The sequence below is a fragment of the Aeromonas sp. 603607 genome (assembly GCF_049171595.1).
Classification (GTDB): domain Bacteria; phylum Pseudomonadota; class Gammaproteobacteria; order Enterobacterales; family Aeromonadaceae; genus Aeromonas; species Aeromonas veronii.
Genome location: NZ_JAAKOV010000006.1, coordinates 1 through 57671 on the forward strand (window position 1 = coordinate 1; position 57671 = coordinate 57671).

48 protein-coding genes are annotated in these 57671 nt (G+C 61.0%); 33 read left to right on the forward strand and 15 right to left on the reverse strand.

Annotated elements, in window-relative coordinates; translation table 11 throughout:
- Positions 1-248 precede the first annotated feature (248 nt).
- The 7 genes from ebgR (at position 249) to G5315_RS07565 (ending at position 9884) form a co-directional block, all read left to right on the forward strand.
- The gene (gene ebgR / locus G5315_RS07535; RefSeq protein ID WP_058056272.1) at positions 249-1214 is read left to right on the forward strand and encodes a transcriptional regulator EbgR; all 966 of its coding nucleotides are present in this window, start codon (positions 249-251) and stop codon (positions 1212-1214) included.
- A gap of 321 nt (positions 1215-1535) precedes the next feature.
- Complete coding sequence (gene ebgA, locus G5315_RS07540; protein WP_421332833.1) at positions 1536-4610, forward strand: beta-galactosidase subunit alpha; 3075 nt, start codon at positions 1536-1538, stop codon at positions 4608-4610.
- On the forward strand, positions 4607-5062 hold the full coding sequence (locus tag G5315_RS07545) for a beta-galactosidase subunit beta (protein WP_421332834.1): 456 nt from the start codon (positions 4607-4609) through the stop codon (positions 5060-5062). Before ebgA ends, G5315_RS07545 begins: the two co-directional genes overlap by 4 nt.
- A gap of 103 nt (positions 5063-5165) precedes the next feature.
- Positions 5166-6611 carry an amino acid permease gene (locus tag G5315_RS07550; protein ID WP_073348617.1) on the forward strand — a complete coding sequence of 482 codons (1446 nt, stop codon included), beginning with the start codon at positions 5166-5168 and terminating at the stop codon, positions 6609-6611.
- A gap of 76 nt (positions 6612-6687) precedes the next feature.
- Complete coding sequence (locus tag G5315_RS07555; RefSeq protein ID WP_005342042.1) at positions 6688-7026, forward strand: tRNA-binding protein; 339 nt, start codon at positions 6688-6690, stop codon at positions 7024-7026.
- Between the two features lie 166 nt (positions 7027-7192).
- Positions 7193-8638, forward strand: coding sequence for an amino acid permease (locus G5315_RS07560; protein WP_194494750.1), 1446 nt, complete (start codon positions 7193-7195; stop codon positions 8636-8638).
- A 295-nt stretch (positions 8639-8933) separates the two neighbouring features.
- Positions 8934-9884, forward strand: a complete 951-nt coding sequence (locus G5315_RS07565; RefSeq protein ID WP_016349038.1) for a bile acid:sodium symporter family protein — start codon at positions 8934-8936, stop codon at positions 9882-9884.
- A gap of 79 nt (positions 9885-9963) precedes the next feature.
- On the opposite strand, the gene ovoA is transcribed toward G5315_RS07565, so the two are convergent.
- On the reverse strand, positions 9964-12114 hold the full coding sequence (gene ovoA / locus G5315_RS07570) for a 5-histidylcysteine sulfoxide synthase (RefSeq protein WP_421209115.1): 2151 nt from the start codon (positions 12112-12114) through the stop codon (positions 9964-9966).
- Between the two features lie 363 nt (positions 12115-12477).
- Between ovoA and G5315_RS07575 the strand changes: the two genes are divergently transcribed.
- Positions 12478-13200, forward strand: coding sequence for a head GIN domain-containing protein (locus G5315_RS07575; RefSeq protein WP_421332835.1), 723 nt, complete (start codon positions 12478-12480; stop codon positions 13198-13200).
- Between the two features lie 50 nt (positions 13201-13250).
- Here G5315_RS07575 and fghA read toward each other — a convergent pair whose 3' ends face one another.
- Entirely contained in the window at positions 13251-14087 is an 837-nt protein-coding gene (fghA, locus tag G5315_RS07580; protein WP_421209113.1) for an S-formylglutathione hydrolase, read from the reverse strand.
- A 48-nt stretch (positions 14088-14135) separates the two neighbouring features.
- Positions 14136-15263 (reverse strand): S-(hydroxymethyl)glutathione dehydrogenase/class III alcohol dehydrogenase, encoded by a 1128-nt coding sequence (locus G5315_RS07585; protein ID WP_005356101.1) that lies wholly within the window; start codon positions 15261-15263, stop codon positions 14136-14138.
- 120 nt (positions 15264-15383) lie between these two features.
- Here G5315_RS07585 and G5315_RS07590 point away from each other — a divergent pair, with 120 nt between their 5' ends.
- Positions 15384-16289 (forward strand): LysR substrate-binding domain-containing protein, encoded by a 906-nt coding sequence (locus tag G5315_RS07590; protein WP_421236314.1) that lies wholly within the window; start codon positions 15384-15386, stop codon positions 16287-16289.
- 120 nt (positions 16290-16409) lie between these two features.
- Here the strand turns inward: G5315_RS07590 and G5315_RS07595 are convergent, their stop codons facing one another.
- Complete coding sequence (locus tag G5315_RS07595) at positions 16410-17273, reverse strand: YicC/YloC family endoribonuclease (RefSeq protein WP_042031958.1); 864 nt, start codon at positions 17271-17273, stop codon at positions 16410-16412.
- 147 nt (positions 17274-17420) lie between these two features.
- Here G5315_RS07595 and rph point away from each other — a divergent pair, with 147 nt between their 5' ends.
- From rph to G5315_RS07640, 9 genes are all read left to right on the forward strand, one after another.
- Positions 17421-18137, forward strand: coding sequence for a ribonuclease PH (gene rph / locus G5315_RS07600; RefSeq protein WP_005339589.1), 717 nt, complete (start codon positions 17421-17423; stop codon positions 18135-18137).
- Between the two features lie 75 nt (positions 18138-18212).
- Positions 18213-18866 (forward strand): orotate phosphoribosyltransferase, encoded by a 654-nt coding sequence (pyrE, locus tag G5315_RS07605; protein ID WP_010676102.1) that lies wholly within the window; start codon positions 18213-18215, stop codon positions 18864-18866.
- Between the two features lie 179 nt (positions 18867-19045).
- Positions 19046-21478: a heavy metal translocating P-type ATPase gene (locus G5315_RS07610; protein WP_421332836.1), complete on the forward strand. Its 2433-nt coding sequence runs from the start codon at positions 19046-19048 to the stop codon at positions 21476-21478.
- 10 nt (positions 21479-21488) lie between these two features.
- A complete protein-coding gene (cueR, locus tag G5315_RS07615; protein WP_106844324.1) occupies positions 21489-21878 on the forward strand; it encodes a Cu(I)-responsive transcriptional regulator in 390 nt (129 codons plus the stop codon).
- A 127-nt stretch (positions 21879-22005) separates the two neighbouring features.
- The gene (locus tag G5315_RS07620; RefSeq protein ID WP_421332837.1) at positions 22006-23160 is read left to right on the forward strand and encodes a diguanylate cyclase domain-containing protein; all 1155 of its coding nucleotides are present in this window, start codon (positions 22006-22008) and stop codon (positions 23158-23160) included.
- 30 nt (positions 23161-23190) lie between these two features.
- A complete protein-coding gene (locus G5315_RS07625) occupies positions 23191-23454 on the forward strand; it encodes a YihD family protein (protein ID WP_005339598.1) in 264 nt (87 codons plus the stop codon).
- Positions 23455-23609: 155 nt separating this feature from the next.
- Positions 23610-25061: a cytochrome c oxidase accessory protein CcoG gene (gene ccoG / locus G5315_RS07630; RefSeq protein ID WP_005357450.1), complete on the forward strand. Its 1452-nt coding sequence runs from the start codon at positions 23610-23612 to the stop codon at positions 25059-25061.
- Positions 25062-25160: 99 nt separating this feature from the next.
- Complete coding sequence (locus tag G5315_RS07635) at positions 25161-26150, forward strand: serine/threonine protein kinase (RefSeq protein ID WP_075111952.1); 990 nt, start codon at positions 25161-25163, stop codon at positions 26148-26150.
- Between the two features lie 229 nt (positions 26151-26379).
- Positions 26380-26988: a thiol:disulfide interchange protein DsbA/DsbL gene (locus G5315_RS07640; protein ID WP_005339604.1), complete on the forward strand. Its 609-nt coding sequence runs from the start codon at positions 26380-26382 to the stop codon at positions 26986-26988.
- Between the two features lie 72 nt (positions 26989-27060).
- Here the strand turns inward: G5315_RS07640 and pncB are convergent, their stop codons facing one another.
- On the reverse strand, positions 27061-28239 hold the full coding sequence (gene pncB, locus G5315_RS07645) for a nicotinate phosphoribosyltransferase (protein WP_042062464.1): 1179 nt from the start codon (positions 28237-28239) through the stop codon (positions 27061-27063).
- 89 nt (positions 28240-28328) lie between these two features.
- Complete coding sequence (locus G5315_RS07650) at positions 28329-28964, reverse strand: nicotinamidase (protein ID WP_005356142.1); 636 nt, start codon at positions 28962-28964, stop codon at positions 28329-28331.
- A gap of 74 nt (positions 28965-29038) precedes the next feature.
- Between G5315_RS07650 and G5315_RS07655 the strand changes: the two genes are divergently transcribed.
- Positions 29039-29689 carry an NUDIX hydrolase gene (locus G5315_RS07655; protein ID WP_421332838.1) on the forward strand — a complete coding sequence of 217 codons (651 nt, stop codon included), beginning with the start codon at positions 29039-29041 and terminating at the stop codon, positions 29687-29689.
- Entirely contained in the window at positions 29686-30192 is a 507-nt protein-coding gene (locus G5315_RS07660) for a DUF523 domain-containing protein (RefSeq protein ID WP_201953897.1), read from the forward strand. Before G5315_RS07655 ends, G5315_RS07660 begins: the two co-directional genes overlap by 4 nt.
- Here the strand turns inward: G5315_RS07660 and G5315_RS07665 are convergent.
- The 3 genes from G5315_RS07665 to G5315_RS07675 all read right to left on the reverse strand — a co-directional run bounded on the left by G5315_RS07665 (position 30117) and on the right by G5315_RS07675 (position 33629).
- Positions 30117-31082 (reverse strand): acyltransferase, encoded by a 966-nt coding sequence (locus tag G5315_RS07665; RefSeq protein ID WP_201953900.1) that lies wholly within the window; start codon positions 31080-31082, stop codon positions 30117-30119. The genes G5315_RS07660 and G5315_RS07665 overlap by 76 nt on opposite strands.
- Positions 31083-31088: 6 nt before the next feature.
- Positions 31089-31988: an acyltransferase gene (locus tag G5315_RS07670; protein WP_421332839.1), complete on the reverse strand. Its 900-nt coding sequence runs from the start codon at positions 31986-31988 to the stop codon at positions 31089-31091.
- A gap of 126 nt (positions 31989-32114) precedes the next feature.
- A complete protein-coding gene (locus G5315_RS07675; protein ID WP_421332840.1) occupies positions 32115-33629 on the reverse strand; it encodes a YifB family Mg chelatase-like AAA ATPase in 1515 nt (504 codons plus the stop codon).
- A 384-nt stretch (positions 33630-34013) separates the two neighbouring features.
- On the opposite strand from G5315_RS07675, the gene ilvG reads away from it, so the two are divergent.
- From ilvG to ilvA, 5 genes are all read left to right on the forward strand, one after another.
- Positions 34014-35660, forward strand: coding sequence for an acetolactate synthase 2 catalytic subunit (gene ilvG / locus G5315_RS07680; RefSeq protein ID WP_421332841.1), 1647 nt, complete (start codon positions 34014-34016; stop codon positions 35658-35660).
- Positions 35657-35908 (forward strand): acetolactate synthase 2 small subunit, encoded by a 252-nt coding sequence (ilvM, locus tag G5315_RS07685; RefSeq protein ID WP_005306810.1) that lies wholly within the window; start codon positions 35657-35659, stop codon positions 35906-35908. Before ilvG ends, ilvM begins: the two co-directional genes overlap by 4 nt.
- A gap of 12 nt (positions 35909-35920) precedes the next feature.
- The gene (locus tag G5315_RS07690) at positions 35921-36865 is read left to right on the forward strand and encodes a branched-chain amino acid transaminase (protein ID WP_421332842.1); all 945 of its coding nucleotides are present in this window, start codon (positions 35921-35923) and stop codon (positions 36863-36865) included.
- Between the two features lie 145 nt (positions 36866-37010).
- A complete protein-coding gene (gene ilvD, locus G5315_RS07695; protein WP_421209105.1) occupies positions 37011-38852 on the forward strand; it encodes a dihydroxy-acid dehydratase in 1842 nt (613 codons plus the stop codon).
- Between the two features lie 3 nt (positions 38853-38855).
- Positions 38856-40376, forward strand: a complete 1521-nt coding sequence (ilvA, locus tag G5315_RS07700; protein WP_167570662.1) for a threonine ammonia-lyase, biosynthetic — start codon at positions 38856-38858, stop codon at positions 40374-40376.
- A gap of 49 nt (positions 40377-40425) precedes the next feature.
- On the opposite strand, the gene G5315_RS07705 is transcribed toward ilvA, so the two are convergent.
- Positions 40426-40878 carry an HPP family protein gene (locus G5315_RS07705; protein WP_227342965.1) on the reverse strand — a complete coding sequence of 151 codons (453 nt, stop codon included), beginning with the start codon at positions 40876-40878 and terminating at the stop codon, positions 40426-40428.
- 76 nt (positions 40879-40954) lie between these two features.
- Between G5315_RS07705 and G5315_RS07710 the strand changes: the two genes are divergently transcribed.
- The 3 genes from G5315_RS07710 (at position 40955) to mgtA (ending at position 46725) form a co-directional block, all read left to right on the forward strand.
- Positions 40955-41521, forward strand: a complete 567-nt coding sequence (locus G5315_RS07710; RefSeq protein WP_182963048.1) for a TetR/AcrR family transcriptional regulator — start codon at positions 40955-40957, stop codon at positions 41519-41521.
- 126 nt (positions 41522-41647) lie between these two features.
- Entirely contained in the window at positions 41648-42742 is a 1095-nt protein-coding gene (gene ompA, locus G5315_RS07715) for a porin OmpA (RefSeq protein ID WP_216952325.1), read from the forward strand.
- A gap of 1220 nt (positions 42743-43962) precedes the next feature.
- Positions 43963-46725 (forward strand): magnesium-translocating P-type ATPase, encoded by a 2763-nt coding sequence (gene mgtA / locus G5315_RS07720; protein WP_421332843.1) that lies wholly within the window; start codon positions 43963-43965, stop codon positions 46723-46725.
- A gap of 129 nt (positions 46726-46854) precedes the next feature.
- Here the strand turns inward: mgtA and G5315_RS07725 are convergent, their stop codons facing one another.
- From G5315_RS07725 to G5315_RS07745, 5 genes are all read right to left on the reverse strand, one after another.
- A complete protein-coding gene (locus tag G5315_RS07725) occupies positions 46855-47964 on the reverse strand; it encodes a YeeE/YedE thiosulfate transporter family protein (RefSeq protein WP_421332844.1) in 1110 nt (369 codons plus the stop codon).
- A 129-nt stretch (positions 47965-48093) separates the two neighbouring features.
- Entirely contained in the window at positions 48094-49017 is a 924-nt protein-coding gene (gene rarD, locus G5315_RS07730) for an EamA family transporter RarD (protein WP_421263278.1), read from the reverse strand.
- A 118-nt stretch (positions 49018-49135) separates the two neighbouring features.
- On the reverse strand, positions 49136-49264 hold the full coding sequence (locus G5315_RS07735) for a hypothetical protein (RefSeq protein ID WP_265324673.1): 129 nt from the start codon (positions 49262-49264) through the stop codon (positions 49136-49138).
- 167 nt (positions 49265-49431) lie between these two features.
- On the reverse strand, positions 49432-50928 hold the full coding sequence (locus G5315_RS07740; protein ID WP_227341753.1) for an aldehyde dehydrogenase: 1497 nt from the start codon (positions 50926-50928) through the stop codon (positions 49432-49434).
- A 125-nt stretch (positions 50929-51053) separates the two neighbouring features.
- Positions 51054-51596, reverse strand: a complete 543-nt coding sequence (locus G5315_RS07745) for a cupin domain-containing protein (protein WP_042012327.1) — start codon at positions 51594-51596, stop codon at positions 51054-51056.
- Positions 51597-51782: 186 nt separating this feature from the next.
- Here G5315_RS07745 and G5315_RS07750 point away from each other — a divergent pair, with 186 nt between their 5' ends.
- From G5315_RS07750 to G5315_RS07770, 5 genes are all read left to right on the forward strand, one after another.
- Complete coding sequence (locus G5315_RS07750; protein ID WP_216952313.1) at positions 51783-53114, forward strand: aspartate aminotransferase family protein; 1332 nt, start codon at positions 51783-51785, stop codon at positions 53112-53114.
- Between the two features lie 81 nt (positions 53115-53195).
- Positions 53196-54692: a CoA-acylating methylmalonate-semialdehyde dehydrogenase gene (locus tag G5315_RS07755; RefSeq protein WP_227341755.1), complete on the forward strand. Its 1497-nt coding sequence runs from the start codon at positions 53196-53198 to the stop codon at positions 54690-54692.
- An 86-nt stretch (positions 54693-54778) separates the two neighbouring features.
- A complete protein-coding gene (locus G5315_RS07760; RefSeq protein ID WP_216952309.1) occupies positions 54779-55507 on the forward strand; it encodes a glutamine amidotransferase-related protein in 729 nt (242 codons plus the stop codon).
- Positions 55508-55662: 155 nt separating this feature from the next.
- On the forward strand, positions 55663-56634 hold the full coding sequence (locus G5315_RS07765; RefSeq protein WP_033114758.1) for a LysR substrate-binding domain-containing protein: 972 nt from the start codon (positions 55663-55665) through the stop codon (positions 56632-56634).
- A 106-nt stretch (positions 56635-56740) separates the two neighbouring features.
- Positions 56741-57580, forward strand: coding sequence for a PfkB family carbohydrate kinase (locus tag G5315_RS07770; RefSeq protein WP_216979891.1), 840 nt, complete (start codon positions 56741-56743; stop codon positions 57578-57580).
- Positions 57581-57671 lie beyond the last annotated feature (91 nt).

Below are 57671 nucleotides of genomic sequence, written 5' to 3' on the forward strand. Positions count from 1 at the left end.
TCCCATGCCGAACTCAGAAGTGAAACGCGGTAGCGCCGATGGTAGTGTGGCATTCGCCATGCGAGAGTAGGACACTGTCAGGCACCTATTTAGAAGAGGCCTCCCATTCGGGAGGCCTTTTTGCATTTCTGCGTTCCAAAAATCTGCCATGCCGCCGGCATTTTAGTAAAAGTGCTGGGCTATCAAGGGATTGCCCGTTACTCTTTAGCCGTTACCGATTAACACGTGATGCTGCCAGCGAGGTATTGATGGCTACGTTGAAGGAAATTGCACAGGAAGCGGGGGTTTCTCTCGCGACGGTATCCCGGGTACTGAACGAGGATCCCAGCCTGAGCGTCAAGGAAGAGACCAAGCAGCGGATCTTCGAAATTGCCGAACGGCTGGAGTACAAGACCAGTAGCGCCCGCAAGGGGGTACACAAGAGCAAGCTGCACTTTCTGGTGGTCTATGCCTATCCCCAGAGTACCGAGGTCAACGACCCTTACTATCTCGCCATTCGGTATGGCATCGAGACCCAGAGTGCCCGCCTCAATATCGAGCTGACTCATCTCTACAACTGCGGTGAAGGGCGCGAACTGAGCGCCGTGGATGGCATTCTGGTGGTCGGCACCCTCACAGCCGAGCGTCTGGCCCAGCTCAGGGCTTGCTCCAGCCAGCTGGTGTTTGTCGACTGCCGTTCACAGGGAGAGTTTGACTCGGTCGATGTGGATCTCGCCCTGATCAGCCAGCAGGTAGTCGATTACTTTATCGCACAGGGGCATCAGCGCATCGGTTATATCGGTGGCCAGGATGAGAATCCGGACTTGCGTGAACTGGCCTTCCGTGATTATGGCCAGCGGTTGGGGGTGGTGCAGGAGAGCGATCTCTATCGTGGGGACTTCTCCAGCGCTTCCGGCTACCAGTTGGCGAAGGAGATGCTGGCCGGCGATTGGCCCAAGGCGCTGTTTGTCGCCTCCGACTCCATCGCCATCGGTGTGCTGCGTGCCATTCATGAGAAGGGACTGGCGATTCCCCAGCAGATCGAGCTTATCAGCGTCAACGATATCCCGACCGCCAAGTTCACCTTCCCGCCGCTCTCTACGGTGCGGATCCACTCCGAGTTGATGGGCTCCCAGGGGGTCAATTTGCTGGTTGAGCGGCTGCGAGACGAGCGGGATATTCCACTCCGGGTGCTGGTACCGAGCAAGTTGACCCTGCGTGGTACTACTCGCTGATTTTAGTAAAAAACTCTGCTTTTTAGTCGCACCATCTTGCGGTGGTGCGACACCTCTCCCAAGCAAACCTCTTTCCCATATCATCCAGTAACTTCATATCATATTGTTTTATAGTTGATTTTATTGCTAATCAGCCAACTCTTATCAACATCCATGCCACTCATCCATATCTTGTCCTCCTTTATCTCCCGCTTCTGATCTCGCTCACAAAACCATCTGTTCATTGTGATCAGGTTAAAACTTTACCAATTCAAAGCTGATATTTAGTAAATGTTTATCTAGAGTTTACCCAGTCAAAGTTGCCTTGTTCCGGGAGGACATGTGAATAACTGGGAAAACGTCCAATTCGTTGGTGAAAACAGGCTGGCCCCGCGCGCCTACTTCTTCTCTTATGCCGACCACGTGCTGGCAGCCACCATGCAGCGCGAGCTGAGCCGCCGTTTTCTGAGCCTTGGCGGCCAGTGGCAGTTCCACTACTTCGACCACCCCCTGCAGGTACCGGAGGCCTTCTATCACAGCCCCATGAGCGAGTGGGGCCAGATCACCGTGCCCAACATGTGGCAGATGGAAGGGCACGGCAATCTGCAGTACACCGACGAGGGTTTTCCCTTCCCCATCGACGTGCCCTTCGTGCCGACCAACAACCCCACCGGCGCCTATCAGCGCAGCTTCACGCTGAGCCCGGCTTGGGACGGCGAGCAGGTGATCATCAAGTTTGACGGGGTGGAGACCTACTTCGAGGTCTATGTGAACGGCCACTACGTCGGCTTCAGCAAGGGCAGCCGTCTCACCGCCGAGTTCGATATCAGTGCCTACGCCAAGGTTGGCGAGAACCTGTTGTCGGTGCGGGTGATGCAGTGGGCTGACTCCACCTATATCGAAGATCAGGATATGTGGTGGATGGCGGGGATCTTCCGCGACGTCTATCTGGTGGGCAAACCGGCCGCCCATGTGCAGGACTTCTTTATCCGCACCGCGCTGACTGATGACAACCAGAGCGCTACCCTGAGCTGCGATATCCAGCTCGAGAACCTGGGGGCGGCCGCCCGTGATCACCGTCTGGTCTGGTCCCTGCTGGATCAAGGCAGCGAGATCGCCAGCGGCTCCCTCGACCATCTCGCCATCGACGGCAAGTGTGATTGCCGCTTCACGCTGGATCTGGCCAACCCCCATCTGTGGAGCGCCGAAGATCCTTACCTCTATCAGCTGCAACTCTCCCTCTACAACGGTCAGGGCGAGCTGCTGGAAGTGATCCCGCAGCGGGTCGGGGTGCGTGAAATCAAGGTCAAGGATGGCCTCTTCTACGTCAACGGTCACTACCTCAAGCTGCACGGGGTGAACCGCCACGACAACGACCACCTCAAGAGCCGTGCGGTCGGCATGGATCGTGTTGAACGCGATATCGTGCTGATGAAGCAGCACAACCTCAACTCGGTACGTACCGCCCACTACCCGAACGATCCTCGCTTCTACGAGCTGTGCGACCAGTACGGTCTGTTCGTGATGGCGGAGACCGACGTGGAGACCCACGGTTTTGCCAACGTCGGCGATCTCAGCCGCATCACTGACGATCCCTTCTGGGAGCCGGTGTTCGTGGATCGCATCGAGCGCCACGTGCACGCCCAGAAGAACCACCCCTCCATCATCATCTGGTCGCTGGGCAACGAATCCGGCTACGGCTGCAACATCAGGGCCATGTACCAGCGTTGCAAGGCGATCGACCCGACCCGGCTGGTGCACTACGAAGAGGATCGCGATGCCGAGGTGGTGGATGTGGTCAGTACCATGTACTCACGCGTCTCCCAGATGAACTGCTTCGGCGAGTTCCCGATGGCCAAGCCTCGTATCCTCTGCGAATATGCCCACGCCATGGGCAACGGCCCGGGTGGCCTCAGCGAATACCAGCAGGTGTTCGACCGTCATCCCCACATTCAGGGTCACTACATCTGGGAGTGGTGCGATCACGGCATTCTGGATCAGGACGAGCAGGGGCGCCCTGTCTACAAGTACGGCGGCGACTATGGCGACTACCCCAACAACTACAACTTCTGCATGGATGGCCTCATCTATCCGGATCAGACCCCGGGGCCTGGCCTGCGCGAATACAAGCAGGTGATCTGCCCGGTCAAGGTGCGCGCGCTGGATCTGGCGAGCGGCAAGCTGGCGGTGGAAAACCGCTACTGGTTCTCCACTCTCGACGACATCCGCCTGCTGGTTGAAGTGAAGGCTGAGGGCGAGCTGCTGGCCAGCCAGCAAATCCGGCTGGAAGGGGTAGCTCCCGGAGCCACCACAGAGTTGCAACTCGAACTGCCATCTCTCGATGGGCGGGAAACCTTCGTCCAGCTGCGGGTCATCAAGGTCACCGCCACCCGCTACAGCGCGGCGGAGCACGAGCTGGGCCAGTACCAGTTCCAACTGAAGGCATCGACTCGCCAGCTGCGACCCTTTGCCAATCCCAACGCTACTGCGCTGCAGATTGCCGACGAGCGCCTCGCGCTGACCTTGAGCGGCAGCGGCTTTGCCCTGCGCTTCTCGCGCCTCGACGGCAAGCTGGTGAGCTGGCAGCAGGATGGAAATGAGCTGATTGAGCGCTCGCCGCGCCTCACCTTCTTCAAGCCGATGATCGACAACCACAAGCAGGAGTACGAGAGCCTGTGGCACCCGAACCACCTGCAGATCATGCAGGAGCACTTCCGCACCTTAAGCTGGCGTCAGCTGGGCGAGGCGGTCGAGGTGACGGTCGAGAGCCTGATCGCGCCGCCGGTGTTCGACTTCGGCATGCGCTGCCGCTACGTCTACACCCTGAGCCCGAACGGTCAGCTGCACGTTGCGCTGTCCGGTCAGCCCTATGGCGGTTATGACGACATCATCCCCAAGATCGGCTTCGAGCTGGGCATTCGTCAGGATCTCGACCGGGTGCACTACTACGGCATGGGCCCGGGGGAGAACTATCAGGACAGCCGCCAGAGCAACTGGATCGACAGCTTCCAGAGCACAGTCAGCGAGATGTGGGAGCACTACCCCTTCCCGCAGGATAACGGCAACCGCCAGCAGGTGCGCTGGGCGACCCTGACCAACCGCCACGGCGCCGGTCTCTACGTGCGGCCTGATGCCCCCATCAACCTGAGCGTCTGGCCCTACAGCTGGGAGCATATCCACGCGGCGCAGCACATCAACGAGCTGGAACCGAGCGGTTATCTCACCCTCAATCTGGATCACAAGGTGCTGGGACTGGGTTCCAACTCCTGGGGCTCCGAGGTGCTGGACTCCTGGCGGGTGCGCTTCGAGCCGTTCAGCTTCGGCCTGACCCTGCTGCCCATCGCCCGTGGCAACCTCAATCCGGCTGCGCTGGCCGGGCTCGATCTCACCATCAACGGCGGGAGGAACCTCGCATGATCACCCTGGACAACCTGACCCTGTTCAAAAACATCTACCGGGAGGGCAAGAAGTGGGGCCGCTGCGTGGAGGCCATCAACAACCTGGCCAACCTCAAGCCCGGTATCTGCCACTCCATCGGTGACTCCCTCACCTATCGCTTGCAGGAGGGGGCCAGCCCGGTCACCTCCCTGTTCGAGGGGCAGCGCCGCTACTTCGACGTCCACTACTACCTGGAAGGGGCAGAGACGGTGGAGTGGGCAGCCAAGAGCGAGCTGCGGGTCGAGCAGGCCTATGACGACACCACCGACCGCGAGTGGCTGGCAGGTGAGGTGCGTGAGCGCCAGCAGGTCGGCAAGGGTCAGGTGGTGATCTTCGAGAACGATGAGGCTTACAGGTTTGTCGGCGACGGGCCGGTGAGCAAGGTGATCATCAAGGTCACCGTCGAAGGCGGCTACTTCAAGAACAAATAACAAGCCGCCGGTTCTGCACTGATAAAAGCCGGAATGGCGGGGCTCACCCTACAACCCATGCCCCGCCCTTTCGCTGAGATAACTACAGGTCTGGAGATGCACCATGTCTGATTCCAAACGGAATACGATAGGCAAGTTTGGTCTGCTGTCGCTCACCTTCGCGGCGGTATTCAGCTTCAACAACGTCATCAACAACAACATCGAGATCGGTCTGGCCTCGGCCCCGATGTTCTTTCTGGCCACCATTTTTTACTTCATTCCGTTTTGCCTGATCATTGCGGAGTTCGTATCACTGAACAAAAACTCCGAAGCAGGGGTGTATGCCTGGGTGAAGAGCTCCCTCGGCGGTCGCTGGGCCTTTATCTCCGCCTACACCTACTGGTTCGTGAACCTGTTCTTCTTCACCTCGCTGCTGCCGCGGGTTATCGCCTACGCCTCCTATGCCTTTCTCGGCTACGAGTACATTCTCACACCGGTGGCGACCACGGCATTGAGCATGGTGCTGTTTGCCTTTGCCACCTACGTCTCTACCAACGGTGCCAAGATGCTCGGTCCCATCACCTCGGTGACCTCGTCCCTGATGCTGCTGCTGACCCTCTCCTACATCCTGCTGGCGGGTGCGGCACTGGTGGGCGGCGTGCAGCCGGCTGACCCCATCACGGTAGAGGCCATGGTCCCCGATTTCAGCTGGGCCTTCCTCGGCATCACCACCTGGATCTTTATGGCGGCCGGTGGCGCCGAGTCGGTGGCGGTCTATGTCAATGACGTGAAAGGGGGCTCCAAGTCCTTCGTGAAAGTGATCATCATCGCCGGGATCTTTATCGGGGTGCTCTACTCCATCGCCTCGCTGTTGATCAACGTGTTCGTGCCGAGCGGCACCCTGAAATATACCGGCGGCTCGGTGCAGGTATTTGAGGGGCTGGCGGCCTACTTCGGCCTGCCGGAGATCCTGATGAACCGCTTCGTCGGGCTGGTCTCCTTCACCGCCATGTTCGGCTCCCTGCTGATGTGGACGGCGACCCCGGTGAAGATCTTCTTCTCCGAAATCCCGGCCGGCATCTTCGGCAAGAAGACGGTCGAGCTGAACGAGAACGGCGTGCCCGCCCGTGCAGCCTGGATCCAGTACCTCATCGTGCTGCCGCTGATGGTGATCCCGACCCTGGGCTCCAACACCGCGCAGGATCTGATGAACACCGTCATCAACATGACCGCCGCCGCCTCCATGCTGCCGCCGCTGTTCATCATGCTGGCCTACCTCAATCTGCGCCTGAAGCTCGACCACCTGCCGCGGGAGTTCAAGATGGGTTCGCGTACCACCGGCATCGCCGTGGTCTCGGTGCTGATCGCCATCTTCTCGGTGGGCTTCCTCGCCTCCACCTTCCCGACCGGTGCCGACATCATGACCATCATCTTCTACAACGTCGGCGGGATCGTGATCTTCCTCGGCTTCGCCTGGTGGAAATACAACAGATACGAGGCCTCCCTCAGCGCCGAAGCGCGCGCGAAAGAGGCCCAGCCGACAGCGCAGGTTGCCATGCAGACGCCATAGGCACTGCATTGAATCCCAATCAAACCGGGTGGCCGTTGGCCACCCGCAAACCGTTGAACCAGAAAAGGAAAAGAGCATGAGCGAGACGATCGAGTTTGCCGAATTCAAACGGGTCGAGATGAAGGTGGGCAAGGTGCTGGAGGTGGTGCGTCACCCCGGGGCCGACAAACTCTACATCGTCCAGATCGACGTGGGTGGCGAGCGGCCGCTGCAGACCGTCACCAGTCTGGTGCCCTACTACAGCGAAGAGGAGCTGATGGGCAGCGAGGTGGTGGTACTGACCAACCTCAAGCCCACCAAAATGCGCGGCGAGCGATCCGAGTGCATGTTGCTCTGCGCCGAGACCCCGGACGAGAGCCAGAGCGTGCTGCTGCAGCCGCGGGTGCCGATGGCGCCGGGCACTCCGATCGTCTGAATGGTATTGCGAGCCGGTGCGGGAGACGGTACCGGTTCAGCAACGAGGCCGTCCACGCGGCCCGATCATAACAAGAGAGTAAAGCGCGGGGCCGACAGACCCTTGCCAAACACATCACAGAGTCACAGCGTTACCCGCAGGGAGCGCAAGTCCACTGGAGGACACCATGTCTGAATCCGTACGCGGCACCATAGGCAAGTTTGCCCTGTTGTCGATGACCTTTGCCGCCGTGTTCAACGTGCGCAACATCGTCAACAACAACATCGAGCTGGGGCTCAGCTCAGCCCCCATCTTCCTGCTGGCGACCATCGTCTACTTCATCCCGTTCGTTTTCATCATTGCCGAGTTCGTTTCGGCCAATAAAAACTCCGAGTCGGGGATGTACGACTGGCTGAAAAAGCCGCTCGGCACCCGGATGGCCTATCTGGGTTCGTTCCTCTACTGGTTCGTGAACCTGTTCTGGTTTGTCTCCCTGCTGCCCAACGTCATCGCCTACGCCTCCTACGCCATGCTGGGCTATGAGTACAGCTTCTCGCCCATGGTCACCTCGATCATCTCCATCGTGCTGTTTGCGGCGGCGACCCACATATCCACCAAGGGGGCGAGCTGGCTCGGCAAGATTGCCGAGATCGTGGCCTACGGGGTGTTTGCCCTGTTCGCCATCTATGTGCTGGGTGCCCTGATGGCTCTGAGTGGCGATCATGTGCCGGCCCAGCCCATCACCCTGGAGGCGATGACTCCCACCGTCAACTGGGCGACCCTCGGCATCATGTGCTGGATCTTCCAGGCGGCGGGCGGTGCCGAGACGGCGGCGGCCTACCTCAATGACGTGAAGGGCGGCCAGAAGTCCTTCATCAAGGTGATCATCAGTGCGGGTATCGTCATCGGCGCCATGTATGCGGTCGGTTCCCTCTTGGTGAACGTGTTCGTGCCGCGCGAGAGCCTCACCTATGCCGGCGGCATGGTGGAGATCTTCACCGGCATGGCCCAGTACTTCGGGCTCTCCGAGGCGCTGGTGGGCCGCTTCGTCGGCGTGGTGCTGTTCATCGCCATGTTCGGTTCCATGATGATGTGGACCTCGGCGCCGGTGAAGATCCACTTCTCCGAGATCCCGCAGGGGGTTTACGGCGAGAAGACCACCCAGCTCAACGAGCATGGCGTGCCGGTGCGCGCCGCCTGGTGGCAGTTTGCCTTCGTGTTTGTGATGCTGGTGGTCAACGGCTTCGGCTCCGAGTCGGTGCAGCAGATGATGAACACCGCCATCAACCTCACCGCTGGCACCGCCATGCTGCCGCCGATCTTCATCATGGTGGCCTACTTCGTGTTCCGCTGGAAACATGACGATACCCCCCGCGACTTCCGCATGGGGTCGCGCAAGTTCGGGATGGGCGTGGTATCGGTGCTGATCGCCATCTTCGTGGTGAGCATGAGCGCCTCCGCCTTCCCGGCCGGGGTGGATCTGGTGCGCGCCTTCTTCATCAACGTCTTTATGACCGCGGTCTTCTCGGCGCTGGCCTACTGGTGGATCTCCCGCTTCGAGAAGCGGCAGGCCCGCAAGCTCGCCGGCAATGAGAAGAAAACCGGCAACGGCAAGCTGGCCAGCCAGCGCTGATCGGCTGAGCGAAGAAGCGGAACGGGCGGCCTTGGTCGCCCGTTTTTTTATCCATTTTTCGCCGTTGGGGAGCTGTCAGGGCCGGCTTATCGTCAACTTTTGCTGCTCGATATGGCGAAGGCGTTAAGCATTGATGAACAATTATTCGCTGCTCAACTTTGCGCCTCTCCGTTATCGGGGTAAGCTGGAGGTTCGTTTTAGCGGGAGGTGCCAGACACCTCCTGTTGTGTTTCTTGTCCTCCCCAATCCTGACTGCCGCCACGGCAGCAGGATGCCCTTCTGATGGAGACCTTTCGTGCGTCTGGATCCCTTTACTGTTGTGCTGATTGCGGTGGTCACCCTGGCCTCCCTCTTTCCCTGCGAGGGTCAGGTGGCCGTCTGGTTCGGTCTGCTGACCAAGCTGGCGGTGGCGCTCCTGTTCTTCATGCATGGCGCCAAGCTGTCGCGCCAGAACCTGCTGGCGGGCCTCGGTCACTGGCGGCTCCATCTGGTGGTGATGCTCAGCACCTTCGTGCTGTTTCCGCTGCTCGGGCTGCTGCTCACCCCGCTGGTGCCGGGCTGGCTGAGCCCGGCTATTTACCTCGGCTTCCTCTATCTCTGCGCCCTGCCTGCCACCGTGCAGTCGGCCATCGCCTTTACCTCGATGGCAGGGGGCAATGTGTCGGCGGCGGTGTGCAGCGCCTCAGCCTCCAGCATCCTCGGCATCTTCCTCTCGCCGGTGCTGGTGGGGATGATGATCCACGTGCAGGGGGAGGGGATCGACACCTGGCACTCCATCCAGTCCATCATGATGCAGCTGATGCTGCCGTTCGTGGTGGGCCACCTGTCGCGTCCGCTCATTGGCCGCTGGGTCGACAGCCATCGGCCGCTCATCGGCAAGCTGGATCAGAGCTCCATCCTGCTGGTGGTCTATGTGGCCTTCAGCGAGGCGGTGGTACAGGGGATTTGGCACCAGGTCGGTTGGTACGATCTGGCCAGTATCGTGCTGCTGAGCTGTGTCTTGCTGGCGCTGGTGCTCTGCTGGAACGTCTGGATCAGCCGTCGCCTCGGCTTCGACAAGGCGGACGAGATCACCATCGTCTTTTGCGGTTCGAAGAAGAGTCTCGCCAACGGGGTGCCGATGGCCAACGTCATGTTCCCGGCCGCCAGCGTCGGGGTGATGGTGCTGCCGCTGATGATCTTCCACCAGATCCAGCTGATGGTCTGCGCCGTGCTGGCGCGCCGCTATCACGAGCAGGGGCATTGATACTCGCGCCGTTTTGACTGTCATAACAAGAGGGAGGCCCGTTGGCCTCCCTCTTTTCATCTGCATGCAGATCGGCGGACTAGCGTTTGCGCCAGACGGTGAGCTGCGCCACCGTGTGCTGGTATTTGCGGGCGGTCTCGCGGATGACGAAAGGCACATCCCGCGGCGAGCAGTGCTCCTCGAACTCCGCCGCCAGCAGCCGTTGCAGCGCCTGATAGGTGGTGAGCGCCTCGCCGTTTTCACGAATGCCACCGAGCCAGTTGGCGGGTGGGGTATATTCCGCCAGCCAGGTATAGGGGCTGGTGAGCACCAGCAGGCCACCGCTGCGCAGCCGCGGGGCGATATCCCGCAGGAAGCGGGCGGGCTCCCGCAGCCGGTCGATCAGGTTGGAGGCGAGCACCAGATCGTAGTGGTCATATTTGGGCTTGAGGTTGCAGGCATCCCCCTGACTGAAGTGGATGCGCTCCGCCTGAATCGCCCCCAGCCCGTGGCACGACAGGCGCGCCTCGCAATACTCCACCAGTTCACCCTCCAGCGGAATGGCGTAGCGGAAGCTGTCTTGGCTGGCGAGGGCCAGCGCCACATCGATGAAGCGGGCCGAGTAGTCCACCCCGTCCACATGCTGGAAGTGGCGGGCCAGTTCGAAGCTGGCGCGGCCGGTGGCACAGCCGATATCCAGTGCCCGCTGGTGGTTGCTGCACAGCTCGCCAGCAAGATCAGCAAGCGTCTTGGCGTAGTTGGCTACCCCGAAGTGGCTCGGGCCGTACTGGAAGTCGAGGTACTGAGCGACGAGCGTGTCGGTTTCATAGGGATTCACGATAACGGGTTCCTGATAACGGGAGACCAGATAGCGGAAACCCGCATGCTGGAAGAAGTGACGCCGGAAGGCGTAACGGGATGATTTGAGCGCTTCGTTGCCCGTGCTGATCCAGCTGCCCCCCTTGATCAGGGTGTGCTTGCCATCAAAGGTGGGGGTGGAGAAGTCGTCGTAGAGCGGGTGGATTTTAAAGCCGTCGAAGCCATCGATGGCGGTGCTGGTCCACTGCCAGACATTGCCCACCAGATCGAAGAACTCCCCTTGCGGGCAGGCATCCACCGGGCAGGAGGAGGCGAAGCGGGCCAGATTGATATTGCCGGGTGCCTCCGTCCAGTCCGGCTGATCGCCGGGTAGCTGCTCGCGCAGCAGCATCCACTCCGCCTCGCTCGGCAGCTGGATGGGGAGTCCGGTCTGTGCCGCCTTCCAGCGACAGAAGGCGGCCGCTTCCAGCTGATTCACCTCGACCGGCCAGTCCCAGGGGATGGCGACCTGCTCGGTCATCAGCCGCAGCTGCAATTGTTCGGGCTCGGCGGGGTCACCCACCCAGAAGGTGGGCATCTGCGCCCTGGCGTACTGGCACCAGCCCCATCCCTCCTCATCCCACCACTGTTGCTGGTCGTAGCCGCCCGCCTGGACGAAGGCGAGGTACTCGGCATTGCTCACCAGCATGCGGCTGGCCTGAAACGGGGCCAGCTCGATCTGGCGCTCGCCATATTCGTTGTCCCAGCCGTAGGTGGCGTCCTGCTTGCCAAGGCGCACCTTGCCGCCGGCCACCGGCAGCAGGCTGTTGGCGGGTACTAGGTCAATGCGGTGGCGGGCTTCGGTACAGGTGGGCCAATAAGGCTGCGGTCGCACCCAGGCGAGCGGCAACTGGCGGATCAGCACGCTGGAGGTCTCGAGGTGGATGCGCTCGTGCTCTATCCCCATCAGGATCACCCAGGCCGGGCTCTGCCAGTCGATGGGCAGGGTGAGCGGCATCTGGCGGATGAAATCACCCACCAGCGAACGGACTTTGGCCCGATAGCTGCGCAGCTCGCTGACCTTGGGCCAGTCGTAGTGGGTCTCGTCCAGATCGTCCCAGCTCATCTCGTCCACCCCGATGGCAACCATGGCCTCGATGCGGGCATCCAGCCGCTGATCGATCAGGCGCGCCGCCAGCAGCTTGTTGATAAAGAAGGCGGCGGTGTGGCCGTAGTAGAAGATGAGCGGGTGGCGCAGCGGGATCGCCTTGTTGAACCAGGCCCGCTCATCGGCCAGACAGTCGAACAGCGAGTCGTAGAGATCGAAGGTCTGACAGAAGTAGGCGAGCAGCTCGCGCCGTTTCTGCTCGGGATCGCTGCCGGTCAGCAGCGGGGTGCGAGTCGGCTCCGGCAGACCGGTGGCAGTGGAATAGAGAGGGCTTGCTTGGGTCACGCTCTGACTCCTTGTTGGCAGTGAAGACTGACAAGACAGTGGTAATGACATTACCGCAATGGAGAGCTTGGTACGCACGAAGTACCACTATTGGCTCAACAGACCGGCAGGGCAATTAAAAACTTCCACGGGCTGTCAGCATAGTGACCGGCAGGACGACCCGCCAATCAGCCACAATCATATCCGTTCGAGAATGGTTATTTTCACCAAAATATGGTCTAAATGGCTCTCTTTATTCTTCGGTTTGTTCTGGGTGAAATAGTTATTTCCTTTTGAATCATCATGTTAATTTTTGGCTCACGCTTTGCAGAGCATGAAAACCAATTGGCCTTGGATGGGCAACACATAAGGAGGAGAGTAGCGATGAAATGGATGATGGTGGTCATGTTGATGGCGGGGCTCAGTGGTTGTCACTGGCTGGATCAGACCAGAGTGACCGGAACGGGGGCTGTGGTCGAGCGCCAGCAGGCGCTCGGTGATGGGGTGACCCGTGTGCTGGCGGGGGTGCCTGCCACCCTCCATCTGGTCGCGGGGGAGCCGCGCGGTATCCTGATCAAGGGGCAGGCAAATCTCTTGCCCTATCTGGTGCTGACCGAGAGCGGTGACAAGCTGGAGATCGAGGTGAAGGAGGGTTACCGGCTCGATCCTACCGAGCCGCTGGAGCTGACCATCACCTTACCGGAGCTGAACGAACTGGCATTGGCCGGGACCGGCAACGGCGATCTGAACGGCTTCAAGGGGGATGAGCTGGTGCTGTCAGTGGCCGGTACCGGTGACATCGTTGCCAGTCAGCTGGAGTTGAAACGGTTGGAAGGCAATATCGCTGGCACCGGCAGTCTGGAGCTGGGCAGCGGTTCGGCACAGGCCATCGAGCTGAACATTGCCGGATCTGGTGATGTGCTCGGGAGCGAGATGCGCGGCAAGGAGGTAGAGGTCAATATCGCCGGTAGCGGTGATGTGGCGGTACGGGCGCAGGAGACGCTGAAAGTCGGCATCGCCGGCTCAGGCAACATCGCCTACTGTGGTGATCCCAAGGTGGAGCAGCAGATCGCAGGCTCCGGCGGCGTGACCCGCGCGGGCAGTTGATATCAACCGATCACCACAACTGAAACAGGCCCGTAACGGGCCTGTGTTGATCAGAGGTGGCGGGCGTGAAAGCGCAGGTGCGCCTCGATAAAGCTCGCCACGAAGTAGTAGCTGTGGTCATAGCCCTCGTGGCGGTTGAGCTCCAGTGGCCACCCCTTGCTGGCGGCCACTTCGGCCAGCGCATCAATATGCAACTGCTCGGCGAGGAAGGGATCATCCAGCCCCACATCCACCAGAGTTGGCAGCGGTGTGACCGGCTGGTGGCGCAGCAGCTGGCAGGCATCCCACTCCTGCCACAACAGCGGATTGCTGCCGAGGTAGGCGCCGAGCGCCTTCTGGCCCCAGGGGCAGCGGCTCGGGTGGCAGATCGGACTGAAGGCCGACACCGAGCGGTAGCGACCGGGCTCCCGCAACGCGGCGATCAGCGCTCCGTGACCGCCCATGGAGTGGCCGCTGATGGCGCGGCGGGTCGAGACCGGGAAGTGGGTCTCTATCAAGTCAGGCAGTTCGCGGGTGACGTAGTCATACATCTGGTAGTGCGCCTGCCAGGGGCTCTGGCTGGCATTGACGTAAAAGCCCGCGCCCATGCCGAGGTCATAACCGGGATCGTCGGCCACGCCGTCGCCGCGGGGGCTGGTGTCCGGCGCCACCAGGGCGATGCCAAGCTCGGCGGCGATACGCTGGGCACCCGCCTTCTGCATGAAGTTCTCATCGTTGCAGGTGAGACCGCTGAGCCAGTAGAGCACGGGCACCTTCTGGCCGGTGAGGGCCTGGGGCGGCAGATAGATGGCAAAATTCATCTCGCAGCCGAGCACGCTGGCGTGGTGGCGATAGCGCTTGTGCCAGCCGCCGAAGCTCTTGTTGCTGCTGATAATCTCCAGATTCATCGAAGGACTCCTGCACCCCGCCCACGATGGCGGGCGGGGTGATCATGCTCAGTAGTGGATAACGGTGCGGATGCTCTTGCCTTGGTGCATCAACTCGAACGCCTCGTTGATCTGCTCAAGCCCCATGGTGTGGGTGATGAAGTCATCTAGGCGGAACTCACCCTGCATGTAGCGCTGCACATAGCTCGGCAGCTCGCTGCGACCGCGAACCCCGCCGAAGGCGCTGCCGCGCCAGACCCGGCCGGTCACCAGCTGGAACGGACGGGTGCTGATCTCCTGACCCGCTCCGGCGACGCCGATAATGACCGACTCGCCCCAGCCCTTGTGGCAGCACTCCAGCGCCGCGCGCATCACCTTGACGTTGCCGATGCACTCGAAGGAGAAGTCGACGCCGCCGTCGGTCAGCTCGACGATCACCTCCTGAATCGGTTTGTCGTAATCGTTCGGGTTGATGCAGTCGGTGGCGCCCAGCTTGCGGGCCAGCTCGAATTTGCTCTCGTTGATATCGATGGCGATGATGCGCCCAGCCTTGGCCAGACGGGCGCCGATCACCGCCGAGAGGCCGATGCCCCCCAGCCCGAAGATGGCGACGCTCTCACCCTCTTTCACCTTGGCGGTGTTCATCACGGCGCCGATGCCGGTGGTGACGCCACAACCGAGCAGGCAGACCTCTTCCAGCGGGGCGGCCGGGTCTACCTTGGCGATGGAGATCTCAGGCAGTACCGTGTATTCGCTGAAGGTGGAGGTGCCCATGTAGTGATAGATGGGCTGGCCATCTTTCGAGAAGCGGGTGGTGCCGTCCGGCATCAGCCCCTTACCCTGGGTGGCGCGGATCTTCTGGCAGAGGTTGGTCTTGCCGGATTTGCAGAATTTGCACTCGCCGCACTCGGGGGTATAGAGCGGGATCACGTGATCCCCCACCTTGACGCTGGTGACCCCTTCGCCGACCGATTCGACGATGCCGCCTCCCTCGTGACCGAGAATGCAGGGGAAGACCCCTTCCGGATCCTCACCGGAGAGAGTGAAGGCATCGGTGTGGCAGACGCCGGTGGCGACGATGCGCACCCGCACCTCGCCCGCTTGCGGCGGCATGACCTCGACCTCTTCGATGGAGAGGGGCTGGCCCGGGCCCCAGGCGATGGCGGCCTTACACTTGATGCTTTGAACCTGTGCCATGACGGATGTCCTTATTGTTGAGCAGGGTGAACAGAGATGAGTTCGGGCATTCAGTGTAGTTTCCCGCCGATTTGGTGATAATGAGGGCAAATCTCAAATCACTTTTACACACAGGTAATAATGTTCAGCTGGGAAGGGATCTGTGAATTTGTCAGCGTGGCGGAGCAGGGGGGTTTTACCCCGGCGGCGCGCAAGCTGGGAGTGTCGGTGGCGCAAGTGAGCCGGCAGGTGGCACAGCTGGAAGATCGGCTGCAGGCCAAGCTGCTGCTGCGTACCACCCGTCAGGTGCGACTCACTGAGCTTGGCGAGATCTACTATCGCCACTGCCGTCAGCTGCTCGATAACCTCTACGAGGCGGAGCTGGCGGTGGGGCGCCATCAGGCGGTGCCGCAGGGCACCCTGCGCATCACGGCCCCAGTCTCCTACGGCGAGAGCCGCATCGCCCCGCTGGTGAACGACTTCATGGTGCGTTTCCCCCAGCTGGAGGTGACCCTCAACCTCACCAACCAGCTGCTGGATCTGGTGCACGAAGGCTACGATCTGGCGCTTCGGCTAGGTCATCTCAAGGATTCGACTCTGGTGGCGCGCAAGCTGGCGCAGCGGGTGCCCTATGTCTGCGCCTCACCGGCTTACACCGCTCGCCACGGCATGCCCAACAGCCTCTCCGAGCTGACCCGTCACACCTGTCTGGTAGGCAACAGCGACGAGTGGCACTTCACTCTGGATGGCCGCCCCCACAGCGTGCGGGTGCGCGGCCTGTTGCAGTGCAACAGCGGCCACGCCCTGCTGGACGCGGCGCTCAAGGGGATCGGCATCATCCAGCTGCCGGACTACTACGTGAGCGACCATCTGGCCCGAGGGGAGCTGATCGAGTTGCTGCCTGAACTGCGGGCCCCGGCGGAGGGAATCTGGGCCCTCTATCCCCACAACCGCCACCTCTCCCCCAAGGTGCGGCTGCTGGTGGACTATCTGGCCGAGCGGCTGAGCGACCCTCACCAACCGGCGCTGGTGATGCCCATAGGCTAGGGCTCTCCCCAGCCGTTGACTCACCGGCGGCGGGCGACAGGTGCGATGGCCTGAAAATAAAAGAGCCCTTGAGGAATCAAGGGCTCTTTTGCAGGTAACAACCGGATAGTCAGCGACCCATCATTCGATGTTCTGGATTTGCTCGCGCATCTGCTCGATGAGGACTTTCAGCTCTACGGCGGACTGGGTCACTTCGGCGTTGATCGACTTTGAACCAAGCGTGTTCGACTCGCGGTTGAACTCCTGCATCATAAAGTCGAGACGACGGCCGCAGGCGCCACCCTTCTTCATGATCTTGTTGGTCTCGCTGATGTGCATCTCCAGACGATCCAGCTCTTCGGCTACGTCGATCTTCTGGGCCAGCAGCACGATCTCCTGCTCGATGCGGGCCGGATCCAGCTCCACCTTGGCTTCGGCCAGACGGTCGGTGAGCTTCTGGCGCTGCCACTCGATGATCTGCGGCAGGTGGACGCGCACCTTCTTCACTTCCACCTGAATACCGGCCAGACGCTGTTCGATCAGCGCCTTGAGGTTGGCCCCTTCGCTGGCGCGGGAGGCGAGAAAATCTTCCATGGTCTGGTCAAAACCGCCGAGCAGCTCGGTGGCGACCGCGTCCATGTCCTGCTCGGCGGCAGCCATGACGCCCGGCCAACGCAGTACGTCGACCGGATTGAGCTGGCCCTGACCCGCCTCTTTCATTACCCAGCTGGCGCTGTCGATGATGAGCTTGGCCAGCTCTTCATTGATATGGAGCTGGCTGGCTGCGGCCTGAGCGGCCTCGAAGCGCAGGTTGCACTCCACCTTGCCGCGCTGCAGTTTGGCGCGGAAACGCTCACGCAGAACCGGCTCCAGGCTGCGCAGTTGCTCCGGCAGGCGAATGTAGGTCTCCAGATAACGCTGGTTGACCGAACGGATTTCCCAAACGGCTGTGCCCCAGTCGCCCTTGAGTTCCTTGCGGGCGTAGGCGGTCATGCTGTGAATCATTGATTGTTCCGGGCTTGATGAAGTGTGCGGCCAGTATACTCAGCCCGGCCCTGCTCGTCAGCCGATGCCGTGGTTTTAGCGGCTGATATTTGGGGCGGGATCACTTATAATCCCCCGCCAATTTGAGCCAGCCCAGAGGTCCGTTCCATGTCACGTCCAAGCGATCGCAGTGCCGCGCAACTTCGCCCGGTTACCATTACCCGCAATTTCACCAAACATGCAGAAGGCTCAGTGCTGGTGGAGTTCGGTAACACTCGCGTGCTCTGCACCGCCAGCGTCGACACCAGCGTGCCGCGCTTCCTGAAAGGGAAGAATCAGGGCTGGGTCACCGCCGAGTACGGCATGCTGCCGCGCTCCACTCACTCCCGGATGAACCGCGAAGCGGCCTCCGGCAAGCAGAGTGGCCGCACTCTGGAGATCTCCCGTCTGATCGCCCGCTCCCTGCGCGCGGCGGTAGACCTGACTGCGCTGGGCGAGCACTCCATCACAGTTGACTGTGACGTGCTGCAAGCCGATGGCGGCACCCGCACCGCCTCCATTACCGGTGCCTGTGTGGCGCTGGTGGATGCGCTGAACTGGATGGTGGAGAAGGGCATGATCAAGCAGAGTCCGCTCAAGCAGATGATCGCCGCCGTTTCCGTCGGCATGTATCAGGGCGAAGCCATCTGCGATCTGGAGTACATCGAAGACTCCGCCGCCGAGACCGACATGAACGTGGTGATGACCGAAGATGGTCGCATCATCGAGGTGCAGGGCACCGCGGAGGCCGAGCCCTTCACCCATGAAGAGCTGCTGGAGATGCTGGCGCTCGCCAAGGGCGGCATCGCCGACATCATTGCGCTGCAGAAGCAGTCGCTCTCCTGATTTTAAAAACGCGGCATTGACCGCGTTTTTTTATACCCCCACACAAGACAACGACAAGCCAAGCAAGGAGCCAGAATGAAAGCCTACCAGCGTCAATTTATCGAGTTCGCCCTGGAGAAACAGGTCCTCAAATTCGGTGAATTTACCCTGAAATCCGGTCGTAAAAGCCCCTACTTCTTCAACGCCGGTCTGTTCAACAGCGGCCGCGATCTGGCCCGTCTCGGCCGCTTCTATGCCGCTGCTCTGATGGATGCCGGCATCGAGTTTGATGTGCTGTTTGGCCCGGCCTACAAGGGGATCCCCATCGCCTCCGCCACCGCCGTGCAGCTGGTGGAGCAGCACGATGTGGATGTGCCCTGGTGCTTCAACCGCAAGGAGGCCAAGGATCACGGCGAGGGCGGCAATCTGGTGGGCAGCCCGCTCAAGGGTCGCATCATGCTGGTGGACGACGTTATCACTGCCGGCACAGCCATCCGTGAATCCATGGATCTGATCCAGGCCAACGGCGCCTCGCTGGCCGGCGTGCTGATCGCGCTGGATCGTCAGGAGAAGGGCAAGGGCGAGCTCTCCGCCATTCAGGAGGTGGAGCGTGACTACGGCGCCCACATTATCGCCATCATCCAGATGAGCGACCTGATCCAGTATCTGGAAGAGAAGCAGGCCGAGCAGCCGGAGCTGGCGGCGCAACTGGCGGCCATGAAGGCTTACCGCGCCCAGTACGGTATCTGAGTCGCAGTTCACACCGCACAATAGTTGAAGGCGGCGCCCGTTGGCTCTCTGGCAGCAAACGGGCGCCGTTTTTTCATCTGCAAAAAGTGGATCATGTGGCTTGAGTTTACCCTTACAGTAAAGGTTAGGGTTTGCCAGTCGGCGTTTTGTTGTGCCGACGGGTTCCGGGGAGGAACAACATGACCACTCATCTTCAATCACCCATTCATCTGCAGTTGCCGCTCAGCGGCATGAGCTGCGCCAACTGCGCAGGCCGTATCGCGGCCAGTCTCAACAAACTCGACGGGGTATCGGCCACCGTCAACTTCGCGCTGGAGCAGGCGGCCATCGAGTTGGCCAGCCCCGATCGCCTGTCTGCGGTGCTCGACAGCATCAAGAGTCAGGGTTACGACTACGGCAGCGAGACCTTTTTGTTTCAAATTACCGGTATGACTTGTGCCGGTTGTTCGGCTCGACTGAACAAAATGCTGGCCGCGCTGCCTGGCGTTATCTCCGCCGAGGTCAACTTCTCCATCGAACAGGCCCGCATCGTGCTGATCCCCGGGATGCAGACGCCCGCCGCTTTACGCGAGCAGATCGAGGCGCTTGGCTTTGGCGCCCAGCTGGCACAGGGTTCGGCCAGCGGCCGCCGCCAGCAGTTGCTGGAGCGGGAGGCGCAGGAGGCCGCCACTGCCCGTCAGGCGCAGATCCGGGTCATCGTCTCGGCTTTGCTGACCTTGCCGCTGCTGGTGGGGATGCTGGCCATGGCCGGACTGTTCCGTTGGCATCTACCCGCTTGGCTGGAGCTGGTGCTCGCCACCCCGGTGCAGTTCTGGATCGGGGCCCGTTTCTATCGCGGCGCCTGGCTTGCCATCAAGAACCGCGCAGCCAATATGGATGTGCTGGTGGCAACCGGTACCAGCGCCGCCTACTTCTACAGCCTCTATCTGCTGTTGACGCTGGGAATGGCTGCCAGCGGCAAGCTCTATTTCGAAGCGAGCGCCATCATTATCACCCTTATCTCCCTCGGCAAGTTGCTGGAGGCGCGGGCCAGACGCAGCACCCAGTCCGCTATTCGCGAACTGATGGCGCTGCGGCCGGAAACCGCCACCGTCTGGCGTGGCGAGAGCTGGCAGAGCGTCGCCATCGATGAGGTGCTGCGCGGCGATCGGCTGCGGGTGTTGGTGGGTGAGCGGGTGCCGGTGGACGGCAAAATCGTGAGCGGCGCCAGCGAGCTGGACGAGTCGATCCTCACCGGCGAGAGCCTGCCGGTGCCGCGCAGTGTGGGCGACAAGGTGCTGGGTGGCGCTATCAACCGCTCCGGCGTGCTGGAGATCGAAGCCACTACCGTGGGGGAGGATTCCAGCCTCAGCAAGATCATCGCGCTGGTGGAGAGCGCCCAGATGGGCAAGGCACCGCTGCAGCAGCTGGTGGACAAGGTCTCCGCCGTGTTTGTGCCGGTGGTGATGGCCATTGCCCTGTTCACCCTGCTGGTGTGGTACGCCATCAGCAACGATTTCGGCCAGGCGCTGCTGGCAGCGGTGGCGGTGCTGGTGATCGCCTGCCCCTGTGCGCTGGGGCTGGCCACACCGGCGGCCATCGTCACCGGTACCGGAGTCGCGGCGCGCCACGGCATTCTGATCAAGGATGTCGATACCCTGCAGAAGGCCCACGCCATCAAGGCGCTTATCTTCGACAAGACAGGCACTTTGACCCAAGGCAAGCCGATACTGGCGAGCTGGAGCGGCAATGACGAGCAGTTGCATCTGGCCGCCGCCCTGCAGCACGCGAGCGAACACCCGCTGGCACTGGCGATGCGGGAGGCCGTCGGTACAGAAGTGGCGTTGCCCCAGCCGGAGGCGGTGGAAGTGCGGGTCGGTGCCGGTATTGTCGGACAGGTGGCTGGTCACACAGTCGCCATCGGCAATGGCGCTTTGCTGGCCCAGCTCGGTATTGTGGTTCCGGTGCAGGATGAACAAGCCGCTGATGGGGCGACCCGGGTTTGGGTTGCCATCGACGGCACGGTGGCTGGTATCGCCGCGCTGGCCGATACCCTGCGCCCGGAGAGCCCGGAAGCCATCGCCACCCTGCGCCAGCGTGGCATCGCCAGCTGGCTGGTGAGCGGCGACGCACCGACGCCGGTGGCCCATATCGCTGCCAAGCTGGGACTGGACGGAGCCTTTGACTCCGTGCTGCCAGCGGGCAAGGTGGAGAAAGTGGAGGCGCTGCGGGCGCAAACCCGCGGGCTGGTGGCCATGGTGGGGGATGGGGTGAACGACGCCCCGGCGCTGGCGGCGGCGGATGTCGGCATCGCCATGGGCTCCGGCTCCGATGTGGCGATGGAGACCGCCTCCATCACCCTGATGCGATCCGACCCGCGGCTGGTGGCCGATGCCATCGACATCTCGGCGGCGACCTGGCGCACCATACAGCAGAATCTGTTCTGGGCCTTCGTGTTCAACATCATTGGCATTCCGCTGGCGGCATTGGGCTACCTCAGCCCCGAGTTGGCGGGGGCGGCCATGGCCCTGAGCAGTATTACCGTTTTGAGCAATTCCCTGTTATTGAAGCGTTGGCAGCCGCGGGCCCTCGCCCAAGTCGGCCACAATCTCAGCACAGAATCGAACCGTTAAGGAGTCATCCATGAACATCAGCAAGGTAGCCAAGGCGACGGGGCTGACCGCCAAGACCATCCGCTACTACGAGAGCATCGGCCTCATCACAGCCCCGGTACGCAGTGACAACGGCTATCGCAGTTACACCGAGGGGGCCTTGCGCGAGCTGCGTTTCGTCAAGCGGGCGCGGGAGACCGGCTTCAATCTGGAGGAGTGTCAGGAGCTGCTGGCGCTCTACCGGGACGAGCACAGAACCAGCGCTCAGGTGAAGAAGTTGGCGCAGGAGAAGATCGTCGATCTGCGTGCTCGCATCGCCGGGCTGCAGGCCATGCTCAGCTCGCTGGAAGGGTTGGTCTGCTGCTGCCACGGGGATGAAAATCCCGAGTGCCCGATCCTAGACGAGCTGGAGAAGGGGTGAGCAAGGGCTCACCGGCCAGCGCAGGAGAAAGCGCCGATGATTGATTAACTTCTTAATAAACGGCGCTTTATTGTTGCCGGTCAGGGGGGAGTGGTAGACTGCTCGGCTCTTGTACAGGAGTACTCAGTTGACCCAGAGTGTGACACGCCAGGTTAAGCAGGCCATCATGGTCCAGCTCTATACCCATGCATCGTTCAGTCTCCCCTGTTTGGGCCTGCTGGCGTTTGGCTGGAGTCTGCTGTTTCACGACTATCTGCCTGCCGTCGAAGCGCTCGGTTGGCTGGCAGGCACTTTCCTGTGGCTGCTGGGTCGGGGCTGGCACTTGCGCTGGCGCCGAGCCCGCCTGCACCAGACACCGCTGCCGGTGCTAGAGCGGGAGCTCTTTATCGGAGCCACCATCACCTCCATTATCTGGGCCCTCGGGGTGCTGCTCTACATGGACAAGTTGCCCGACACCTACCGGGCCGCCATGATGATGCTCTCCAGCCTCATTCTTACCGGCAGCGCCATCATGCTGTTTGGCAGCCGCCGTACCCTCTATGGTGCCGTGTTGCCGCTGGGTTGCGCTATGTTGTTTGAACTGGGGGCGGGCAATGAGCAGGAGCGAATCGTCTCCTGCATGCTGGCGGGCTATCTGTTTGTCTTTCTGCCGACTCTGCTGCGCCGGATGCGGCGGGAGCAGATCGCCTCGCTCCACCACCGTTTCTCCAACGCCGAACTGGTGGCCGAGCTGAAGGCGGTCTCCGAACATCTGCGTCTAACCTCCCGCCTCGATGGCCTGACCGGCATCGCCAACCGCGCCCACCTCGACGACTCTCTGGAGCGGGCCTGGCGCCGCTGTCACCGTGCCCGGGCACCGCTGTCGCTGGTGCTGGTGGATGTGGATTACTTCAAGCAGTTCAACGATCTCTACGGCCATCAGCTGGGGGATGACTGCCTGCAACAGGTGGCTGGCTTGCTGGCCGAGGTGGAGCGGCGCGAGGACGATCTGGCAGCCCGTTACGGTGGCGAAGAGTTTGCCTTGCTGCTGCCCTGCACCGGCATGCAGGGGGCACTGCAGGTGGCGGACAATGTGCGGCAGGCACTCAAGGAGCTGGCCATCCCGCACCAGAAGTCACTGGTCTCCGGTCGGGTCACATGTAGTTTTGGTGTTGCGACACTGATACCGGACAACAGCATGAAAATCGCCGATTTGATCCAAAAAGCGGATGCGGCACTCTATCAGGCCAAGCATAATGGACGGGATCGAATCGAAGTAGCCTTGATGGGTAAGGTTGCCTGAATTTAACGTGACAGATTAAAGAGGTTGTCTATGCAATGTCATCGTATCGAAGAGCTGCTGGAGTTGTTGCAGCCTGCCTGGATCAAGGAACAGGATCTCAGCCTGGTGCAGTTTGTTGCCAAACTGGCCCAAGAAGCGGGATTTGAAGGGCCTCTGTCCGAGCTGACCGACGACATGCTGATCTATCACCTCAAGATGCGGGAATCCGACAAGCAGGCGATGATCCCCGGTCTGGCCAAGGATCATGTGCCCGATTTCAAAGAGGCGCTGCTCAAGGCGCGCGGAATCAAGTGAATCTTTAGCGGAAGCGCATCACCTCGTGGTGATGCGCTTTTTTGTTGCCGAAAATTGCGATCCAACCCCAATATTAGATACATCTAATCCACACAATTAGCATGCCGTTTAAGATATAATCCGCTCCATAACAAATAAGGGAGCGATGTCTTGCAATGGCCGATCACGACAAAATCGATATCAAGGATGTCACCGACAAGGGCGTAACCGGGACCTTCAACCCCAATACGTTCAAAGCCAGCGACGACAGATTCAACCCAGGCAACCGCATCTATGTGCGGGCCCAGAAAGGGTATTGGCAGCGGATGCGCAAGGCCATGGGCTGGTTCTTTGTGGCGCTGTTCGTGCTGCTGCCCTGGCTGCGTTACGACGGGCGACAGGCGGTGCTGTTCGACCTCGGTCACCAGCAGTTCCATATCTTTGGCGCCACCATCTGGCCGCAGGATCTGACCCTGCTCGCCTGGCTCTTCATGATCGCCGCCTTCGGACTCTTCTTTATTACCACCTTCCTCGGTCGGGTCTGGTGTGGCTATCTCTGCCCGCAGACGGTCTGGACCTTCATGTTCATCTGGTTTGAAGAGAAGCTGGAAGGGCCCGCCAACAAACGGCGCAAGCTGGACGAGGCGCCCTGGAGCGGCGAGAAGCTGGCTCGCAAGGGGGCCAAGCATCTGGCCTGGCTGGCGATCTCGCTGGTAACCGGCCTGACCTTCGTCGCCTACTTCCAGGATGTGACTGAACTGGTGCCGGACCTCTTCACCCTGCAGGCCAGCGGATGGGTGCTGTTCTGGGTGATCTTCTTCACCATCATCACCTACGGCAACGCAGGCTGGATGCGCGCCATTATGTGTATCCACATGTGCCCCTACGCCCGCTTCCAGTCCGCCATGTTCGACAAGGACACCTTCATCGTCGGCTATGACACCAAGCGTGGCGAGACCCGTGGCGCCCGCTCCCGCAAGGCGGATCCCAAGGCGATGGGATTGGGTGACTGTATCGACTGCGATCTCTGCGTGCAGGTTTGCCCGACCGGTATCGACATCCGCGATGGCCTGCAGTACGAGTGCATCAACTGCGGCGCCTGCGTTGATGCCTGTGACCAGACCATGGAGCGGATGGGCTACCCGAAAGGGCTCATCAGCTACACCACCGAGCACAAGCTGGCCAACGACTCCACTCATGTGGCGCGGCCCAAGCTGATTGGTTACGGGCTGGTGATGGCGGTGATGCTGGGGGTATTTGTCTACAACGCCATGTCCATCATGCCGATGGGGCTCGATATCCTGCGGGATCGCAACCAGCTGTTCCGCGAAAACAGCGAGGGGCTTATCGAGAACACCTACACCCTCAAGATCCTCAACAAGACCCTGCAGTCCCAGACCTACCAGCTGGATGTGGAGGGCTTGCCCGAGTATCAGTGGTTCGGCCCCCGTGAAGTGACCCTGAAGGCGGGCGAGATCTACACCCTGCCGGTCAGTCTGGCGGTCGATCCCTACAACCTGAAACGGCCGGCGCTGGATATCCAGTTCGTGCTGAAACGGGAGGGGGCGGCGCCCGATGACAGCAAGGGCAACCTGCGCCAGGGCAGCAAGTTTATCAGCCGGTTGTAACTGCGCGTGACTGCGGGCCGTGGCAACAGTCCGGTCACCAGCGAGCACGGCAATGCCGGTCAGTAGTGATAGAATGGGGCGCAACGGCGCCCCTTTCTTATGGTGGATGACATGCGTTTCAACTATTCCGACCTCAATCCCGACCTCATCATGGATGCGCTCGATCTCAGTGGCCTGCGGCTCGACTCCGGCCTTATCGAGCTCAACAGCTACGAAAACCGGGTCTACCAGTTTCAGGATGAGGATCGTCGCCGCTATGTGGTGAAGTTCTACCGTCCCGGCCGTTGGAGCCGGGCCCAGATCCTCGAGGAGCACGAGTTTGCCACCCGTCTCGCAGAGGCTGAGATCCCGGTCGCCGCGCCGCTCGCCTTCGCGGGCGAGACCCTGCTGGAGCACGAGGGCTACCCCTTTGCCATCTGGCAGAGCGTCGGTGGCCGCCAGTTCGAGGTGGATAATCTCGATCAACTGGAGTGGGTGGGGCGTTTCCTCGGCCGCATTCATCAGATCGGCGCCAGCAAGCCGTTCCACCATCGGGTGCGACTCGATGTGGAGAGCATGCTGCATGAACCGCGTCAGCTGCTGGCGTCTGGCGAATGGCTGCCAAGCGGGCTGGCGAAGCAATTCTTCGGGGTACTCGACGAGCTGATCAAACATGTCAGCGACGCCATGACCCTGGATGTGGCGCAGATCTCCCTGCATGGCGATTGCCACCCGGGTAACATCCTCTGGCGCGATGGCCCCATGTTTGTCGACCTCGATGATTGCCGTACCGGCCCCGCGATTCAGGATCTCTGGATGATGCTGAGCGGCGAGCGCCACGAGCAGCAGATCCAGCTCGACACCCTGCTGGCGGGCTACGAGGAGTTTATGGAGTTCGACTCGCGGGAGCTGGCGCTGATCGAGCCGCTGCGAGCGATGCGCATCGTTCACTACATGGCGTGGCTGGCGCGGCGCTGGGAAGATCCCGCCTTCCCCCGTCACTTCCCCTGGTTCAATACCGATCACTACTGGCGTCAACAGATAGCGACCCTGCACGATCAGCTGGAGGCGCTGAAGGCACCGCCGTTGACCCTTATGCCGGGGTGGTAACTTATCCGGCGGCCAGCAGATAGCCCCACCTTTGGCACGATCAGCTGGAAGTACTCAAGGCGCCGCCGTTGAGTCTGATGCCAAACTGGTGAAATAGATGGGATCTTGTGCGGCAAGGGGGACTCGATCTCCGGCCCTGACCATTGACGTTAGCATGGCGAAACAATAGGCTTGGCACTGCTTCGGTTCGCCGGGCGTGCCTCACAGTGATCCCTTAACAGGAAACATCATGAAAAAAGTTCTATTTTTCCTTGCTGCCATGCTGATGATCCCCATGGTTCACGCCGCCCCCGAGTTCAAGGAAGGCGTCAACTACGATGTGGTCAAACAGACTGGCAGTGCCCAGCCGGAAGTGATGGAGTTTTTCTCCTACTACTGCCCGCACTGCGCTACCTTCGAACCGATCGTTGAACAGTTGAAGGCCGGGTTGCCAGAGGGTGTGCCCCTCAAGAAGAACCCGGTTGCTTTCCTCGGTCGCGAGATGGGCCCCGAGATGCAGCGTGCCTATGCCGTTGCCAGCCTGCTCAATGCCGAAGCCAAGCTGACTCCGGCCATCTTCACCAAGATCCACACCCAGCGTCAGCCGCCGATGAGCCGTGACGACGTGAAGAAGATCTTCGTGGACAACGGCGTACCGGCTGAAGAGTTCGACGGTGCCGTCGACAGCTTCGCCGTCTCCGGCATGGTCTCCCAGTTCGATCGCAACACCGAGAGTTACAACATTCGCGGTGTACCGGCCTTCCTGGTGAACGGAAAGTACATGGTGAAGATTGAATCCATCACCTCTCAAGAGCAGTTCAACAAGCTGGTGCAGTTCCTGCTGGCCAAGAAAGACTGATACCCCTTGAGTCGATAAAAAAGCCCGCCGGTGCGAACCGGCGGGCTTTTTGTCTTCTGGCGATCTCGAAGATCAGACCCCGACGTGGAACGCCTGTTTGAGGTTGCGGATGAACTCCGCATCCCGGCAGAGGGTCTTGCCCGGGCTGTCGGAGATCTTGGCAACCGGGCCGCCATTGCACTCGATCAGCTTGAAGACGATGTTCATCGGGCTGACACCGGGCAGATCGCAGGTGAGCTTGGTGCCGATGCCGAAGCTGGTATTGATGCGTCCACGGAAGTGGCGGAACAGCTGCACCGCCTTGTCGAGGTTGAGCCCGTCGGAGAAGACCAGGGTCTTGTCGGTAGGATCGATGCCGAGCCGCTGATAGTGGCTGATCGCCTTCTCGCCCCACACTACGGGATCGCCGGAGTCGTGGCGCAAGCCCTGGTAGCTGCTGGCCAGCTCAAAGTCGAAGTCCCGCAGGAAGGCATCCATGGTGATGCAGTCGGTCAGGGCGATGCCGAGATGGTCGGTGAACTCGTCCAGCCAGCTGGTGAGGGCAGCGCGCTGGCTGTGCTCCAGCGGGAAGCCGAGCTGCTGGTGCGCCTGAAACCACTCATGGGCCTGGGTGCCGACCGCGGGCAGCTTGTACTTCTGGGCCAGCATGTAGTTGCTGGTGCCGCGAAACGCCGGCAGCCGCTCCTTGAGGCGACCAACTACCGCATCCTGTACCGCGTGGGAGAAGCGGCGGCGGGTGCCGAAGTCGATGAGGTTGAACTCGCTCATCTCGTCGCGGCTCAGCTCCTTCTCCAGCTTGTCGATCTTCTGATCGAGCCGCTCCAGCGCATGACTGACGCCGAACTGGGGGTAGCGGAAGCGGTTGCGCATCTCGCTGATGATGGCGAGCACCGGGATTTCCCACAGGATCACATCCTGCCAGGGGCCCTCGACCCGCACATTGATGCGGCCATCCTGCTCGAACACTTTGAGCAAGGAGGCGTCGAGCGGCTTGCGGCGCAGGTGGTCGAGGTAGTCAGGGGTGAAGAAGGGGCGCTCGGCCAGAAAATCGAGCTCGGGCTTGGTCAGTCGCAGGGATCCGGCGAGGCGCAGTTGCTCCTCGATCTGCCCCATCATGGGCAGCAGATCCTCTTCATTGCGGCTGTGAAACTCGGCCACCACCTCGGCATCCGGATAGCGATGGAACACCGCCTGCTGCATATGCAGCTTGTAGGCGTCGGTGTCGAGCAGGCTGGTAAGAATCGGTGGCATATCAGGCTCCCCGCAGGCGGGCGAACGCCAGTTGCATAGGTAAATTGCAGGCGCCGCTATCGGACAGGCTGGTGAGGATGAGGGGCATATCAGGCGTCCAGCAGGCGTTGTACATCGATCAGGGTCTGGGCCAGTTCGGCCCCTGCCTCGATCATCTGGGTGTGGGCGCTGGCAACCGTCGCGGGGGCGATGCCACGACAGGCATCGAGATGGACGATCACCCGGAAACCGGCGCGGCGCAGTTGCAGCACGCTGGTTTTGACACAGTAGTCGGTGGCGAGGCCGCCGACCAGTACGGTATCGACCTGGCGGGCTTGCAGGAATTCGATGAGTCCGGTGCTGCGCCGTTCAGCCAGGTCGTGGAAGCAGGTGCCGTAGGGATGCAGATCCGGCTCGACCCCCTTCCAGACGAAGAAGTCATAGTCGATGGGGGCGGGCAGGCCGTCGAGCAGCTCGAAGCCCTTGCTGCCCGGTACGCAGTGAACCGGCCAGGTGAGGTCGGCGTTGGGCAGATCCAGCGGCAGCAGCATGCCTGCGGGGTCAGAAACGGCCCAGTCGGCATTGGCAGGGTGAGAGTCTTTGCTGCCGATCCGCAGCGTGGCGAGGGTGGCCTGAGCGTTTAGCGCAGCCACAATATCATCACCGCCCGCAACGGGCAGTTCGTTCGGGCAGAGGGGGGTAAAGCCCTTCTGCGCATCAATATCCAGGCTGGCGACGGTTCCCATGATTGGCTCCTGCACATACTATTCGTGTGATATTATCTACCAAACATTAATGGAAGGCGAGCAGGGCGATCGGCATGCTGAGAATGAGTCTGGATATGGTGGTGCTGCGGTTGCATGAGGAGCGGCTCGAGCTACTGCTCGAGAGCCGCGATCGCCCCCCCTTTGCCCACTGCTGGCAACTGCCGGCGCTGCGCATCGACGAGACCCAGGATCGGGATCTGGATGCCGCCCAGCGCCGTCTGCTGGCGGAGTGGGGGCTCGGTCACTGCTACAGCGAGCAGGTCTGCACCCTCGGCAATCTGGAGCGGGATCCCCGCGGCTGGTCCACGACCCTGGTCTATCTCTGTCTGGTCGATCCGGAAGTGGAAGCGATCCACGGTTGCTGGCATCCGCTCGCCAACCTGCCGGGGCTGAGCCTCGCCTTCGACCATGTTCAGCTCATCGCCAAGGGGTTGGAGCGGCTGCGGATCAAGAGCCGCTACAGCACCCTGCCGCTGCAACTGCTGGGGCCCGAGTTCACCCTCTCCGAGGTGCAGCGCGCCTTCGAAATCATCCTGCAAACACCCATGAATACGGCGGCATTTCGCAAGCGGATCCATCGCGCCGACATTCTGGTTGATACCGGCCGCAAGCGCACCGGCAAACAGCGCCCCGCCATCCTCTACCGGCTGGAGAGCCCCTGCTGCGTGATGTTCGATCAGGTGATGCACGGAGCGGAAGCATGAGTGAGACCGGTGTGCACAAGGTGCTGGTGAGTGCCTGCCTGCTGGGTCAGCCGGTGCGCTACGATGGTCAATGCAAGGGGATCGTCAGCGACTGGCTGAGTGAGCTGGGTGCCGAGGGGCGGGTGCTGGCCTTCTGCCCCGAAGTGGCGGGCGGTTTGCCGACCCCGCGCCCTCCTGCAGAGCAGCAGGGTGAGCGGGTAGTGACGGCGAGCGGGCTGGATGTGACTGCCGAGTTCGACCGTGGCGCCGAGCTGGCGCTGGAAATCTGTCAGACGCAGGGCATTCGCTTCGCGCTGCTGAAAGAGGGGAGCCCCTCATGTGGCAGCGGCCGTATCTATAACGGCCGCTTTGAGGGGGTCTCTGTGGCGGGCGAGGGCAAGACCACCGCCCTGCTGCGCCGCCACGGGATTGCTGTCTTTTCCGAAAATCAGTTGGCCGAGTTGGCTTCTGCGCTCTCTTTGGATTCCTCCCCGGATTTGGCGGCAACCGGCAGCGGCACCTGACCGCTCTGCCACCCCTCCAGCACCTCGTCTTTCTCCTGCCAGCGCTGGTTTAGCCACTCCTGAAAACCGCGTTTGAACTGCTTGTCGTTGAAGTAATCCCCAATCAGCGCCTCATCCACCGGCAGCTCTTCAATCCGCACCTGAATGCGTTTTACCCGCCCCATCAGGAAGTCCTTGAACGGGGTCTCGGCGTTTTCCGGATAGCGGATGGTGACGTTGATCAGGCTGTCGAACTGCTCGCCCATGGCGGCCAACGTAAAGGCCAGCCCCGCCGCCTTGGGCGGCATCAGATGGCGGTAGCGGGAGCGTGATGCGTCCCGTTTCTGCTCGGTGAAGCGGGTTCCTTCCACGAAGTTGATGACGGTAGTGGGGATGTGGCGAAACTTCTCGCAGGCGTTGCGGGTGGTCTCGATATCCTTGCCGCGCAGGTGCGGGTTCTTCAGCAAAAACTCCCGTGAGTAGCGACGCATAAAGGGCATATCGAGCCCCCAGCAGGCGAGCCCCAGCAGCGGGATGTAGATGAGCTCGTGCTTCATGAAGAACTTGGGCACCGGCAGCCTATCCCGGAACAGGTGGCCGAGCACCACGATATCGGTCCAGCTCATATGGTTGCTGATGATGAGATACCAGCCATCCTTGCGCAGCTTGGTATTGTCCTCCACCTGCCAGTCAATACGGGTGGTGAGGCGGATCACCAGCGCATTGCAGGCCAGCCACAGTCTCATGAAGCGGTTGTTGAGCCGGCTGCAGGCACGGCCAAAGGCCGGGATCGGCAGCAACAGTTTGGCCAGCGACACCAGCAGGATCAGACTGGCGCACAAGGCGGTGAAAAGGATGGTCAGGCCCGCGCTGATGATCAGCACCAGCGGGCCGGGAAGCAGGGATAGCATGAATGTTTACTGCGCCTTGGTTGCCAGCAGTTGGCTCAGGGTCTGGTCCTTTTCGTGCCAGATCCCGTTCAACCACTGTTGAAACTCTTGTTGGAACTCGGGGTCATTGAAGTAATCCCCCACCAGCTTGCGGTCGATCGGCAAATAGCGGACCTGAACCTTGATTTGCCCGACCCGGCCACACATGAAGTCCCAGTAGCTGGGGATGCCGTCCGGATAGGCGATGGTGACATCCACCAGTTGATGCAACTGGTCACCCATGGCTGCCAGGGTAAAGGCGATGCCGCCTGCTCTCGGGTGGAGCAGGTGACGATAGGGCGAACCCTGCTTCTGATGTTTGCCCTTGGTGAAGCGGGTGCCTTCGACGAAGTTCATCACACTCACTGGAATGTGGCGGAACCTGGCACAGGCTTTACGGGTTGTTTCTATATCTTTTCCCTTCAGATGGGGATGCTTTTCCAGAAATTTCCTGGAATATCGCCGCATGAAGGGGAAGTCGAGCGCCCACCATGCCAGACCGAGAAAAGGTACCCAAATCAGCTCTTTCTTGAGGAAAAACTTCAGGAAGGGGATTTTTTGGTTAAAAACCCGCTGCAGTACCAGTATGTCGACCCAGGATTGATGGTTGGCAATCACCATATACCACTCATTCCGGTGCCCTTTGTCCACTCCGACCACCTCGAAAGGGGTTTTGATGATGGTTTTCTGGATCAGATTGTTGAAACCGATCCAGCAGCTGGCACAGCCATCGAGCAGCCAGTTGCAGAGGGTGCGCCACCCCTTGAGGGGGAGCAGGAGCTTGAGCAGACCCAGCGAGAAGATGGGGACAAACCAGAAGAGGGTGTTGAAAAAATAGAGCAGGGTGGAGAGGCTGCCGCGCAGTCGCTCTGTCAGCTTGTTGGGCATGAGTCGGGTCCGTCTTGCTGTCGATAAAGGGCCATCAAGTGGTCAGATCTGTGGCCATAATATCAGCCGATTGCCCGTGAGACCATTCAGAGCCGTTACGGGGTTGGACTTACCCTTTCCCTTCTGTCAGCTGCTGCGCAATCGCGACAGCAGCCTGTCCATGGCGCGATAACCGAGCGCCTCGATAAGATGCTCCTTGCCGATGGCGGGTTGCCCGGCCAGATCGGCGATGGTGCGTGACACCCGCAGGATGCGATGCCAGGCCCGGATGCTGAGCCCCAGCTTCTGGATGGCGTTCTCCAAAAATTCGGCATCTTGTGGTGATAGTCGGCAAATATCCTCAATCTCGCGGCTATCCAGCAGGTTGTTGAGCTTGCCGTTGCGACTCAGCATGCGCTCTCTCGCCACCAGTACCCGATCGCGGATCTGCTGGCTCGACTCTCCCCGTTCCGCCTTGCCGGTCAGGCTCCCCTTGGGCAGCAGCGGCACCTCCACTGTCAGGTCGAAGCGGTCGAGAAAGGGGCCGGAGAGCTTGCCGAGGTAGCGCAGGATCTGATCCGGGCTGGAGCGGGTTTGGCCATCGCCATAGTGGCCACAGGGGCTGGGATTCATGGCGCCCACCAGCTGGAAGCGGGCGGGGAAATCCACCTGACGGGCGGCCCGGCTGATGGTGATGTGGCCCGTCTCCAGCGGCTCGCGCAGGGAGTCGAGCACCTTGCGCTCGAACTCGGGCAGTTCGTCGAGAAACAGCACCCCGTTGTGGGCCAGCGAAATTTCGCCGGGCCGCGGGTGGCTGCCACCACCCACCAGCGCCACTGCGGAGGCACTGTGGTGGGGCGTGCGATAGGGTCTGTGGTGCCAGCGACCGGCGCGCGGAGTGAGGCCGCCGATGGAGTGGATGGCGGCGGTCTGCTGCGCTTCCTGCTCGCTGAGCGGCGGCAAGATGCCGGGCAATCGGCTCGCCAGCATGCTCTTGCCGGTGCCGGGCGGGCCGATGAACAGCAGGTTGTGGCTGCCGGCGGCGGCGATCTCCAGCGCCCGCTTGGCCTGTGACTGGCCGATCACATCCTGCAGGTCCGGCACATCTGGCAGGCTCTCCGCGCTTTGGGGAGCCGGCAGCGGCAGTTCGTACTGGCCTGCCAGCCAAGCTGTGACGGCCAGCAGCTGATGGGCGGTGCGCACCTCGGCATCCTGAATGAGAGAGGCTTCCGGGCCGTTCTCTCGCGGTACCAGCAGTGTGCGCCCCGCATCCCGGCAGGCGAGTACGGCGGGCAACACCCCGAGCACGGGACGAATTTCGCCTGTCAGGGCCAACTCCCCTAAGAATTCGTGATCGAGCAGATATTTTGCCGGTATCTGCTTGGAAGCAGCGAGAATACCGATGGCGATGGCCAGATCAAAACGGCCCCCCTCCTTGGGTAGATCGGCGGGAGCCAGATTGACCGTGATGTGTTTGCTCGGGAACTCGAAATTGCCGTTGAGCAGGGCGCTGCGCACCCGATCCCGCGACTCCTTCACCGAGGTTTCCGGCAGGCCGACCATGTTGAAGGCGGGCAGGCCGTTGGAGAGGTGAACTTCCACTGTAACTTGCGGGGCCGCGATCCCGAGGCTGGCACGGCTATAAACCACAGCTAATGACATAAATCCCGTCCTTGAGTTGATATATGTTCTGACTAACTGCTTGTTGTTGGTTTTTTATTCCAGAGTTCCGGCTGAGGAATAGCCAAAATCAGTGGGTTGTCACAGAAAAAAGGCTTGCCCAATAAAAATCACCGTGCTAGTTCTAATAGCCATTCGCGGTAGAAACCGCCCCAATTTCACAGGATTTCCGGTTGTAACTATGAACATGGCCTCCCGTTTCGTCAGCATTATTGTGGTCCTAGTGGTGATTATTATCTCACCGCTCGGGGCTCGTTTAGCTGCACGGAACAAGGGATAGACCCACCACCGGACAGAACGAAACAAGCGACCCCCGAGCCTCACAGCTCGGGGGTTTTTTTTCGACCAAAGGACAGGATTTTCCACATGAATGGCGCGCAGTTTTTGGTACAGGCTCTCAAGAAACAGGGTGTGACTCAGGTGTTTGGTTACCCGGGCGGGGCCATCATGCCGGTCTACGATGCCCTGTATGACGGTGGTCTGGCCCATCAGCTCTGCCGCCACGAGCAGGGCGCCGCCATGGCGGCGGTGGGCTACGCCCGCGCCTCCGGTCAGGTGGGCGTCTGCATCGCCACCTCCGGCCCCGGCGCCACCAATCTGGTGACCGGTCTGGCAGAGGCGCTGCTCGATTCGGTGCCGCTGGTGGCCATCAGCGGTCAGGTGCCCTGTTCCGCCATCGGTACCGATGCGTTTCAGGAGGTCGACGTGCTCGGCATGTCCCTCTCCTGCACCAAGCACTCCTTCATGGTGACCGATGCCGCCGATCTGGGGCGGGTGTTGGCAGAGGCTTTCGCTATCGCCACCGAAGGTCGCCCCGGCCCTGTGCTGATCGATCTCCCCAAGGATGTGCAACTGGCCGCGGTGCCTGCCCAGAGCCCGCTGTTTGCGGTGGAAGAACCGGAAGCGCTAATCCCCTCGGAGCTGACCGCAGCCCGCACCCTGCTGGCTGCCGCCGAGCGTCCGGTGCTTTACGTCGGTGGCGGAGTGGGCATGGCCAATGCCGAGCAGCAATTGCGCGACTTTGCTGCCGCAACCGGCATGCCAGCGGTCACCACCCTCAAGGGGATCGGCGCACTCGACCCCGACAGCCCCGTTTATCTGGGCATGCTCGGCATGCACGGCACCAAGGCTGCCAACTATGCGGTGCAGCAGTGCGATCTGCTGCTGGTGGTAGGGGCTCGTTTCGATGATCGGGTGACTGGCAAGCTGGAGGAGTTCGCCCCCGAGGCCAAGGTGATCCATCTCGATGTGGATGCTGCCGAGTTCGGCAAGCGCCGCGCCGCCGAGGTGGGGATCACCACGGATCTCAAACAGGTGTTGCCGCGCCTCGCCATGTCCCTCTCCATCGACCCTTGGCGTGGACACTGCGCGAACATGGCCCGCGAGTATGCGTTCCGCTACGACCACCCGGGTCAGGCCATCTACGCCCCGGCCCTGCTCAAGCAGCTCTCTGCCCGGCTGCCGGAGAGCAGCGTGGTGGCCTGCGACGTGGGTCAGCATCAGATGTGGGTGGCCCAGCACATGCGTTTCACCAGCCCGCGCAACCACCTCTCCAGCGCCGGTCTCGGCACCATGGGTTTCGGCCTGCCTGCCGCCATCGGGGCCAAGATGTCGCGCTCGGAGGATGAAGTGGTACTGGTGAGCGGTGATGGCTCTTTCATGATGAACGTGCAGGAGCTCGGCACCATCCGCCGGGCCCAGCTCAAGGTGAAGATGGTGCTACTGGATAACCAGCGTCTCGGCATGGTGCGCCAGTGGCAGGAGCTGTTTTTCGACGGCCGCTACAGCGAGACCATCCTCTCCGATAACCCTGATTTCGTCGCCCTGGCTGCCGCCTTCGGCATTCCGGGCGAGACCATCACATGCAAGGAGCAGATAGCCGGTGCCCTCGATCGCCTGCTGGCAAGCGAAGGCGCCTATCTGCTGCATGTGGCTATTTCAGAGGAAGAAAACGTCTGGCCCCTGGTTCCGCCGGGAGTCGCCAACCACAAGATGATGGAGCAACGCCCATGAGTCAGTTCAATACCTTGCAAATCCATGCCCAGCCCAGACCCGAAGTGATGGAGCGGGTGCTGCGGGTGGTTCGTCACCGCGGTTTCAACCTCTGCGCCCTCAACATGGAGCAGGATTGCCAACAACTGCGGATCACGGTTACTGTCGAGTCGGTGCGTCCCATCCAGCAGTTGTGGAGCCAGCTGGTGAAGCTGGTGGACGTTTCCCGGGTCGATGCACTGGAACAGCAACCCCGGATCAGAGCTTAAGGAGCCAAGCCAATGTCACAGCCTTCCCAATCCGCCACTCACCCGCAATACATCTGGTTCAACGGCAAACTGGTGCCCTGGCAGGATGCCCAGGTGCACGTGATGAGCCACGCCCTGCACTACGGCTCCTCGGTGTTCGAAGGGGTGCGCGCTTACGATACCCCCAAGGGCACCTGCATCTTCCGCCTGCAGGAGCACACCCGCCGCCTGTTCGACTCCGCCAAGATCTACTGGATGGACGTTCCCTACAGCGAGGCCGACGTAAATGAAGCCTGCCGCACCGTGGTGCGCGAGAACGGCCTGAAGAGCGGCTATCTGCGCCCGCTGGCCTTTGTCGGCAACGTGGGGCTGGGGCTGCATCCGCCGCTGGATGCCAAGGCTGACCTGATGGTGGCCGCCCTGCCGTGGGGCGCCTATCTGGGAGAAGAGGGGCTGAAAAACGGGGTGGATGTGTGCGTCACCTCCTGGAACCGGCTCGCTCCCAACACCATTCCCACCGGCGCCAAGGCGGGCGGCAACTATCTCTCCTCCCAGCTGATCAGCCGCGAGGCCAAACGCAACGGCTTCGCCGAGGGGCTGGCGCTGGATGTGAACGGCTACCTGAGCGAAGGGGCGGGGGAGAATCTGTTCCTGGTGAAGAACGGCATGCTGTTTACCCCGCCCGCTACCGCCGCCATCCTGCCCGGCATCACCCGTGACACCATCATGACGCTGGCCCGGGATCTGGGTTACGAGGTGCGCGAGCAGGCGCTGCCCCGCGAGGCGCTCTATGTCGCAGACGAGATCTTCATGACCGGCACGGCGGCCGAGGTGACGCCGGTGCGTTCCGTCGATCGGATGAAGGTGGGGGCCGGTTGCCGCGGCCCGGTGACCGAACAGCTGCAGAACGCCTTCTTCGGCCTGTTCAATGGCCAGACCGAAGACAAGTGGGGCTGGCTGACGCCCGTCAACGACTGATGAGAGAGGGGAGGCGTCATGCCTCCCCGAGTCGCTTCCGGTCAGGGCACTGCGCTGTGTCCTCACCAGGATCGATTCCCGATCCGAGAGTCACTTTTTCATTTCCAAAGATAATGAGCCCGCTGGGCATTCAGGGAGTAGAGACATGCCGAAGTTGAGATCCGCCACCACCACCCACGGACGTAACATGGCCGGGGCCCGCGCCCTGTGGCGCGCCACCGGAATGACCGATCAGGATTTCGGCAAGCCCATCATCGCCGTGGTCAACTCCTTCACCCAGTTCGTACCGGGCCATGTCCACCTCAAGGATCTGGGCCAGCTGGTTGCGCGCGAGATTGAAGCCGCTGGCGGCGTCGCCAAGGAGTTCAACACCATCGCCGTGGATGACGGCATCGCCATGGGCCACGGCGGCATGCTCTACTCCCTGCCGTCGCGCGAGCTTATCGCGGATTCGGTGGAGTACATGGTCAACGCCCACTGCGCCGACGCCATGGTCTGCATCTCCAACTGCGACAAGATCACTCCGGGGATGCTGATGGCCGCCCTGCGCATCAACATCCCGGTGATCTTCGTCTCCGGCGGCCCGATGGAAGCGGGCAAGACCAAGCTCTCCGACCAGATCATCAAGCTGGACCTGGTGGACGCCATGATCCAGGGCGCCGACCCCAAGGTTTCCGACGCCCAGAGCGAACAGGTGGAGCGCAGTGCCTGCCCCACCTGCGGCTCCTGCTCCGGCATGTTCACCGCCAACTCCATGAACTGTCTGACCGAGGCGCTGGGTCTCTCCCAGCCGGGTAACGGCTCGCTGCTGGCGACCCACAGCGACCGCGAGCAGCTGTTCAAGCTGGCGGGCCAGCGCATCGTGACTTTGGCCAAACGCTGGTATGAGCAGGACGATGCCTCGGCACTGCCGCGCAACATCGCCACCAAGGCGGCGTTCGAGAACGCCATGGCGCTCGACATCGCCATGGGTGGCTCCACCAATACCGTGCTGCACCTGCTGGCGGCGGCCCAGGAGGCGGGCGTCGACTTCACCATGGCCGACATCGACCGCATGTCGCGCAAGGTGCCGCAGCTCTGCAAGGTGGCGCCTTCTACCCAGAAATACCATATGGAAGATGTGCACCGTGCCGGTGGCGTGGTCGCCATTCTGGGTCAGCTGGAAAAAGCGGGCCTGGTGCATGGGGATACCCGTACCGTGCTGGGTTGCTCCCTCGTCGAACAGCTCAATGAATATGACGTCAGCCGCCAGCCGAGTCAGGAGGTGGTGGACTTCTACCGCGCCGGGCCGGCCGGGATCCGCACCACCAAGGCGTTCAGTCAGGATTGCCGCTGGCCGGAGCTGGATCTGGACCGCGCCGAAGGCTGCATCCGCTCGCTGGACAACGCTTACAGCCAGGAGGGCGGCCTCGCCGTGCTTTCCGGCAACCTCGCGGTCAACGGCGCCATCGTCAAGACTGCCGGGGTGGATGAGGAGAACCTCACCTTCCGTGGCCCGGCCCGGGTATTCGAGAGTCAGGAGAGCGCGGTGAGCGGCATCCTCGATGGTACCGTGAAAGCAGGCGAGGTAGTGGTGATCCGCTACGAAGGGCCGAAAGGGGGGCCGGGCATGCAGGAGATGCTCTACCCCACCACTTATCTCAAGTCCATGGGGCTCGGCAAGGCGTGCGCCCTGATCACCGACGGCCGCTTCTCCGGCGGTACCTCGGGCCTCTCCATCGGCCACGTCTCGCCGGAAGCAGCCTCTGGCGGCACCATAGGTCTGGTGGAGGATGGCGACATCATCAGCATCAATATCCCGGCCCGCAGCATGGTGCTGGAGGTGGCCGACAGCGTGCTGGCCGCCCGCCGCGTCGCCGTGGAAGCCCGTGGCTGGAAGCCGCTCGATCGTCAGCGTCAGGTCTCCTTTGCCCTGCGCGCCTACGCCATGTTCGCCACCAGTGCCGACAAGGGCGCGGTTCGCGATCGCTCGATGCTGGGGGAATAAATCATGGTCTCTGCGGCGGATTATCTACGCAAGGTGTTGCTCTCCCCCGTCTATGAGGCGGCGCGGGTGACCCCCCTGCAAACCCTGAAGAAACTTTCCGAGCGGCTCGGCAACCATGTCAGCCTGAAGCGGGAGGATCTGCAACCGGTCCACTCCTTCAAGCTGCGCGGCGCCTATCACAAGATCGCCACCCTGACCGAGGAGCAGAAGGCGCGCGGCGTTATCGCCGCCTCTGCTGGCAACCACGCACAGGGGGTCGCCCTGTCGGCCGCCAAGCTCGGCATCAAGGCGATCATCGTGATGCCCAAGACCACGCCGGATATCAAGATCGACGCGGTGCGCCGGCAGGGCGGCAACGTCATGCTGTTTGGCAACAGTTTCGACGAGGCCTACGGCGAGAGCCGCCGCCTCTCCGAGCTGGAGGGTTACACCCTGATCCCGCCGTTTGATGACGTCGAGGTGATCGCCGGGCAGGGCACCATCGGCAAGGAGCTGCTGGAGCAGGATACCCACCTCACCCACGTCTTCGTGCCGGTGGGTGGCGGCGGACTGGCCGCCGGGGTGGCGGTCTATATCAAGCAGCTGCTGCCGGATGTGAAGGTGATCGGGGTGGAGGCTGAAGGGTCTGCCTGTCTCAAGGCCGCGCTGGCGGCCGGCGAGCCGGTCAATCTGGAGCGGGTCTCGCTATTTGCCGACGGGGTGGCGGTTAAGCGCATCGGCGAGGAGACCTTCCGGCTGTGCAACCAGTATCTGGACGAGGTGGTGACCGTCTCCAACGACCAGATCTGCGCCGCGCTGAAAGACATTTTCGACGACTGCCGCGCCATCGCCGAGCCCTCGGGCGCCCTGTCGCTGGCCGGCCTCAAGGCCTACAGCGAGCGGGAGCAGGTCAAGGGGGGCCGGATGGCGGCCATTTTGTCCGGTGCCAACGTCAACTTCCACAGCCTGCGTTACGTGTCGGAGCGCTGCGAGATCGGCGAGAAGCGCGAGGGCATGCTGGCGGTGACCATCCCCGAGCGCAAGGGGGCCTTCCTCGACTTCTGCCGTCAGCTCGGGCCGCGCATGGTGACCGAGTTCAACTATCGCTATGCGGATGCCGAGCAGGCGTCGCTGTTCGTCTCGGTGCGCCTCACCGGCGGTGACGAGGAGCTGGGCCAGATCATCGATCAGCTCGGTGGCAACGGCTATCCGGTGGTCAACATGACCGAGAGCGAGCTGGCCAAGAACCACGTGCGTTACATGATTGGCGGCCGCCCGGCCCGGCCCCTTGGTGAGCGCCTTTACAGCTTCAAGTTTCCGGAGCAGCCTGGCGCTCTGATGCGTTTCCTCGAGACCCTCGGCTGTCGCTGGAACATCAGCCTGTTCCACTACCGCAACCACGGTGCCGACTACGGCCGGGTGCTCTGCGCCTTCGAGCTGCCGGACGAGGACGTGGCAGCCTTCCACGACTACCTGCGCGAGATTGGCTACGGCTGGAAAGAGGTGAGCGACGACCCCGCCTACCGGCTATTCCTGGCTAGTTGATGGCGGGATCGCGATGAAGCAGGAGGGAGGCGTTGTCCTCCCTCTGTTTTTAGGCTGCAATTGGGAACTTCTGTCTGAGCCATTGAAATCCATGGGCCAGTGCCATCAGCAGCAGGGTGCCGGGCAGCACCGTTTGCCACAGGAAGGCTGGCTCTTGTCCTGTCATCAGGATCAGCAAGGGATTGGCGCCCGCCGGAGGGTGAAGAATATTCAGTCCCTGCATCAGGGCGATGGCCAGCCCGGTTGCCAGAGCCATCTGCATTTCAGCAGGGAGGGGAAGCAGGCCGATGACCAGTCCGACGCAGGCCGTCAGCAGGTGTCCACCCAGCACGTTTTTGGGGCGCGCCAGCGGACTATCTGGCAGGGAAAACAACAACACACAGCTGGCCCCGAAAGGTGCCATGACTAGCGCGACATGCCAGCTCAGATTGAGCCATCCCAATATGCCGATGGTGAGTGCGGCGCCCACACCTGCCCATAACGGGCCATACCATTTTGTCATCATGCTTTCCTCTTGGTTTGCCAGAACTGATTAGGCACATTAGGTAGACAGATCGGTGTACTTCAAGAGGCAAATCATGAGTGAGAAGCGTCAACAACTGGTGGCGACGGCCTACCGTCTGTTCAACCGTCATGGCTTTCATGCCACCGGCATAGATCGCATCTGGGCCGAGGCGGGGAGTACCAAGCGCACCCTCTATCGCCACTTCCCGACCAAGGATGCCTTGATTGAGGAGGTGCTGCTCGCTCGTGACCGGGAGTTCTTCGCCTTGCTTGACCAGCGGCTGGCCGGTGTGAGCGGACGTGAAGCTCGCCTCCAGGCGCTGTTCGATGGTTTCGCGGCGTGGTTTGGCCGCTCTGATTTCTATGGCTGCAACTTTATCAACGCCAGCGCCGAGTTTGCCGACCCACGCCATCCGGTGCGCAAGCTGGTGATGGCCCACAAGCAGGCGTTATTGGGCTGGGTGATAAACCAGCTCAACTGTTCTCTGGCACAGGCCACCGAGCTTTGCCTGTTGCTGGAGGGGGCGATCGTGATGGCTCACAGCTATCAGCAGCCACTGGCGTTGGAGCAGGCCAGAATGCTGGCAAAGACCATTTTGGCCGACGATGGCGCGATAATGCAGGCCGCTTCACACTCCTGAGATGCTGGTCATTTGAGGCTGCGTTCGGATGGGATACCCTGAATAGCGGAGAGGCCGCCTGACGGCTTCACACAGGGAAGAGTGCGCACTCAGGCGCCCATAACGACTTATTGCAGAGGCGAAAATATGAATAAATCCATGCTTGCCGTATTGGTCAGTGGTTTGCTGGCGGCCGGAGCCGTGCAGGCCGCTGCTCAGGACAATACCTGGTATGTCGGTGGCAAGGCCGGTTGGTCCAATTACTATGGCGTTGACCACAACCAGTATGCCGAGTCGATTGCCCAGACGTTGGGTAATACCAGCGAGAACACGGATGATCTGGGTCTGGGTCTGTTCGCCGGTTACCAGCTCAACCCCAACCTGGGGTTCGAGCTGGGTTATGACTGGCTTGGCAAATACGACACCACCTCGGGCACCGGCGCCAATACCCTCAATACCGAAGCCAAGAGCCAGATGATTCAGGCCACCATGAAGATCAGCTTCCCGGCAACGAATGTGCTCGATCTTTATGGCCGGCTCGGCGGTGCCTATGCCTGGACGGATAGCGAGATCAGCTTCGCCAATAGCAGCGAGACCGGTAAAAAGCATGGCGCCGCATTTGTCGGGGCGCTGGGTGCCGAGTACGCCATCGATCGTGACTGGGCCGCCCGTCTGGAGTACCAGTACACTACGCCGCTGGGAGATGCCTCTCTCGATCGCTCAGGCATCGAGCTGGATAACGGCCTGATCTCGTTCGGCATGCTCTATCGTTTCGGTCAGCAAGGTGGTGAGGTTGCTGTGCCGGCGCCAGCTCCGGCAGCCGAGCCTGCCCCGGCTGTGGTGGTGGAGCCCAAGACCTTCAGCCTTAGTTCCGATGTGCTGTTCGAGTTCAACAAGGCGACCCTGAAACCTGCCGCCAGCCAGGCGCTCGATGCCCTGTTCAGCCAGATTGTGGCGGCCAATCCGAAGGATGGCGTCGCGACCGTGGTCGGTTATACCGACCGCATCGGCTCCGACAACTACAACCTGGCCCTCTCCGAGAAGCGGGCCCAGAGCGTGGCCAGCTATCTGGTAGCCAAAGGCTTGTATGCTGACAAGGTGCGGGTCGAAGGGCGTGGCAAGGCCAATCCGGTTACTGGCAACAACTGCGCCAGCCGTTCCAAACAGGAGCTGATTGCCTGTCTGGCACCGGATCGTCGGGTTGAAATCCATCTGGAGGGGGTTTCCCAGCCGGCGCAGTGATGCTGCGGCTAGAGATGGGATTCGAGAAGAACGGGAGGCCAGGCCTCCCGTTTTCTATGGTCAGCGTGATCGGATGGTGGTGCAGACCTGATTTGCCAACATCATGAGTTATCGAATCTTTTCCTAATAGGAATAGTTATTATATTTCCAGGAAATTACAGGATAAAAAATAGAATTAAACTTTGCGCCTGAAGATTCTTTTGGTTAGAATCTCTGCGTGTTATCAATAGACAGGTAAATATTATGGACTGCGACAGTTGTAGCCGATTGCAAATCGCGATGCGGGTTTACCAGAGCTGAGGCCGAATATTTTATCTTCTCTCTCACTCTGATTGCTCGAATCACAAGCATAGAGTGCAGCATCTATATGAGTCAGCATCGACTCTCACAACCTCTTTATCCCGCCTTCATCAGGGATTACGGTTGTAAATCTGGATCGTTCCGCTCATCTGCGAGCCATGCGCGCCTCGCGACCCCTGCAATTGAACGCTTCATCATGCATCCCGGTACTGCCCGTCAGGGCCGTCACAGCGTCGGAACCATGCATCCGTGCCGTGGTCGGGAAGGGATCAAGCGTAAAATAACAAGATGGATAATCTCATATTGAAAACTATTTCGTTTTCGATATGGCAGGTTGCACATTAAAATAAATGATGTGATTGATTAATATATTTCGGCGGTGGCAAGGGTCGCGCTGTAATATTTCTATAGGCGTGGTTTTCTCCGATGTTCTTACCCGCCAGATATCACTGATACTATTTCCTGCCCGCATCCAGTTATTTCAAACTGTCTTAATCCTGATTTTCTTTATGGGTGATGCCGCTCTAGTTGCGGGATCACCGGATTGGTCCGCTGATAATGCAGACTCGCGGCCATGCCTGCCAACGACAGTGTGTATCGCTGTCCATGGTTCGTCCGGCCCTCTCTCCACCCCACTCGGAGGATATCGTATGACCGAAGAGCCCAAACCTCGACCCTCGGGGTTCACGTCTCCCCACTCCTGATCCCCCCTGCGGGGACGGGATGCGGTGTTCTGACCCCTGATCTGACCCAACCATGCAGGTTAGCTCGACGGCAGACATTTGTCTGACGAGCCGCCCCGTGCGCGCCAGTTGAGCGTGCCGGCAACGAGTCGGGTTCACAGCTTTCGATATCAGTACTGACGCCTGGCCTGGCCCGCGACAGGGCCCTTCTGCAAGCGAAAATCAGGATTTAAAGTTATGAAGCAACAACATACTGCCAGCCGGCACAAGCAACAGGGGTTCGTCGCCCCGGGCCGTGCCAATGAGAAGCTCTCCTCCCGGGTGCTCGACGAGGCCGACAAGTCCCTCGAATACACCCTCACTGCCGTGCGCGGCAATATCGACGGCCTGACCGCGACCGAGGCGGCCAACCGTCTGGTCCAGTTTGGCCCCAACGAGGTGACCCACGACAAGCCGCCCCATCCATTGATCCAGCTGCTGCAGGCGTTCAAAAACCCGTTTGTGATGGTCTTGATGGTGCTTGGGCTGGTCAGTTACGTGATGGACGTGCTGATGGCCGAGCCGGGTGATGAGGACTGGGTCAAGGTGATCATCCTCGGTGTCATGGTGGGCCTGAGCGGTCTGCTGCGCTTCTGGCAGGAGTACCGTTCCGCCAAGGCGGCCGAGGCGCTCAAGTCACTGGTGCGCAACACTGCCACTGTACAGCGTCGTCCCTCGCCGGGCGCTACCCCCCAGCGCAAGGAGGTGGCAATGACCGAGCTGGTGGCCGGAGACATAGTGCACTTGCAGGCGGGAGACATGATCCCCGCCGACATCAAGCTGATTGAATCCCGCGATCTCTTCATCAGCCAGGCGGTGCTGACCGGTGAAGCACTGCCGGTAGAGAAGTATGACACTCTGGGAGCTGTGGCCGAGAAGTCGGCAGACGGCAACAGCACAGGGGACGTGGGGTTGCTCGATCAGCCCAACATCTGCTTCATGGGCACCAACGTGGTGAGCGGTACAGCCAAGGCTGTGGTGGTGGCCACCGGCAGCGACACCTACTTCGGTTCGCTGGCCCGCAACGTGGTGAGCCACAAGCGCATCGAGACCAGTTTCGATCGCGGCGTCAACAGCGTCACCAGGCTGCTGATCCGCTTCATGCTGGTGATGGTGCCCATCGTCTTTATGCTCAGTGGTATCAGCAGTGGTGACTGGATGTCGGCGCTCACCTTCGCGCTGGCGGTGGCGGTAGGGCTCACCCCCGAGATGCTGCCGATGATCGTCTCCGCCAACCTGGCGCGAGGGGCGGTGGCCATGGCCAAGCGCAAGGTGGTGGTCAAACGGCTCAACTCGGTGCAGAACTTCGGTGCCATGGACGTGCTCTGCACCGACAAGACAGGTACCCTGACCCAGGACAAGATCATCCTCGAGCACCACTACGACGTGCGTGGCAACCGGGACGATCGGATCCTGCAGCTGGCCTGGCTCAACAGTTATCATCAGAGCGGCATGAAGAACCTGATGGACATCGCGGTGATCGAGCATGCCGATGTGCTGGGAGCTGGCTGCAAGCCGGCTGGTTACAGCAAGGTGGATGAGTTGCCATTCGACTTCGTGCGCCGCCGTCTGTCGGTGATCGTACAGGATGAGCGTGGCCAGCAGCTGATGGTCTCCAAGGGGGCGGTGGAAGAGATGCTGGCCGTCTCCAGCCAGATCGCCGATGGCCAGGAGGTGCGGGATCTGACCGACGCCGATCGCCTTGCCCTGCTGCGCCAGAGCGAGGAGTTCAATGCCGAGGGCTATCGGGTATTGATCGTGGCGACCCGCGAGATCTCGGCAGGCGAGTGCAAGCAGAGCTATCGTACCAGTGATGAGGTCAATCTGGTGGTGCGCGGCTTCCTCACCTTCTTCGATCCGCCCAAGGATTCGGCCGCACCGGCCATCCGTGCGCTGAACGACTATGGTGTGGCGGTCAAGGTGCTGACCGGTGACAATCCCATCATCACCAGCAAGGTGTGTCGTGACGTAGGGCTGGAGCCCGGCGTGCCGCTGCTCGGCAAGGATATCGAAGGGATGGACGACGTGGCGCTGTGCGAGGCGGTCAAACAGACCACCATCTTCGCCAAGCTCACCCCGCTGCAGAAGTCGCGGGTGGTGAAGGCACTGCAGGCCAACGGCAACACCGTCGGTTTCCTTGGCGACGGCATCAACGATGCCCCGGCGCTGCGGGATGCGGACGTGGGGATCTCGGTGGACAGCGGTGCTGACATTGCCAAGGAGACTGCCGACATCATCCTGCTGGAGAAGAGCCTGATGGTGCTGGAGGAGGGGGTGATCAAGGGGCGCGAGACCTTTGGCAACATCCTCAAGTACCTCAACATGACCGCCAGCTCCAACTTCGGCAACGTCTTCTCGGTGCTGGTCGCCTCCGCCTGGCTGCCCTGGGCACCCATGCTGGCGATGCAGATGCTGATCCAGAATCTGGTGTATGACGTCTCCCAGATGCTGCTGCCGTGGGACAAGATGGACCCCGAGTTCCTCAAGCGGCCGCGCAAGTGGGAGGCGAGCAACATCAAGCGCTTCATGCTCTGGCTTGGCCCGACCTCGTCGGTGTTCGATATCAGCACCTACTGCCTGATGTGGTTCGTGTTCGGTGCCGGTGCCCTCTATGCCACCGCCAACGGCAGCATGGATCCGCTGGTCAACGGTCAGGCCATCATGAACTCCGGCTGGTTTATCGAGGGGCTGGTGTCGCAGACGCTGGTGGTACATATGCTGCGTACCCGCAAGATCCCGTTCCTGCAGAGTACCGCTACCCTGCCGGTACTGCTCTCCACCTCGATCGCCATTGCCATCGGTTGCTACCTGCCCTTCTCGCCTGTGGCTGAGCACTTCGGCTTCATCACTCTGGATGGGCCCAAGTACTTCATGTGGCTGGTGATCACCATGCTGGCCTACATGGGGCTGACCCAGACCGTCAAGACCATCTACATCAAGCGCCACGGCCAGTGGTTCTGATGACGTGCTAGCTGACGGGCCGGTGTGATCCCGGCGCGAGAGAAAAAAGAGAGCCAGCCCGCGTAAGCGGACTGGCTCTCTCTATTTGGTGTGACCTGACTACCTTGTTGGCGACTAAAGGTCTGTGACTCAGAGCTTGAACAGCGGGCGCAGGCGAATGCCGATCAGGCTGCCGGCGAGGGCCATCAGCATCCAGACCCAGCCGTGCAGGCTGCCGGAGGCGGTGCCATCGAAGAAGCCGCCAAGGTTGCAGGCGCTGTACATTGCGCCCATCCCCATCAGCAGGCCGCCGAGGATGGATGCCAGACTGTTGCCGATCCGCATCGGGGCGAAGTTACCGCCACCACTGATGCAGCGCGCCAGCATGGCCCCCAGAATGCCGAGCCAGAACATGCCGACCATGGGGTTGATGAAGAGCGGCTGGTCCAGCTTGGGGTTGCCCTCGAACAGGCCAAACAGGGAGGCACCGCGCAGCGCCATGTCATAGACGGCGCCGGTGATGGTCCAGGCCGAGCCGTGCAGGGCGACAACGGCAGAGTTGAGCAGGGCGATGATGATGCCGCCGGTCAGCACGGTGAAGCGGCCATCGCGCCAGAACAGGTTGCCGCCGCTGAAGAGGGGCTTGAGCTCGCCGGTGCGCTTGAGTTCGCTGTTGCGAAACAGCATGAACAGCACGGCAACCAGCGCCAGGTTGAGCAGCATGCCGCTCCAGATGTTGCCGGTCAGATCCTTGGCCAGCACTACCTGGCTGGAGAAGGTTGCGGTCAGCTCGGGGCGGAACTGGTTGCTGATGAGGGTGCCGATGCCGTAGCAGATCAGCACCAGCCAGAAGCGGGGTTGCCCTTCGCCACAGCAGTAGAGCGTGCCGGTGGCGCAGACGCCTGCCAGCTGCATGCCGATGCCGAACAGGAAGGCGCCGACAATAAAGGGAATGCCGATAGCCATCACGTTGCCCACCATGGCATCGCCAAACAGGGCGTGGCTAAAGGAGAGGAAGCAGGTGAACAGCAGAATTTCGATGGCGATGGTGAGCAGGTGAACCCGCACGTAGTAGCTGTTGCGCTTGGTCAGCATTTCGCGCCAACCGAATACGATGCCGAAGCGACTGAAGGAGAGGGTGAAGCCGAAGCCGAATCCGATCAGGGCCATCAGAGCCCATTTCATACCAAAGGTGTTGCCAAGCCAGAGTAACGCTCCCCCCGCGATTGCCACGATGGGGAGCGACCATTTTCGAGTCATAGCTGTAATTCCTTATAGCTGGATGGAGAATAGGGAGTGCGGATCCTATTCCCACATTGAGTCCAAGGCTACCGGTTTAACAGGTCAGGGGGCGAGAAAATGGCATATCGCTTTTGATGACTTTGTTAGCTACTGATTTGATTTTGAATGCTTTATATTGCTCGTTGCAGCAGGACGCTTGCCGTTGCGCAGCCCATCCAGCGTGAAGATCAGCAGCGCGCTCCAGATACAGGCGAAAGTAAGAGCCTTGTCCATTGCCAGCTCCTCGCCGTAGAGAGTGACAGCGAGGATGAACATCAGGCTGGGGCCTATGTACTGGAAGAAGCCCAGGGTGGAGAGCTTGAGCCGTGTCGCGGCAGCGGTAAAGCAGAGCAGAGGGGCTGTGGTGACGGCGCCAGCAGCGATCAGCAGCAGGTTGAGGTGCCAGTCGTTCTGGGTGAGATGGCTGGTGGGGCTGTCGGCAAAGCCCCACAGATAGATGGCTGCCGGTGGCAGCATGATCATGGTTTCGATCAGCAGGCCGGTAAGTGCATCGAGGGCCAGTTTTTTGCGCACCAGGCCATAGATGGCGAAGCTCGACGCCAACACCAGTGCAATCCATGGCAGAGAGCCAAAGGCGATAAGCTGGATCGTCACTCCGGCAAAGGCCAGTGCCACCGCCCACCACTGCAGTCGGCGCAGTTTCTCGCTCAGAAACACCATCCCCAGCAGCACGTTGAACAGCGGGTTGATGTAGTAGCCGAGGCTGGCATCCAGCATGTGGCCGTTGTTGATGGCCCAGATAAACAGCAGCCAGTTGCCGCCAACGGTGACCGAGGTAAACGCCAGGGTGAGCAGCACTTTTGGCTGACGCAGCACTGCCTGCACCTTGTGCCACTGGCGGCCTGCCAGGGTGAGCACCATCAGCAGTACGCAGGACCAGATCATCCTGTGGGTCAGAATTTCAGCGGCCGGGACGGCAGAGATGGTCTTGAAATAGATGGGGGCTATGCCCCAAAGGGTATAGGCGCACAGGGCGTAGATGACGCCCTGGCGCTGGATCTGTTGCGGCATGCGGATGACCTTTACTGATGCGTTGGATGCGGGAAAACATCGCAAAAAATCAGTGTAGCGATCCTTTATCGAGGAAAGAAGCGAATAAACGAAGTTTGAGAATACGGTTGGAAGCTGGTCAGCCTTTGCCGCGACGGATCTTGTCGACGTCCATCAACAGCCACAACATCAGGGCGATGGCGGAGATCCAGGGGCCCCAGGTCACGTAGGCCTCGCCGTGCCCCAGCACGAAAAACAGCAGGGGCAACCCGATCACCAGAAAAAGTACGCTTCCCAGAAAAAATAGCATTTTTGTCTTTATATTTAATGGTTTGCTTATTTGATGATTATATCGATTGTGCCGCCTGATGGAAGACCAAAATGCAAAAGGGGGGATTTCTCCCCCATTGCTGATGATGATGGCTATTTATACCTTTATTCGAGCTGGATCCAGGTACTTTTCAGCTCGGTGTACTTCTCCAGCGCGTGCAGCGACTTGTCACGACCGTTACCAGACTGCTTGAAGCCACCAAACGGCATGGTCATGTCGCCGCCATCCCAGTTGTTGACGAATACGGTGCCAGCACGCAGGGCGCGGGAACCCTTCACCGCCTTGTTGAGATCCGCGGTCCAGATCGCTGCTGCCAGCCCGTAGTCGGTGTCGTTGCCCAGTGCAATGGCCTCTTCGAGCGTGTCGAAACCGGTCACTGCCAGCACAGGGCCGAAAATCTCCTCGCGGAAGATCCGCATCTCGGGTGTCACCTCGTCGAAGATGGTGGGCTCGATATAGAAGCCGCCGCTCTCAAGATTGGTGCGTTTGCCTCCCAGCAGTAGCTTGGCTCCCTCCTGCTTGCCAATCTCGACATAGCGCAGCACCTGCTCCATCTGGATGTGATCCACCATGGCGCCGATGCGGGTCGCAGGGTCGAGCGGGTTGGCTGAGATCCACTCGCGGGCATGGGCCAGCAGTCGCTCCATAAATTGCGGCTTGATGCTGTTTTGCACCAGCAGGCGAGAGGCGGCGGTACACACCTCGCCCTGGTTGTAGAAGATGGCGCCAGCGGCGCTCTTGGCCGCGGCATCCAGGTCCAGCGCATCCGCCAGTATGATGTTGGGGCTCTTGCCGCCGCACTCCATAAAGGCGCGCTTGAGGTTGGACTTGCCGGAACACTCCACTAGGTGCTTGCCGATTTTGGTGGATCCGGTGAAGGTGATGCAATCCACATCCATGTGCATGGCCAGCGCCTCGCCCACGGTATGGCCAAAGCCCGGTAGCACGTTGAACACGCCGTCAGGAATGCCTGCCTCCTTGGCCAGACCTGCGATACGCAAGGCGGTCAGGGGGGACTTTTCGGAAGGTTTGAGAATGACCGAGTTGCCGGTAGCGAGCGCCGGCCCCAGCTTCCAGCAGGCCATCACCAGCGGGAAGTTCCACGGCACGATGGCGGCAACGACCCCGAGCGGTTCCCGGGTCACCAGCGCCAGGGCGGATTCCTCGACCGGCGCGACCTGATCGTAGATCTTGTCGATCGCTTCGGCGTTCCAGGCGATGCAGTTGGCGGCGGCAGGGGCATCGTAGCCCATGGCATCGCCGATGGGTTTACCCATGTCCAGCGACTCCAGCAGTGCCAGCTCCACCTTGTTGAGACGCATCAGTTCGGCGAAGCGCTGCATGATCAGCTTGCGCTGTTTCGGCGGCAGGCCGCTCCAGCGCTTGTCGTTGAAGGCATCACGCGCGGCCTGTACCGCCAGCTCGGCATCGGCGGCATCGCAGGCTGCTACCTTGGTCAGCAGCTTGCCGTTGGCCGGGTTGATACAGTCGAAGGTGGCACCATTGACGGCATCCCGATAGCTACCGTTGATAAAGGCTTGTGAGGGCAGGGTCAGATGGGCGGCCTTGTGTTGCCACTGGGCCAGGGTCAGGTCACTCATGTTCACTCCTTGAACCGGCAAAAGTCATTGTCCGCGTATCAATATGCTAAACATCCTGCCACTTGTAAATCCATTTTGTAACAATTCATTAAACATTGGCGGCTGGCTGGCCCCTTATCACCCTGTTAGAAACTGGCGGGGGTATTGGCCGAAATCAATACGCACTCCTGCTCGCCCACATTGCGAAAACGGTGAGGAGTGCGGCTGTCGAAGTAGTAGCCGTCCCCCGGTGTCAGCAGGTAGATCTGCTCACCCACGGTCACTTCAACCTCGCCCTTGATGACGATGCCGCACTCTTCACCCTCGTGGCTCAGCATGTCGTCGCCAGTGTCGGCGCCCGGTGGCAGCACCTCCTGCAACATGCCGATGGCACGGTTGGCACGGCTGTGGCCCACCAGCCGGTAGCTAATGGGGTGAGTGCCGAGATCCGGCATATCGGCGGCGCGAAAGATCACTTCGGAGTCCATTTCGGTCTCGTCAGTAAAGAAGCTGGCCAGTGACATGGGGATCCCTTCCAGTACCTTGCGCAGGGAGGCAACTGACGGGCTCACCTGATTCTTTTCGATCTGGGAGATGAATCCGTTGGTCACGCCCGAGCGTTTGGCCAGCTCGCGCTGGGAGAGGGCCGCCTTGGTGCGAACCGCCTTGAGACGGTGACCGATATCCATCGATAGACACTCCTTGACTGTTTACTATTATTAAATTTGTGTTAAATATCTTATACCACCCTGTAGAGTCATCTAGCTAGGGGTGGCATCAGACAGGGCGATAATGAGCCCTTTTTTATGGATTCAGGTGTTTAATTTAATAGGCAATGGCCAATAGTTGCTAAACACCTTAAGGATGAGGTGACCATGAAACCGATCAGCGACATCAATACTCCCTCCGACATGTCCGCCTTCTGGATGCCGTTCACCGCCAACCAGCAGTTCAAGGCGGCGCCGCGCATCCTGAAGTCGGCGGAGGGGATGTATTATCACTCAGAGGATGGCCGCAAGATACTGGATGGCACTGCCGGACTCTGGTGTTGCAACGCGGGCCATGGTCGGCGCGAGATTGCCGAGGCGGTCTCCCAGCAGATTTCCCACCTCGATTTCGCCCCCACTTTCCAGATGGGCCACCCGTTGCCGTTCGAGCTGGCCAACCGGCTGGTGGAGATCGCTCCCCAGGGCTTTGGCCATGTCTTCTATACCAACTCCGGCTCAGAGTCGGTCGATACCGCGCTCAAAATCGCACTGGCCTGGCAGCGGGCTCGCGGTCAGGGCACCCGCACCCGGCTGATTGGTCGCGAGCGGGGTTATCACGGGGTTGGCTTTGGCGGCATCTCGGTGGGGGGCATTCCTGGCAATCGCAAGTGGTTTGGCTCCCTGCTGACCGGGGTGGATCATTTGCCCCATACCCTCAACATCGCCAAAAATGCCTTCACCAAAGGGTTGCCTGAGGAGGATGTGGCGCTGGCCGACGAGCTGGAGAAGATCGTTTTTCTGCACGATGCCAGCAACATAGCGGCGGTGATCGTCGAACCCATCGCCGGCAGTACCGGCGTGCTGATGCCGCCCAAAGGCTACCTCAAGCGGCTGCGGGAGATCTGCACCAAACACGGCATCCTGCTGATTTTTGACGAGGTGATCACCGGTTTCGGTCGCCTTGGCTCTCCCTTCGCCGCGCAGGAGTTCGATGTCATCCCCGACATGATCACCTGCGCCAAGGGGCTCACCAACGGCGCTATCCCCATGGGAGCTGTGCTGGTGCAAAAGCATATTTATGACGACATGATGGCGGCAGGTAAGGGGGCTATCGAGCTGTTCCACGGCTACACCTATTCCGGTCATCCGGTGGCTGCTGCTGCGGGTCTGGCGACCCTCGAGATCTATCGCAACGAGAACCTGCTTAGCCGCGCCGCGGATCTGGCGGGCTACTGGGAGGAGGCGGCCCATTCGCTGAAGGGCTGCAAGCATGTGAAGGATGTGCGCAACTACGGGCTGGTGGCCGGTATCGAACTTGAATCCATGCCGGATGCGCCGGGCAAGCGCGCCTATGAGGTGTTTGTCCGCTGCTTCGAGAAGGGGGCGCTGATCAGGGTGACCGGCGACATCATCGCCCTGTCGCCACCCCTCATCATCGAGCGCAGCCAGATCGATGATCTCTTCACCCTGCTGCAGGATGCCCTGCAGGCACAACCCTAACCCATTTGATGGCCCCGCGCTGGCGGGGCCTTGCGTTGTCTTGTTCAGCGCAATCACCACATCAATTATCACGGAGGATACATGACATACAGGGTCAGCAACTTCATCAACGGCCAGCCGCAGGAGAGTCGTAGCGAGCGCCAGGGCGCCATCTTCAACCCAGCCTGCGGCAAGCAGCAGGGGAGCGTCGGGCTTTCCAGCGCCGCCGAGTGTCAGGAGGCGATCGCCATCGCCGAGCGTGCCTTTGCCGACTGGTCGCAAACCCCGCCGCTGGTGCGGGCTCGGGTCTTTTTCCGCTTCAAAGAGTTGATGGAGCAGCACAGGGACGAGCTGGCCGAGCTCATCAGCCGCGAGCACGGCAAAGTCTTCTCCGATGCGCAGGGTGAGCTGACCCGCGGGCTGGAGGTAGTGGAGTTTGCCTGCGGCATTCCCCATCTGCTCAAGGGGGAGCACTCCCTCAACGTCGGTCGCGGGGTAGACAGCTACTCCATGATGCAGCCGGTCGGGGTTTGCGCCGGCATCACCCCGTTCAACTTCCCGGCCATGGTGCCGCTCTGGATGTTCCCGGTCGCGATTGCCTGCGGCAACACCTTCATTCTCAAACCCTCCGAGAAGGATCCCTCTCTCTCGCTGCGGATGGCCGAGCTGCTCAAGGAGGCCGGTCTGCCGGACGGCGTGCTCAACGTGGTGAACGGTGACAAGGAGGTGGTGGACGTGCTGCTGACCGACCCGCGGGTCGGCGCCGTGTCGTTTGTCGGCTCCACCCCCATCGCCCAGTACATCTATGCCACCGCCTCGGCCCACGGCAAGCGAGTGCAGGCGCTGGGCGGCGCCAAGAACCATATGGTGGTGATGCCGGATGCTGATCTCGATCAGGCGGTCTCAGCTCTGATGGGGGCTGCTTATGGGGCGGCGGGCGAGCGCTGCATGGCCATTTCGGTAGCCGTGGTAGTGGGTGACGAGACCGCCGATGCCTTGGTAGCCAAACTGAAACCGCTCGTTGAGAAGCTGCGGGTGGGCCCGGGGCTGGGCCAGAGCCCGGAAAACGAGATGGGGCCGCTTATCAGCAAGGAGCATCTGGCCAAGGTGCGCGGTTATGTGGATCAGGGGGTGGCCGAAGGGGCCGCGCTGCGAGTCGATGGTCGCACGCTGAGCCACGACGAGGGTTACTTTATCGGTGGCTGCCTGTTTGACGAGGTGACCCCCGAGATGCGCATCTATCGCGAGGAGATCTTCGGCCCCGTGCTCTCCATCGTGCGGGTGCCGGACTACGAGACGGCGCTGCGACTCATCAATGAACATGAGTACGGCAATGGCACCGCCATCTTTACCTGCGACGGCGACACCGCGCGGGACTTCACGGCGCGGGTACAGGTCGGTATGGTAGGGGTGAACGTTCCCATTCCGGTGCCGATGGCGTTTCACAGCTTTGGCGGCTGGAAGCGCTCCATCTTCGGGCCGCTCAACATGCACGGGCCGGATGGGGTTCGCTTTTATACCCGGATGAAGACGGTGACGGCGCGCTGGCCCCAGAGCCTGCGCAGTGGTGCCGAATTCTCCATGCCAACCATGAAGTGATGAGCCCAGGGCTCACCACCATGATTTAATTCTCTTGCCCCCGCAGATCGCTGGTCTGCGGGGGCACTTCTGTAAAGGAGCAACAGATGCGATTGGGAATTCTCGATTGTGACCGGCTGGATCCCGATCTGGCGGATCGTTTTGGCCCCGTCTACTCCGAGATGTTTATCAGGGGGTTTCAGCCGCTGGCACCCGAGCTGGAGTTTCGGGTCTGGTCAGCCATCGATGGGGAGCTGCCGGAGGATCTGCACGAGTGCGATGCCTGGCTCATCACCGGCTCGCGCCACGATGCCTATAGCGATATCCCTTGGATCAAGGCGTTGCGTGGCTGGATCCGTCGGGCCCATGATGCCGACGTCAAGCTGGCCGGGATTTGTTTTGGTCATCAGGTGATCGCCCAGGCGCTGGGGGGCGAGGTGGTGAAGTCTACCAAGGGGTGGGGGCTGGGAGTGTCGGTGCACCCCATGTTGGCTGATGAGCCCTGGATGGCGCCGTCTCGTGATCAGATCCGTATTCTGGCCAGTCATCAGGATCAGGTGGCCCTGCTGCCCCCCGGAGCGACCCGGCTGGCGGGCAACGATTTTTGCCCCAACTTCATGTTCCTGCAGGGGAACAACATAGTTGCCATTCAGGGACATCCGGAATTTTCGGTGGAGTACAACCGGGCGCTGATCGAGCGGCGCCGAGGCCTGTTACCCGACGAGCGTTACCAGAGCAGCCTCTCCTCGCTGGAGGGAGAGGTGGATTCGACCACCATGATGCAGTGGTTGCTGCAGTTTTTGGGGATCCTGCCGCTGCGGGCCGGCGCAGCCTGAGCCCGGTTTGTCAGCGACCCCCTTCGGGTGCTAGATTTTGTAGCAAAATGAAGGATCAAGCGCTGCGATGTCGGGATCGGATGATACACTGGCCGCCCTTTGTGGCGGCCTGTTTGTCTGGCGTGATCGCCGCACCAGCTTGAGAGGGTGAAGCCTTGAAACTACAGCAATTGAAGTACTTGATCGCGATCCGGGACCACAACCTCAACGTCTCGGTGGCGTCCGATGCGCTCTATACCAGCCAGCCCGGGGTCAGCAAGCAGATCGGCCTGCTGGAGAGCGAGCTGGGAGTGCGGATCTTCGAGCGCCGTGGCAAGCATCTGCACCGCATCACCCCGGTGGGCGAGGAGATCATCAAGTGTGCCGAGGCGATGCTCAACATCGAGAGCAAGATAAAGGCGATCTCCCGTGAGTATCTGGATCCGACCGTGGGCACCCTCAACATTCACACTACCCACACTATCGCCCGCTATCTGCTGCCCAAGTCGGTTACCTACTTCACCAAGAAGTACCCCAAAATCTCGTTCCACCTCCATCCGGTGATGTCGGCGAGCAAGGAGCAGATCAGCAAGGGTTACTCCGATTTTTCCATCGTTGCCCACGAAATTGGCTTCGACAAGGAGCTGATCGCGCTGCCCGCCTACCTCTGGACCCTCTCGCTGGTGGTGCCACAGGATCACCCGCTGGCCAAGGTGAAGAAGCCGACCCTGGAGCAGCTCTGCCACTACCCCATCCTCAGTTACGAGAGCGGTGCCACCGGTCGGCAGGTGCAGGATGAGGTGTTTCAGGCGGCGGGGCTGACCCCGAGCTACTACATGACGGTAATGGATGCCGGAGTGATCAAGCGCTATGTGGAGCTGGGCTTTGGCATCGGCATCATCTCCTCGCTGGTGGCCAACGACACCGACAGCCCCGGGCTGGTCTCCATCAATCTGGAGCACCTGTTCAAGCCCTGTCCGGCCCAAATCTGCTTCAGCAAGAGCATTCTGCTGCAGAACTACATGTATGACTTCATCAGCTCTTTCTCGCCTCACCTCACCAAGGAGGTGATCCAGAGCGTGATGCAACAACCGACCCAGGCGCGCATCGACGAGCTGCTGGCCGGGGTGGAACTGCCCATCTATTGATCCCGATCGGATTACCGATCGCTTACGGTTGTCTCTTCAGTCAGGCTGGGCTCTACTCGGGGTTCAGCCTGTCTCTTTTGGGCTATCTCCATCGTCCGAGGTCTCTATGTCACGTATTCTGCTGCTTGCCAATCTCAACTGTGATCATGTGCTCTCCCTCTCCGAACCGCTGGTGGCGGGGGCCCGGCTGCAATACGTGGATCAGGGACGCAGGCTGGGAGGTGGTGCCGCCAATACCGGCATCGGGCTGGTGTGGGCGGGTCACGAGGTGACCATTGCCTCACGCATCGGGCTGGACGAGACCGGCGACTGGCTGCTGGAGCAGGCGGCCGGTTACGGGCTGGATTGCAGCCATGTGGAGCGCTTTGGCGGCGAGACCGGCGAGTTGCTGATCCTGGTGGACTCCACCGGCGAGCGCACCATACTTCGCCGTCCCCGTCGTCCCGATCTGCCCGGTGATCTGCCACAGGAGGGGATCGACTGCCTCTACGTGAACTATCCCGGCACCGCCATCATCAGTTATATGCGCCAGATGCTCGGCAAGAGCTTTGTGTTGGCCCAGTATCCCAAGGGCGGCCAAGCACGCCGTCCCTGCCATGTGCTGGTGGCCTCCCGCTCCGATCTCGGCGAGGTAAGTGACCCCTGGCAACATGCCCGCCAGTTGGCGGGTGAGCAGCTTGAATGGCTTGTGTTGACCGAAGGGAAGGCGGGGGCGGTGGCCATCCATGGCGACGAGCAGATTAGGGTCGCCGCGCGGCCAGTCTCGGTGGTCGATACCACGGGAGCAGGGGATGCTTTCGCTGGCGGATTGATCCATGGCCTGGCGCGCGGCATGGCGATCAAGGATGCGCTACAGTGCGCGGTGGACTGGGGGGCGTTTGCCGTCGCCTCCGAGAGCTCCATCCCATCGGTCGCGCTGAAAAACTGGCTGAAACAGCCGCACTGACGCCCCGTTTATTCACTGTTCGAAGGGAGATTTCCCCTCTTGTCTGTTGGGTGCGGCGGTGAGGAATTTCGGGAAATTTAGCCGCCAGAAT

Coding starts and splice junctions, on each gene's coding strand:
- ebgR (WP_058056272.1), top strand. CDS start 249: ATGGCTACGTTGAAGGAAATTGCACAGGAAGCGGGGGTTTCTCTCGCG.
- G5315_RS07545 (WP_421332834.1), top strand. CDS start 4,607: ATGATCACCCTGGACAACCTGACCCTGTTCAAAAACATCTACCGGGAG.
- G5315_RS07550 (WP_073348617.1), top strand. CDS start 5,166: ATGTCTGATTCCAAACGGAATACGATAGGCAAGTTTGGTCTGCTGTCG.
- G5315_RS07555 (WP_005342042.1), top strand. CDS start 6,688: ATGAGCGAGACGATCGAGTTTGCCGAATTCAAACGGGTCGAGATGAAG.
- G5315_RS07560 (WP_194494750.1), top strand. CDS start 7,193: ATGTCTGAATCCGTACGCGGCACCATAGGCAAGTTTGCCCTGTTGTCG.
- G5315_RS07575 (WP_421332835.1), top strand. CDS start 12,478: ATGAAATGGATGATGGTGGTCATGTTGATGGCGGGGCTCAGTGGTTGT.
- fghA (WP_421209113.1), bottom strand. CDS start 14,087: ATGAATCTGGAGATTATCAGCAGCAACAAGAGCTTCGGCGGCTGGCAC.
- G5315_RS07585 (WP_005356101.1), bottom strand. CDS start 15,263: ATGGCACAGGTTCAAAGCATCAAGTGTAAGGCCGCCATCGCCTGGGGC.
- G5315_RS07590 (WP_421236314.1), top strand. CDS start 15,384: ATGTTCAGCTGGGAAGGGATCTGTGAATTTGTCAGCGTGGCGGAGCAG.
- G5315_RS07595 (WP_042031958.1), bottom strand. CDS start 17,273: ATGATTCACAGCATGACCGCCTACGCCCGCAAGGAACTCAAGGGCGAC.
- rph (WP_005339589.1), top strand. CDS start 17,421: ATGTCACGTCCAAGCGATCGCAGTGCCGCGCAACTTCGCCCGGTTACC.
- pyrE (WP_010676102.1), top strand. CDS start 18,213: ATGAAAGCCTACCAGCGTCAATTTATCGAGTTCGCCCTGGAGAAACAG.
- G5315_RS07610 (WP_421332836.1), top strand. CDS start 19,046: ATGACCACTCATCTTCAATCACCCATTCATCTGCAGTTGCCGCTCAGC.
- cueR (WP_106844324.1), top strand. CDS start 21,489: ATGAACATCAGCAAGGTAGCCAAGGCGACGGGGCTGACCGCCAAGACC.
- G5315_RS07625 (WP_005339598.1), top strand. CDS start 23,191: ATGCAATGTCATCGTATCGAAGAGCTGCTGGAGTTGTTGCAGCCTGCC.
- ccoG (WP_005357450.1), top strand. CDS start 23,610: ATGGCCGATCACGACAAAATCGATATCAAGGATGTCACCGACAAGGGC.
- G5315_RS07635 (WP_075111952.1), top strand. CDS start 25,161: ATGGTGGATGACATGCGTTTCAACTATTCCGACCTCAATCCCGACCTC.
- G5315_RS07640 (WP_005339604.1), top strand. CDS start 26,380: ATGAAAAAAGTTCTATTTTTCCTTGCTGCCATGCTGATGATCCCCATG.
- pncB (WP_042062464.1), bottom strand. CDS start 28,239: ATGCCACCGATTCTTACCAGCCTGCTCGACACCGACGCCTACAAGCTG.
- G5315_RS07650 (WP_005356142.1), bottom strand. CDS start 28,964: ATGGGAACCGTCGCCAGCCTGGATATTGATGCGCAGAAGGGCTTTACC.
- G5315_RS07655 (WP_421332838.1), top strand. CDS start 29,039: ATGCTGAGAATGAGTCTGGATATGGTGGTGCTGCGGTTGCATGAGGAG.
- G5315_RS07660 (WP_201953897.1), top strand. CDS start 29,686: ATGAGTGAGACCGGTGTGCACAAGGTGCTGGTGAGTGCCTGCCTGCTG.
- G5315_RS07665 (WP_201953900.1), bottom strand. CDS start 31,082: ATGCTATCCCTGCTTCCCGGCCCGCTGGTGCTGATCATCAGCGCGGGC.
- G5315_RS07670 (WP_421332839.1), bottom strand. CDS start 31,988: ATGCCCAACAAGCTGACAGAGCGACTGCGCGGCAGCCTCTCCACCCTG.
- G5315_RS07675 (WP_421332840.1), bottom strand. CDS start 33,629: ATGTCATTAGCTGTGGTTTATAGCCGTGCCAGCCTCGGGATCGCGGCC.
- ilvG (WP_421332841.1), top strand. CDS start 34,014: ATGAATGGCGCGCAGTTTTTGGTACAGGCTCTCAAGAAACAGGGTGTG.
- ilvM (WP_005306810.1), top strand. CDS start 35,657: ATGAGTCAGTTCAATACCTTGCAAATCCATGCCCAGCCCAGACCCGAA.
- G5315_RS07690 (WP_421332842.1), top strand. CDS start 35,921: ATGTCACAGCCTTCCCAATCCGCCACTCACCCGCAATACATCTGGTTC.
- ilvD (WP_421209105.1), top strand. CDS start 37,011: ATGCCGAAGTTGAGATCCGCCACCACCACCCACGGACGTAACATGGCC.
- ilvA (WP_167570662.1), top strand. CDS start 38,856: ATGGTCTCTGCGGCGGATTATCTACGCAAGGTGTTGCTCTCCCCCGTC.
- G5315_RS07705 (WP_227342965.1), bottom strand. CDS start 40,878: ATGACAAAATGGTATGGCCCGTTATGGGCAGGTGTGGGCGCCGCACTC.
- G5315_RS07710 (WP_182963048.1), top strand. CDS start 40,955: ATGAGTGAGAAGCGTCAACAACTGGTGGCGACGGCCTACCGTCTGTTC.
- ompA (WP_216952325.1), top strand. CDS start 41,648: ATGAATAAATCCATGCTTGCCGTATTGGTCAGTGGTTTGCTGGCGGCC.
- mgtA (WP_421332843.1), top strand. CDS start 43,963: ATGAAGCAACAACATACTGCCAGCCGGCACAAGCAACAGGGGTTCGTC.
- G5315_RS07725 (WP_421332844.1), bottom strand. CDS start 47,964: ATGACTCGAAAATGGTCGCTCCCCATCGTGGCAATCGCGGGGGGAGCG.
- rarD (WP_421263278.1), bottom strand. CDS start 49,017: ATGCCGCAACAGATCCAGCGCCAGGGCGTCATCTACGCCCTGTGCGCC.
- G5315_RS07740 (WP_227341753.1), bottom strand. CDS start 50,928: ATGAGTGACCTGACCCTGGCCCAGTGGCAACACAAGGCCGCCCATCTG.
- G5315_RS07745 (WP_042012327.1), bottom strand. CDS start 51,596: ATGGATATCGGTCACCGTCTCAAGGCGGTTCGCACCAAGGCGGCCCTC.
- G5315_RS07750 (WP_216952313.1), top strand. CDS start 51,783: ATGAAACCGATCAGCGACATCAATACTCCCTCCGACATGTCCGCCTTC.
- G5315_RS07755 (WP_227341755.1), top strand. CDS start 53,196: ATGACATACAGGGTCAGCAACTTCATCAACGGCCAGCCGCAGGAGAGT.
- G5315_RS07760 (WP_216952309.1), top strand. CDS start 54,779: ATGCGATTGGGAATTCTCGATTGTGACCGGCTGGATCCCGATCTGGCG.
- G5315_RS07770 (WP_216979891.1), top strand. CDS start 56,741: ATGTCACGTATTCTGCTGCTTGCCAATCTCAACTGTGATCATGTGCTC.